Below are 57,671 nucleotides of genomic sequence, written 5' to 3' on the forward strand. Positions count from 1 at the left end.
AGCGTACAGACCAAAAAATCCGTTTCGGGAAGCGTGCGCAAATATTAATCCAATTCCCTTTACATATGCAAAGGCCCGCTGAGTTTTCAGTGGGCTTTTGCCTTTATTATGTTTGCTCAAAGCCCTATCTTAGCATGATTTAATTTTAGTTAGCCCATGCAGATAACACTAAAAAAATATGTGCTTCAACTGGCCCATACCTTTACTATCTCCAGAGAATCCCGAGATGAGCAAGACACCTTGATTGTTTGCCTCTCGCTAAATGGCAAAACAGGCTATGGTGAAGCCACCTCCAATCCTTATTACAAGATTACCATCGAAGGGATGATGGCCGAAATAGAAGCCGTTAGGGAACAAATAGAAGGATACGATTTTGACACCCCTGAAAACTTTTACGAACATTTAGAGTCCCTGAACCTCCATAAATTTACCCTTTGCGCCTTGGATTTGGCCGCGAACGACTTGTATGGCAAACTAAAGGGTAAACCGCTCTACGAACTTTGGGGCACATCTGCCGAAAAATATCCAATGACGAACTATACCATAGGTATAGATACCATCGAAAAAATGGTGGCCAAGCTCCAGGAAAAACCTTGGCCTTTGTATAAGATCAAATTGGGCACCCCCGATGATGTCGCAATTGTTCAGGAATTGCGAAAACACACTGACAGCATTTTTAGAATTGATGCCAACTGCGCTTGGGGCCCTGAGGAAACTATTAAAAATGCCCCTTTATTAAAAGAACTTGGTGTGGAGTTTTTAGAACAGCCCTTAAAAGCTGATAACTGGGAAGGAATGGCCTTGGTGAAGAAGCAATCCGTTCTTCCCGTTATTGCAGACGAAAGTTGCATCGTAGAAAGCGATGTGGAACAATGCGGAGGCTATTTTCACGGTATCAATATTAAATTGACCAAGTGCGGTGGCCTCACACCTGCACGACGGATGATCAAAAAAGGTAGAGAGCTTGGATTGCAACTTATGGTGGGCTGTATGACGGAATCTACCGTTGGTATTTCTGCCATTGCCCAACTGTTGCCCCAATTGGATTATGTGGATATGGATGGTGCCATGTTGTTAAAAGGAGACATAGCCAAAGGTGTAGAAATTCTGGATAACGGAAAAGTCATTTTTCCTGAACTACCAGGAAGCGGAATAGAACTGCTATAATGGCTTACCAAATTCAAAGTATACCCGATAGAGAGATATTGATTGATGGTAAACCACATTTATATTTTGGGGGCACCTCCTATTTAGGTTTACAAAACTACGCCCCCTTCAAGGAACTGTACTTAAAAAATGTCTCCAAGTATGGAATGCATTATGGTGCTTCCAGAAAATCCAATGTAAAACTGGGTGTTTACGAAGAAGCTGAAAATTATTTGGCTAACTGGGCGGGCAGTGAACGTTGTTTGACCATGTCCAGCGGTTATTTGGCGGCACAATTGGTGGTTCAGACCCTAATAGAGAAAGGACATACCGTAATTGCCGCACCACATGCACATGCCGCACTTTGCACCAGTAGGATAATTAAAACCAAAGGTTGGGAGGAATTGGAGCAGCTGGTATCAAAAGAAATTGCCAAAAACCAACTGATGCCCGTTGTACTTTTTGACACTATTGATTTTTCCGGTGAACAATTTCCAAACTTCAAGGGTTTGAGAAACCTCTCATTGGACAAGGTGATTTTAATCGGAGACGATTCCCATGGTATTGGCATTGTTGGAGAAAACGGAAATGGTTGTTTTAATGTGCTCAAAGCACTGAAACCCGCCAAACTAATGGTTTGTTGTTCGTTGGGCAAGGCATTGGGCATACAGGCAGGGGCTGTTTTTGGTGCTATACAGGACATACAAATGTTGGAATCCACTTCTTTTTATGGAGGAGCAAGCCCTGCATCTCCTGCTTTTATGGCAACGCTGTTGGGTGCCAGAGAAATATATTCCGAACGCTTGGAAAAACTCAGGGACAACTACCGTTATTTTAAATCCATACTAGAAAGTCCCTCCTTTTTTACCCATATGGAAGGACATCCCACTTTTGAATTCGAAAATACCAAAGTGACAATGTCCCTGAACAGAAAAGGATTTGTTTTCACCAATTTTAATTATCCAGACGCCAATGGCCCTATAATAAGCCGTATTGTGCTTAGTGCTTACCATAAAAAAGAGGATGTTCTGCAATTGGTCAATTGTTTGAACACCCTCTTGGGTTGATCATTATATCTCATAAATTGGTTATTTTGCATGCATTAAATAAAGTAACATTATTATTTTATGAAGTTTCCATCTTTCCAAAATAATAGGGTTTGCTTCTTTATGTTGGTTGTCCTTATTTTTTCAGCCTGTAAAACAGAGCAAAGCACAGAGCCTAATAAGCTAGATCAAATTATTTCTTCCGTTCGGGAAACCTATGCTCCCGATAAACGAGTGGCTCTTTTTGACATTCAATCGGAAGGGAATTCTTCTGGCTACATCCTAAAGGGAAAAACAAACCTTCCAGAAGCGTTGGATACTTTTAAAAAAGAGTTGGATTCCCAAAATATAAAGTATACGGATAGTATTGAGGTATTGCCTTCAGAAAAGTTAGAGGGAAAGATTTATGGGGTAATCAATAATTCTGTTGCCAACCTAAGGTCAAAACCTGCCCATTCTGCCGAATTGGTCACACAGGGTACTTTGGGAATGCCTCTTAACGTATATCAAAAAGAAAGAAGCTGGTACCATATACAAACTCCGGACAACTATCTCGGATGGGTAGATGCTGGGGGTATTGAATTAATGACCAAGAAGGAATTTGATGAATGGAAGGCCACAGATAAGGTAATTTACACGGATACATATGGAAAGTCATACACCGAAGCAGATGCAAGCTCCGATGCAGTTTCCGATGTGGTGGCCGGTAATATTTTTAGCCTCGTTACCGAAGATAGTGACTTTTATGAGGTAAAATACCCGGACGGACGAAAAGCGTACCTGCTGAAGGACGAAGCGGATAGTTTTGATGAATGGAAATCCAAGTTGGCCTTTACCAAAGAAAGTTTGGTAGAGACCTCCAAGACCATGCTCGGTGTCCCCTATTTATGGGGAGGTACTTCCACCAAAGGTGTGGATTGTAGTGGTTTTACCAAAACTGTTTATTTAATGAATGGAATGATCATTCCACGTGATGCTTCACAACAAATACATGAAGGCACTTTGATAGATAATTCCAAAGATTTTGACAAACTGATTGCCGGAGACCTTTTGTTCTTTGGACGCAAAGCCACTGATTCCACTTCGGAACGCGTTATCCATGTGGGAATGTGGATTGGGGACAACCAGTTCATTCACTCGGCTGGAAATGTTCATATAAGTACTATGGATAAAAACGCCGAAAATTTTGATGCGTACAATTACAACCGCTACCTACGTACCAAGCGAATTTTAAATGAAACGGGGGAAGGGTTATTGTACCTGACCAAGGAGAATGTTTTTTAATATTGTATAAACCTATAAATATAAAGGCCACCCAAAATTGGGTGGCCTTTGATTTTAGATCAAGGTTTCTTACCTAAACATGTTTATTCGTCCCAGAAAATTCGATCAAGAAGCGTTACATCAGGTACATTTTGTCCATTCCTGCTTACTTCATTGTCTGGATATGGCAATCTTCTTATAAACTGACCATTCAAATCTGGATTTAAATTAACAGGCACGTCCATATCTTTATACTGGTAATCAAACCTTCTAGCATCGTTCCAAGATTCAGGGTGTAAAAATAAAGCCACCCACTTTTCTTTGAAAATATCCGCTAAAGTAAACGCTCCTTCCCCCATACTAACACTTGGGTCGGCAAGATATGAGTCGATTTCCTCTTGTGGGACTTCGAGCATTTGCATATGTGCGGTTATTCCATCCAAATATGCCTGATATGACCTGCTCTTGTCGATTTCAAACGCGGCTTCTGCCTCTATAAACTTTTGTTCGCTATAAGTAGCTATAAGTATTGGAGAAGTTATAGTTGTATAATATTGATCTTCTACTAATGTTGACCTTGCTCCTTGCTCAGGAGCATTTCCCCTACCGGCCCCATTTACAGTACCAACAAAGGTATCATCATCTGTTGTACCAACCATTAGCCCTAGTCTAGGATCAATCGTAGGATAGGACGTACCATCCAAAGCTTGAATAAATTGTTCGGATATCCAACCTCCCAATAAAAGATCGGCATTATCCCTTGCAACATCTGCCCATGGGTTGATGTCCTGTTCAAAGAAACCGACCTTTGCATCGTCATCATTGGATTGGAATCCATTATCGGTAGCAGCCAACACTTCTGAAGCACTGTAACTAGAAGTTTCTTTGGTATGTATCATGTACCGTGCCTTCAACATATTGGCAAAGGCTATCCACTTTGCCGTATCTCCCTGATAAATAAAATCATCCTCTCCCATTGAAACGGTTGTTTCTCCTTGGAGATTATTAATCCCTTCATCCAAAAAGCCCATAATCGTGGCATAAAGTTGCTCATCGTCATCATAAGAAGGGGTAACGGTTTCAAAAGTAAAGCTTTCTGAATATGGCATATCGCCAAAAATATCCACACCCATTCCTAGATTCAATGCCATTAAGACTTGCGCAGCCCCTTTATAATGGTTCGCTTCTTGTTCTTCTGCTTTTTCAATCAATACTGTTAAATCGGTCATCACATTATATATATTGAACCAAGTATTGTTGTTACTTACAGGCTCCATTGTATCAGAAGCACTTGCTGGATTTGGTGAAGCTAAATACTGTACATAATTTGAAGTAATATCCCCTACCCTAAAAATATTTTTTGCAGATTCATAGGTAGTATTGATCATTAATCCCGAGATAGGGGCATCTTCAGGGTTATTAGGGTTTTCGTTTACATCTAAATAGGAGTCGCATGAAACTACCATCAAAACCAAAAACAAACCTAAATTCTTCACTATTTTTTTCGTTATTTTCATCATTCCTGTTTTTATAGTCCAAAGTTTAACGTTAGAAAATAGCTCTGGGTTCCTGGAAAACCAAGACCTGTGAACCCTATGGCATTCCCGCCTGCTCCAGCAGAGAATGATTCAGGATCAAACCCATCCCATGGGGAATATAAAATAATATTGTTTGCCGCCAATGAAATCCTCATCGATGTAAATGGCAGTTTTGAAAGCACTTTATCGTTTAAGTTATAGGCCAACGAAATATTCCTTAGCTTAATAAAGCTTGCATCCTGAACGAAATTCTCACTTATTCCTCTATATGCATTTCTCCAAAAACCGGCACCATAATCTCTACCATCCGGTCCCACACCTTGTCCAAGCCATACTTCTTGGGTGTTTGGGGTGCCATCGGCCAATACACCATCAAAGACACGAAAATCGTTTCTTGCCAAAGTATACTCGTTTTTACCAAACGCTGACAAAAAGTTGTCAAATTGATTATACTGATCTACATCTGCCCTAAAATCGACCAAAAAACTCAATTCAAAATTCTTATAGGTAAATTGATTCCTTAAGCCTCCTATCCATTTTGGAACGGCGTTACCGAGTATAAGTTGATCTCCATTACGGACGGGAAAGCCATCATCCCCTATGACCGTCGGCAAATTACGTTGGAGAAAAATAGATTCTTCGTTTGCTCCGTATCTTTCATAGCTTGAACCATACAAATTTCCATAGGCCTCTCCTTCTATCAATTTCATGGTCACAGTACTTCCGGCATAACCAAACTGGTTGCCCACTACTATCTCATCAATACCTTCCCTTATTGATTTTACCTCATTGTTGTTCATCGACAGGTTGGCGGTCGCTTTCCAAGTAAAATCCTCATTACGAACAATATCTGCGCCAAGTACAAATTCAAATCCACTATTTTGTATTTCCCCGGCATTGGTTATATATGAGGAAAATCCTGTAGCATCGGAAATGGGAACTGGTATAATTTGATCTTCTGCATTGGATTTATAGTAGGTAAAATCCAAATCCAATCGACTATCAAAAAAAGATAACTGTGCCCCAAATTCCATTGAAGTAGTCAATTCAGGTTTTAACATTGGGTCACCAAATTCACTATTACGGCTAAATCCAACTTGGCCGCCCAGTGGAAAATGGTCTGGTGAAACAAATGTTGCTCCAAGTACATGAGGGTTTGTGTCTTTACCTACTTGTGCCCAAGATGCCCTTATTTTTCCGAAAGTGAACCATGTAGGAACATCCAGATGCTCTGTAAACACATAACCCAGATTAATGGAGGGGTAAAAGAATGAATTATTGTTCTTGGGCAGTGTTGAGGAAATATCATTACGGCCCGTTACATTTAAAAATAGATAGTCTTTATAGTTTAACATTAAATCACCATAAAAACCAACCAATCTTCTTATACTCTTTCCTTGCTCCGAAAATATCCTGCTTGTATTATTGAGGTTATAAAACTCAGGTATAATAAAAACCTCTCCTCTTGAAGTTATTCGATCATATTTTCTTTCAAATATATCGTTCCCCAAGCGCAAAGTAGTGGTAAAATCTTCACCAAACTTATTGTTGAGTGTGATATAAAAATTAGAAGTAATATCCCTACTGTTTATCCGTGTTTCCTCCAAATAGCCTTCAGAACTCAAGGGCACTTCACCGTCAATTCCTTTAGGTCCGGGAGTAATCTCCGTTCTGGAGTCACTATAAAAGTCGGTACCTATTCTGTACGAAAGGGTCAACCATTCCCATGGACTATAATTGAAGTTAAGGTTACCAATAATCCGGTTTACATCGTCTTTATAGGTACTAAAACGAGCATCATAAATAGGATTGGTATTCCCATAAGTCTTCATGGTTCCATCTTCATTTATATAATCCCTTACATCTTGGGTTTCCGCCCAATACATCATCCTTTCCATAAAACGGTCATGAGGAACCCTGTTTCCTCCTGAGTTGGAATAGTTTATGGAACCACCAAAATTGAATTTTTCGTTCATTGTGACCGTTCCCGATATTTTAGCAGTAGTCCGATCCCAAGTACTAAAAGGAATAATCCCTTTTTGATCCAAGCGACCCAAGGATGCATAAAACGTTGCTTTTTCACCGCCTCCGGATATACTTAAACTATGATCTGTTCGTACACCTGTATCAAATGCCCTATTCCAATTATCTTGGTATTTATGCCCTGGTTCAGTTTGGGCAACCTCATCTATTGGCGCTCCCCAACTAGGCCAAAAACTTGAAGGATCATATTCTCCGCTAAAACCCTGCCCATATTCTTTTTGGAGCTTGGGCAAACGATTAAGTTCTTCAAATCCTACGGAAGTATTAAGATTGATGCTTACCTTACCTTTTTCACCTTTCTTGGTAGTAATAATTACCGCGCCATTTGCAGCTCGCACCCCATAAAGGGCCGTTGCTGCAGCACCTTTCAATACGGACATGGATTCCACATCTGCTGGATTAATGTCTGCTGCCCTATTAGAAAGCCCCCTTGGTGTGTTGGGAGATTCAACAGTCGAATTGTCAATAGGCACGCCATCCACTACAAAAAGTGGTTGATTGTTTGCGCTAGGATCCAATGAATTGATTCCCCTAATGATAATTCTAGCACTTTGTCCCGGTGCACCTCCCGAATTAGTTATTTGCACACCCGCAACTTGTCCTTGCAGAGAGTTGACAAGATTGGTTTGCTTTGTGTCGGCAATGGCTTCCGCATCAATACTCTGCGCTGCATAACCTAACGATTTCTTTTCTTGGGATATTCCAAAAGCTGTTACAATAACCTCCCCCAATTGTTCTGCATCTTCTTCCAAAGACACATTGATAGTCGTTTGAGTACCTACGGTAACTTCTTTTGGTTTCATTCCCAAATAAGAAAATCTCAAGATCTGCCCGCTAGAGGCGCTAATGGAATAGTTTCCATCAAAATCTGTAGTTGTTCCGGTGTTTGTGCCACTTACCACAATGGTCACGCCGGGCAAAGGTGTACCCGAAGTATCGGACACTGTACCCGTAACGGTCTGACCAAATGCAGCAACACAAGAAAATACTGCAATAATTGTCAAATAAATGTTTCTCATTACTTAAGTTTGTGTTAATAGACCCGAAATTTGTTCAATTTTTTTTACAAATCAAACATTTAATCCAAAAAATGTTTAATTCATAAATATTAACTCTATTCAGTCAATAATTTTTAAATCCTTGGCAAACCTTTTAAAAAATACGTTTTTTTTTACCAGACTTTTAGTGTAAAAAAATTCTTCTCCATAGCACTTTAGCTTGACAAAATGTTAACATTTTAAGTCTAAATTCTTAATTTTTACAAAAATTATTGCTATCTTTTAAATATTCTAACACTTTTAAAAGTAGAGCATTATGAAAAAATCAGTTTTACTTTTCACTATTATTCTTGTTTTTTTGCTTACAGGAAGCTTTAATGGACAAAAACCCAACAGTCCAACTATTGAAGGTACTTGGGAATTACAAAGTTTTTATAACTATGACGGAGAAAATGTTATAGATACCATAATAAAATCTGACGGTTACAGACAGGTTAAAATGTATTCCAAAGAAAAGATTATGTGGACCCGATATGTACCGGACGACCCTAACGGTAGATTTGGCTATGGTTCATACAAAATAACGGACAGCTCATTGATCGAGGTAATTGAGTATGGTGACGACGAGATGATGAAAGCTCTGGATACCATGCGAAACTTCACTTTTGAGCTCATCTTAAAAGAAAATACATTCAGCCAAATTACAGTTGACTCGGATGGCAACAGAACTTTTTCAGAAAATTACAAGCGGATTGATTGAGTTACAATCAACAAAAAAGGCACTGAAGTTTCAGTGCCTTTTAAATTTTTAGTACAAACTACTACTTATGATGCCAATACTTCTTTGCTCTCTACCGAAGCCAAGTAACGCTCTGCATCCAAAGCGGCCATACATCCAGTTCCTGCAGCAGTAACCGCCTGTCGGTATATTTTATCCTGCGCATCGCCACTGGCAAAAACACCTGGTTTGTTTGTTTTGGTAGATTTTGGCTGAGTAATAATGTAGCCTGTTTCGTCCATATCCAATTGTCCCTTAAATATATCGGTATTAGGTTTATGCCCAATGGCGATAAACAATCCTGTAACTGGTATTTCTTCTTTCTCACCAGTTTGATTGTTCACCACACGAACACCCTCCACAACCTGTTCTCCCAAAACTTCATCTATTTCGGTATTGTATCGGATTTCAATATTGTCCAAACTATTTACACGATGCTGCATGGCTTTGGAAGCCCGCATGTAGTCTTTACGGACCAACATGGTCACTTTTGTGCATATATTGGCTAAATAGGATGCTTCCTCTGCCGCAGTATCCCCAGCTCCCACAATGGCCACATCCTGACCTTTATAGAAAAAACCGTCACAAACCGCACAGGCCGATACTCCACCGCCCCTTAGTCGCTGCTCGCTTGGTATATTCAAGTACTTGGCGGAAGCTCCTGTTGAGATTATCACGGTTTCAGCTTCCAATTGGGTGGAATCGTCGACTGTAATTTTATGTATTCCACCAACCTCATCACTAAGTTCCACAGCGGTTACCATACCAATTCTCACCTCGGTACCAAACCTTTCTGCCTGCTGTTGCAACTGTATCATCATGGTTGGGCCATCGATACCTTCTGGATAGCCTGGGAAATTATCCACTTCGGTAGTAGTGGTCAATTGCCCACCGGGCTCCATTCCGGTGTACATTACTGGTTTTAAATCTGCCCTAGAGGCATAAATGGCCGCGGTATAACCGGCTGGTCCTGATCCAATGATCAATGTTTTGATTCTTTCCACTTGTTCTGACATAAATCTTCTTCCTGATATGTTACTTTACAAAAGTAGGTTTTTTGTCCAAAACCTTACACCATGGCATTTTCATGTTTTCTTAAAAGATGTGAACAATTGTGAATGATTTTTCCCTTTAAAGCTCTTTGAATATTTCTAAAATAAAAAGGAGCCGAAAAAACGGCTCCTTTCCGAAAAAGTAGGTCAAATTTATGGGAACATAATTTGATCTTAGAAAACCGTTACAACCAAGGGGCTCAACCTCAAAAACCCCTTGGAGCAACGTAAACCTTGTTATAAATAAGATAATAGGTAAAGAACACAAAGTACCCTATAATCACCCCATCCTATTTTAAAGGTTTTAACTCAAGCTGTAAAGCTTTGCGTTAACTGGAACAAACATACTATTGTCCTTTGATTTGGAAGGGGTACAATTAACGAATGGTGCTTTTCCGTTTACGGATGCCCATTTTCAATTTATATTCGTGTTTTTGAAGCCTTGTGTAGGAAAATATATCTAAAATGTGATAATTGTTTGAAATTCAAATAATTGAGTAAAATCAGTGGCCTTATTGCTTGTATTTCAATTTTTTCTCGATGGTCTCGATCATTACATTGGCAATATCCTTTCCGGTAGTATTTTCAATTCCTTGAAGTCCTGGCGAAGAATTCACCTCCAAAAGTAAGGGGCCTTTGTTAGACCGGATAAGGTCAACCCCTGCAACATCCAAATTAAAGACCTTTGCAGATTTAATGGCCAACTTTCGCTCTTCTGGGGTTATCTTAACTTTTGATGCTGCCCCACCTTGGTGGATATTGGCCCTAAACTCTCCTTTTTCTGCAGTACGTTGCATGGAGGCCACCACCTTTCCGTTCACTACAAAACAACGAATATCGTGTCCATTGGCTTCTTTGATGAACTCTTGTACCAAAATATTGGTCTGTACACTTTTAAAAGCGTTGATCACACTCTCCGCCGCTTTATTGGTTTCGGCCAAGACCACCCCTTTTCCTTGGGTGCTCTCCAACAATTTAATTATGAGCGGGGCTCCACTTACCATACGAATAAGGTCTTTGGTATCCATCGGGGATTTGGCAAAGCCCGTAGTGGGTATATGAATATCGTTTTTGGAGAACAATTGTGATGCAAAAAGCTTGTCCCTGGATCTACCAATGGAGTCAGCAGAGTTTAAACAATACACCCCCAATGTATCAAACTGCCTTAAAAGAGCACAACCGTAAAAAGTAACGGCGGGTTTAATTCTTGGAATCACGGCATCGAACTTATCCAAAATGTTTCCGCCACGGTATCTAATCTCGGGAGTTGCGGCATCCAATTTCATGTAAACGTGCTCCACATTCAAAAAAACCACTTTATGGCCCCGCATCTCGCCTGCCTCAATAATTCTTTTGTTGCTGTACAGGTTTGGGTTACTGGCCAACAACCCCAATCTAAGCCCCTTTTTCTCCGTTGTGAAGGGTTGGTACTTCTGTTCCAAATCCTCATCGGAAATATCTCCCTGCACAAAACTTTGGGATGGGTCTACCAAATATCGTCCATTGATCGCCTCACGGCCAAGCAACATTCGATACTCCATGGTATCCCTATTGGCCAAAGTCAGCTCAATTTCAAAGACATTGCCCGCAATATTTACATTGGTCTTGATTACGGGACGTTCCTCTGCAATGCCTTGCGAACTTTTTACGCTACGCACATCGACCAATTTAGCTTGGCATAAGATAGATATACTTCTATTGTCTTGAACCGGGTTTACCTCAAAACGAACCCATTCTTCCAGGCCTTTGTTAAAAATTTTAATCTTACTGGCTTGGATGGATGATGTTTTTGCTCCGGAATCTACTCTGGCCTTTATGGCTGGAATTCTCAAATCATCAAACTGGCACCATTCTTCGCTGCCCAAAATTTTAAAATCGTTCAAAACAAATATGTATTTAACTAATTAATCGCATAATGAACAGGTCCACAACCTCGACCAAAATCAAGATAATAATGATCCACTCAAGCCTGCTGCTTTCCCTATGGTCCATAATATTCATGAACAGACTGAGGTTTTCCTTGATCACATTGCCCTGTTCCTTTATATTTCGGTACCTTTCCTTTAGGTCAAAGATTTGTTTTAAACCTTTGTCCAATCGGTCGAGCTCCAAATCTTCCCAAACTACTTCGTGGGAATCAAAAATATAGAGGTTTTCGGAAATTTGATTGTTAATGTTCAATACTTTGGCGATATGTTTTTTCAACTTTCTCCCTCCTATGTCCAACTTTCCTTTTTGCTCCAAATATGTGGTATGCTGTCGGGTTTCTTTCATGGCCTCTTCCGATAGTCCCTCAAAATAATCCAGAGCCACAGATTGCGACAAATGCAACAATGCCAAACGAATACCTTCTACATTGGACTCCGGCAATATTACCTTATCATGGTCAATGATTGCTTCTTCCTGATCGTTCACCAATTCCATATCCATGGTTTCAGTGATGTAGGATTCCTTCCATTCCTTGCCAAAAGGCTTGATTTCGCCCAAAAGTTGGCTTATGTCCGCCTCACTGTATCCAAAAAAGGATATAACACCGTATCTGAAGACATAAAGGTAACGTGATGCATCCGAATAAAAAAGTTCATCCCTATCACCATAAACAAGTTCCTTGACCAAAGCTTTCCTGCAAGCTGGGATATTGATACTCGCTGCCAAGTGCAGAGCCATTGCCTTTGATTCCATTTTGGTAAGCTATTAATATGATTAAAACCAGTCAGTTCGAATTTTTCCCTTTAGGAAAAATTACCTGCCTGTCGGTGGCAGGTCGAGAACAAGGTCTATTTCTCGATACATTTTTTTGAACTTAGGTTCAAAAAACCACTCGAAATGACCACTTTTTTGGCAAAATGTGTTTTGAGTTAACATTATTCTTCTTCCGAAGCCTCAAGCTCATCGGTATCCAAATCTGAGTCTTCGCTATCATCGTTGTCCGAATCATCAAAATCCTCCATGGCCATCACTAAGCGTTTGCTAACTTTTACCAAATAGGCGGTGTCTTCGGTACGGACCTCAACACACTCCACTACCTCATTATTGGCGTTCCGGTAGGTAACAATGTCATCATCATCGTATCCATCGGGAAATTTTTCCACAAGAAGGTTGAGCATGTTTTTATCTAACTTTTTGTAGTCTACAATCACTCGTTTTAAAACTGGTATTTGTCCTTTTCTCATGGCTACATGTCTAATAGGTAAGCAAAAATCAAAGGCGCCACAATGGTCGCATCCGATTCTACAATAAATTTGGGTGTGTCAATATCCAGTTTGCCCCAAGTGATTTTCTCGTTGGGAACGGCTCCTGAATATGACCCGTAACTTGTAGTGGAATCACTGATTTGGCAAAAATAGCTCCAAAATGGCGTTTCTGTCTGTTCCAGATCTTGATAGAGCATCGGTACCACACAAATAGGGAAATCTCCCGCGATACCTCCACCAATTTGGAAGAATCCAATACCGTTTTCCGAGTTTTTCTGATACCAATCGGCCAAAAACGTCATGTACTCTATACCGGATTTTACGGTACTGGCCTTTAGTTCTCCTTTGATCACGTAGCTGGCAAAAATGTTGCCCATGGTGCTGTCTTCCCAACCGGGGACCACAATGGGCAAGTTCTTTTCAGCTGCCGCATACATCCAAGAGTCCTTTATGTCTATTTCGTAGTACTGCTCCAAAACACCCGAAAGCAGGAGTTTGTACATAAACTCATGCGGAAAATAACGTTCTCCATTGGCCTCGGCCTCTTTCCAAATGTCGTAAATGTGTTTTTGCAGCCTTCTAAAGGCTTCTTCTTCGGGAATGCAGGTGTCAGTTACTCGGTTTAGACCTTTTTCCAAAAGGTCCCACTCTTCTTGTGGGGTCAAATCCCTATAGTTGGGCACCCTTTTGTAGTGGGAGTGTGCCACTAGGTTCATTAAATCCTCCTCGAGATTGGCCCCTGTGCAAGATATAATATGAACTTTATCGGTACGGATAATTTCCGCAAATATTTTGCCCAATTCGGCCGTACTCATCGCGCCAGCCAAGGAAACCAACATTTTGGAACCTTTGTTCAACTGCTCTTCGTAGCCTTTGGCCGCATCCACCAAAGCGGCGGAGTTAAAGTGCAAAAAGTATTTTTGTATAAATTGTGATATTTCTCCTTTGTTACTCATTGTAATTACTATGTTTTTGGAATTTTCGAAGACTGTGTATTTGCTTCAAATCTTTATTCCGTGAAATCGTTGTTTTCTGAAAATTTATAGCTCAACATTTTGTAGTAGAGCTTTGCTGCCAAAAAATCTGATGATTTATCGACATCATTTGGACACAATTCCACAATATCGAAACCAACAACATTCTTTTCATTAAAAACTCTTCGTAAAAATTCAAGGGTTTCGTACCACAAGAGTCCGCCTGGCTCCGGTGTTCCGGTTGATGGCAATATGGATGGGTCGAAAGCATCCAAATCAAAAGTGATGTACACATTGTCCGTCATTAAATCGAGGGCGGAATCCATCCAAAAATCATCGGAAACCATTTCGTGGGCAAAGAACACCTTGTCCCTGTCCATCACCAAGGTCTCAGCATGATCCATACTGCGAATACCTACTTGTACCAAATTTGTGGTTTCATTGGCTTCATATAAGGCACAGGCATGATTGTATTTAGTGCCTCCATATTCTTTGCGCAAATCGGCATGTGCATCAATCTGAAGCACGGTGAGATCTTCAAAACATTCGTTGAAAGCCCTTATGGCCCCAATAGAAATGGAATGTTCCCCTCCTATCATGGTCACCAATTTGTTCCGGTTGATGTACTCTTTCACGGTTTTGTGTACCGCTGCTACCATGGTTTCGGGCGATGCAAAATCTTCTATGGCATCCGCCAAGTAAACCCCTTGTTTATAAACTTCGCTATCCGTTTCAATATCGTAAACCTCCATATTTTCCGAGGCTTCCAAAAAGGCTTCGGGACCTTTGTCCGCACCTTTTCCCCAAGTACTCGTACCATCATAAGGTACTGGCAACAATACTACTTTGGCTTTTTCGGCCGTGCCGTATTCTTTTGGAATACCGGCGTATGTTCTTTCTGTTTTCATTTTTTTATAATTCCTTTTTCAATTTTTGCTTGGTACTGATAAATCATTGGCTTTCACCATAACATCAGTAGGTTTTGAGTTTCCGTATCCCAATATGGACAAAAACTCATCAGCTGTTTGTTGTTCTGCAAATACCGATGTTTTTATATTCCCCTCCTCATCTTTGTCAATGAGAATGTGTTTGGGATGGGGAATCAAACAATGCTGCAATCCGCCAAAACCTCCTATGGTTTCTTGGTAAGCACCTGTATTGAAAAATCCAATGTAAAGGGGTTTGTCCTTTCTATATTTGGGAAGATAAATGGCGTTCATGTGCTGCTCCGAGTTATAATAATCATCGCTATCACAGGTAAGTCCTCCCAGAAGAATACGCTCATATTCATCGTTCCAACGGTTAATGGCCAGCATAATAAACCTTTTGCTAATGGCCCAAGAATCTGGCATGGTGGTTATAAAAGATGAGTTGATCATGTTCCACTTTTCACGGTCGTTCTGTTGTTTTTGGTAGAGTACTTCGTAAATGTTTCCACCACTCTCCCCAACGGTGAAGCTTCCAAACTCAGTAAAAATATTTGGGGGCTCCACGCCTGCTTCTTCACATGCCTGGGCAATTTGATGGATAATCTCGTCTACCATATATTCATAATCGTATTCAAAGGCCAAGGAGTTCTTGATCGGAAACCCGCCACCAATGTTTAAGCTATCCAAGGTTGGACACACTTTTTTTAGGTTGATGTACACCTTTAAACACTTTAAAAGTTCGTTCCAGTAGTATGCCGTATCCCGTATTCCTGTATTGATGAAGAAGTGAAGCATCTTCAATTCAACTTGCTTATTGGGTTTTATGGATTGATTGAAAAAAGGCACTATGTTTTTATAGCCGATACCCAATCTAGAGGTATAAAACTCAAACTTGGGCTCTTCTTCGGAAGCAATTCGGATTCCGATCTGGAATTTTCCATCAATTACTTCTCCCAACAAATTAATTTCCTCGTAATTATCAATTATCGGGATGCAGTTTCGATGGCCTTCATTGATCAACTTCGCAATGTTTTGGATGTATTGATCCCTTTTAAAACCATTACAGATCACATAGGTATCTTTTGTGATTTTGCCCGCACGCTTCAGATGCTCAACAATATTGATATCAAAAGCCGATGAAGTCTCTATATGAATGTCATTTTTAAGGGCTTCATTCAAAACATGCTCAAAATGTGAGCTTTTGGTACAATAACAATAATGGTACTTACCTGGGTAGTTATGATTTTTGATAGCTGTATTGAACCAACCCTTCGCCCTTTGGATATTCTCGGATATTTTGGGCAAATAGGTAAACTTTAAAGGTGTTCCGTAGCGTTGCACCAAACCATAAAGGTCTATTCCGTGGAATTGTAATTTATTGTCTTCCAACTGAAATTCCTCTTGGGGAAAATCATAGGTCTGCTCGATTAAGTCGATGTATTTCGTTTTCATTTAAATTTCGTAATTGTATTATAAGATATTAATAAAATAGGAGGCTTGAAAATCAATGTTTTCAGATACGAAATTCAAAAATGGTATAGGGTACAAAGTAGGGAGTCCGTGAAAAATCACGGTTAAAATGGTGTAGCTCTTCGAAAGTCAGCCCGTATATCCGGTGTCTTGATCTTAAGACGGCTTTTTGGGTAGACTTTCTTATCCCCAAAAGCCCGGACATGAAAAAAGTCTTCAAAGCTTATAGGCAATGCGTCCATATTCGGTGGACTCATTTATGGGGCAAACATAACTAAAAATCCAATACTGCAACTTTTTTTACAAAATTTTTTATTGGGTATATTTTATTGAATATCTGTACTTTACATCAAAAAAAGCAAAATAAAAGTAATTATAAACGAAAGCTGGCCAGTAAAAAACATCTACTGACCAGCTTCTCTCTATTATTTAAATCAATGTGATTAACCTACTAACGGCGGTTTGTCATTAATGAAAGGTTGTTTGTAGAAACGTCTTCCTTTTGCTTTGTACAATGCATTGGATAATGCGGCTATGGCAGGTGGTAAGGAAGGCTCTCCCAAACCAGTTGGGTCTATTCCATTGTCCACAAAGAATACTTCAATATTTTTTGGTGCTTCGGAATTGCGCATGAGACGATAGGTATCAAAATTTGATTGTTCTGGTTTACCCTCCTCGAAAGTCAACGCACTGTACATTGAGTGGCCAATACCATCTATTATCCCACCTTCAATCTGGTTTTTTGCGGCCAATGGATTAATTACGATACCGCAATCCACGGCACAGGTAACTTTATTAACTCTCGGTATATCTCCGCCGCCATTTTCCAATTCCAATACTTGGGCTACATAGGAATTGTGACAGTAATATGCTGCTACACCACGGGATTCGCCTGTTTCGGCATCCCAATTAGATTTTTCCTTGACGAGTTTTAGCACTCCCGCATAACGTTGTGGGTCGTAATCATTTTTCTCTGGGTCGCCCACAGGATTGTTGATGGCCCTATCAAAAAGTTCCAAACGGAATTCCAAAGGGTCTTTACCAGCAGCCTCAGCTACTTCATCCATAAACGCTTGTTCGGCTCCTGCAATAAAGTTGGAACGTGGAGCTCTCCAAGCTCCAGTGGTCACATTGGTTTCCAAGCTATGCTTTTCTGCCAAATAGTTATCAACAGCTCCTGCTGGAAAGCGGTTTTCAAAAATTAAGTCATCATTGGTACCTGCTCCGCGCACATGCCATGCAATCAGGTTACCGTTTTCATCAAGACCTGCTTTGTATTTTACTTTGTAAGAGGGTCGGTAGGTACCTTGGGTCATATCATCTTCCCTGGAATACACCAATTTCACCGGAGCATTCATTTTCTGGGAAATCGCGGCTGCCTCCACTGCAAAAGTTCCATATAAGCGACGGCCAAAACCTCCACCCATACGGGTCATCATTACATCTATCTTTTCTGCCGGCATACCCAATCTGGATACCAATGTCTGTTCTAAAAATTCTGGAGTCTGAATTGGACCCAACAATTCTGCCTTTTCTGGTGTAACGTGTGCAAAAAAGTTCATAGGCTCCATGGTATTATGGGCCAAATAGGGTGCTGAATAGGTACTTTCCACAATCTTTGCCGCCTTTTTGAAAGCTGCATCCACGTCTCCATCCTTTCTTGCTGGTTCTTCTTGGGGCTTTTCCAAAAGTGATGCAAGCGCTTCATCATGGTAAGAGGTACTTTCCAATTTAGATACCTCTTCCCATTCCACGTTCAATGCTTTCTTGGCCTGCATACATTCCCATGTACTATTGCCTACAATGGCAACCAGTTCTGGAATAGCACCTCCATCTGACCATTGTTTTTCTACATCTTCGGGGTAGGCCTCAAAATGGAAGACATCTTTTATTCCGGGCATGGATTTTACCGATTCTGCATTCATGCTCTTGAATTTCATTCCAAAAGCTGGCGGATGCACGATCATGGCCGTCAACATTCCTTCTTTATATACATCCAATCCAAACAATGGCTTACCGGTAACGATTTTTTTACCATCCACGTTCTTCTTGTCCGTACCGATTATGGAGAAGTCCCCATTATCTTTCAACTGGACTTCTTCGGGCACTTCAATACTTGTGGCAGCTGAGGCCATTTCTCCATAACCTGCCGAATTTCCACTTCCTTCATGGGTAAGTATACCATCTTTGGTCGTAATTTCATCTGCCGAAACGCCCCAAGCTTGTGCTGCGGCCTCTTTCAACATCTGTCTTGCAGTAGCCCCCGCCATTCGCAAACTCTCCCATCCTTGTCGGATGGACTGGCTACCACCTGCCAACTGTCTGGTGAAAATATCTGTGTTCAGTGGTGCTTGTTCCACCAATACATTTTTCCAAGCCACATCTAGCTCTTCGGCTACGATCATGGGCATGGATGTTTTAACATTTTGACCAATTTCAGGGTTGGGTGACATGATAGTCACCATACCATTATCCCCTACTTTGAGAAAACCGTTGAGTTCGAACCACTCATCGGGCAGGCTATTTACCTGCTCAGGTGTCATTTTACAAGAAGCCAACCAGCTAAACCCAATAACAAGTCCACCACTAGCCAATCCTGTATTCCTAATGAAGGCACGTCGTCCTATTTTTGTCTTTACAAGTGTCATGATCCTAGTTTTATGGGTTATGATTTGGCCGCTAGTTTCACGGCTTTTTTGATTCTTGTGTACGTTCCACAACGGCAGATATTGCCGTTCATGGCCATTTCAATTTCTTCGTCTGTAGGATTTGGATTTTTATCCAGAAGTGCGGAAGCTGTCATAATTTGACCTGCTTGACAGTACCCACATTGGGGCACATCAACTTCCAACCAAGCTTTTTGAACTGGGTGATCACCCTCTTTGGATAATCCTTCAATAGTTGTTATTTCTTGGTTACCCACCGATGAAACGGTTAGCATACAAGCTCTTGTTGCCGTACCATCTAAATGAATGGTACAGGCGCCGCATTGCGCTATTCCGCATCCGTATTTTGTTCCAACCAAGTTTAAGTGGTCTCTTAAAACCCAGAGTACCGGTGTAGACGGGTCCACATCGACCTCCTGTTTTGTTCCGTTGATGTTAAGTGTAAATTTCGCCATGATGTTGATTAATTCCTTTGAAGTTAATTATTTCTTGCAACAAATCGAACCGTAAACTCAAACATCTGTTAAAAATTAACATTGTTTTTAGGTTTTTTGAGATTACTTAAAATCAGTATAAATAAGGAGCGGTGATTCTTATTCTGAATAAGAAAAACAATTCCCGATATATTGACCGAACTCAGTATTTCAATCGGGCAAAAACTGGAAGGTGGTCTGATGGGTAGCGTGCATCTTTGGAGTCACTGAGAATAGCACTTTTTAACACCTCGAATTCATCAGAAACGAAAATATAATCTATTCTGCGTTTTACGGGCTTGTTGAACTCAAACCCATTAAAGGTTCCTTCTGGACCAAAGGCATTCGCACCAGCGGCAATGTGGGTATCCGCCATTTCCGTCAATATAACTTGCACACCTGGACTATTGCTTTCCAAGTTGAAATCTCCAGTAACCACTACTGGGTAGCCTTCGGTATTCAACTCCTTGATTTTTTCAAGGATGAGCTTGGAACTTTCCTCGCGTGCCTTTACCCCGACATGATCAAAATGCGTATTGAACACCATAAATTTGACACCATCACTTTTGTTTTTAAAAATTCCGTAAGTGCAAGTTCGGGGCAAAGCAGCATCCCATCCTTTTGATGGTTTTTCAGGGGTAAGGGATAGCCAAAATGTGGATTCTTCCAAGAGCTCAACCCGCTCCGCATTGTAGAAAACGGCCGTGTGTTCCCCTCTCTCATCACCGTAGTCGCGGCCTACTCCGAAATAGGCATAGTCCTCCAAACCTTCATCTATTTGCTTAACTTGATGAATCAACCCTTCTTGTATACCGAATACATCTGGATTATAAAAATTGAGCTGTGAAATAAGAAACTCCTTTCTGTTATCCCAATTGTTGGGAGCATCATCTGGATTATCGTATCTAATGTTATAAGAAATGATGTCGATTGTCTGTGCTTGACTATTTAGAACTGTTCCGATAGCAAAAAGAACAAAGAAAATGTTTTTCATGAGTTTGTGTACTTGTTTTGATTACATCCAAAGTAATGCAAACTATCCATTTTTTAGGTTTAAAAGGTTATCAAATCTTTATCTTCCATGATCTCCATTATACGGTAATGTCATGGAAAGTGCATTCTTATTTGACTTTTATTAAGCCTTACACCTAACATTGGTCATTCATTTTACTTTTCTATAATCCAATTTAACCTTTTCACAATCCTTTTACCTTTTCCATAATAATTATTGGGAACTCCTTAATCCCTCTGCTTTATAGCACCTATTATTTTAGCCACCTAAATTTTCAGAATCAATACATCAATTAAAAACCAACAGTTAACCAATTCAATAAACCTTCCAATTCCAATTTATGAAATTAAACAAACGCCTTTGCTTTTACGCTTTTAAAAAGGATAGGGTTTTAGCACTTTATGGGTTCTTGGCACTTCTTTTTTTAGCCACCCCATTGGATGCACAAACACCTTCCGATGCCCTTATGATGCCCTCCAAGAACATTTGCGTTCTTTTTTCTTATGATATGGGCACTTTTGACCGATACTGGGAGGGCTCATACCTAAGATCCAATGAAACCATAGCCACTGTAGACCGAAACACCGTACTTCCTATGGCGGCCATTGGTATTCTTGACGACCTTAATTTCTATGTAAGCCTGCCTTATGTAAAAACCGAATCTTCAGAACCCAACGGGGGAAAGTTCGCTGGGGCAAGAGGTTTTCAGGACATTGGCTTCGCCCTAAAATACCGGGCCATACATAGTGATGTAGGAACCGGAAAACTTACTGCCCTTGCAACAGCGGGATTTTCGACCCCTTTCACCAACTATCTTTCAGATTATAGGCCATATAGCATTGGTGCTGGAGCACCGGAATTTTCTTTGCGTGCCATCGGTCAGTATGAGTTGAGCAGCCAATTCTACTTTAGGGCATCCGTTGCACATCTTTGGCGGGGCTATACCGAGGCCGAACGGGACTATTACTACAACAATGGCAGCTATTACACCGCTTGGATGGACGTACCCAACGCATGGACCTACGAGGCCATTCTTGGCAAATGGCTTTTTGACACCTCTTTAAAACTGGAATTAAGTTATACCGATCTTACCTCGACCAGTGGGGACGACATACGAGCTTACAATGCGGCACAGCCCACCAACAAAATTGAGTTTGATAGAATAGGCTTCTCCGCACAGTACTTTTTTAAATCCATCAAAGGTTTAGGAGTGGTTGCCTACCATAACCGGGTAGTCAACGGAAGAAACGTTCCTAAATTCAGTAATACAGGATTTGGACTGACTTATCAATTCAATGTAATCAAGAAACAAACTGAAACTACCGATGAACAATAAAATATACATACTTTTTATAGCCTTTGGCCTTATACTTTTGGCTTCTTGCGAGAAAGACACACCTCAGTACATCCCTTACGAGGGCTATGCATATTCCGAACTCGATGAAGATGGCGGAAATTGGGTCCCGGTCCTTGAAGAATCCGGTGCATCCATTGAGATACCGGCTCCAGAGGCTACTGATTCACAAGCCTATCAAAATGAATTAAACGAGGTAAAAGAAGCTATGTCCAACATAACTTCCGACCAAAAAAGGGCTATTAGGTATTGGACCAATAATCCAGCAGTAAGATGGAACGAAATCGCATTGGAACTCATTGCCAAGTACAACATAATACCTGGCCCCAATGCAGATGGCACCTATACTTTGCCCAACCCTGCCAATCCAGAAGGTCCACCAGCATTCCCTTTTGCCCACCCGCCTTATGCATGTAGGGCATTGGCGTATATGTCCGTGGCCCAGTTTGATGGACTCATCTCAGCATGGCACCATAAATACCAATACAATAGAGCCGCTCCTTTTGCTGTGGATGAAAATATCGAATACGCTTATGAAGAAAACGACATTCCTTCGTACCCTTCAGATGGAGCAGTTATTGCCAGGGCATCCAAAAATATCCTAACAGCCATGTTTCCTCTTGAAGCCGAATACCTTCAGCAAATGGAAGATGAGCATCTGGAAAGCCTTATGCTTTCGGGAGGAAATGTAGCAAGTGACATTAATGCGGGAACAGTTATTGGCGATGCCGTTTCGGAAACTGCATTGACAAGGGCTTCCAACGATGGCATGAAGAACGCACAGACGCCAAAAGCCGTATCGGATTCCATTAAACAAGCCGCTTACGATAGATTTGGATGGGCTTGGGACAATTTAGAGATTCCAGAACGTCCCGTAGGCTTGACCCCGCTTTTTAGCCAAGTGACCATGTGGAGCATTGACGATGTGGAAAGTGTACGCCCGATAGCCCCTCCTGGTCTGAACTCCCAAGAATTATTGGACGATGTGGAACTATTGAAAGATTATGCCCAAAACATGACCGATGAAAAACGGAGGATAGCCAATTTTTGGCAAGATGGATTAGGAACATACACCCCACCAGGGCATTGGAACCGTATTGCAAACGAATTGATTGTGGAGAAAAAGTTAAACCCGTTACAAACGACCCGAACCTTGGCTTACATGAACATGGCCATCATGGATTCCGGTATCAGTTGCTGGGACGCCAAATATTACTATCATTACCCAAGACCTATACAGTTGATCGAAGGATTTGAAACCATTGCAGGAACGCCTAATTTTCCGAGTTATACCTCCGGACATAGTGTTTTCTCCGCAGCAGCATCCGAAGTTTTGGCCTATATTTTCCCTGAAGAAGCCGAACAAATGAGGGCGTGGGCAGAAGAAGCCGCAATTTCCCGTGTATATGGTGGTATCCACTGGAGTTTTGACGCCACGGTGGGCACAGACCAAGGACGAGAAGTTGCTCAATACACGATTGACAGGGCAAAGGCAGATGGAGCAGACCAATAACTAAACACTAACTATTGTTCTAAACGTAAGGTTGATTCTCGGTGTCCTCACCAACTTTGTTGGTGGTAAGCGGTGCAGCCAATGTGATTGGGTACTCCCTTTCATTACCAAAAGGCTTCCGTGATCGAGGGTCAACCCTACTTTTTCTTTGGACTCTTTATGCTTAAAAACAAACTTTCGTTCCGCTCCAAAGCTCAGGGAAGCAATGGCTCCATTTTTCTTCAAATCTTTCTCGGCATCACTGTGCCATGCCATACCTTCTTCCCCCGAGTGATATAAATTCAACAAACAAGAATTGTAGGTCTCTTTGGTTCGTTTTTCAATCAATGCTTTTAATTCCAAGAGTTCTGGAGTCCAAGGCAATGCTTTTTTGGTGTGATTGGAATAGGTATATTCAAAAGGTTCATCACCGTACCATGCCACTTTTCGCTTGGTTTCTATCCGTTTGCCATAAATCAAGGCAACATCCTTCTTCCAGGCAATGGTATCCCATAATTCTTGAAAATATCGGTTGGCTTCCTCATGCTTCATGATTGGACCATAATAATTGACCACACCATCTTTTGGCAGCCAATTCTTCTCAGGGTTTATCTGATTGGTGAACAAATCCATCTTTCCATGCTTTATATGCTACTCTCATACAATGTCCGCAAGGCCTGAATCCCAATTTTCGGGCTTCGTTTTCAGTTTTGAAGAAAACTCTGTTCTCCCTTTTCATTCGCTTGCCCGAAGCACACTTCAAGGTACCATAAATTCTCAACCTTTTATGTCCTGCCAATACGATTTCGCCCTTTCGGATTAAGTTTCTAACTTCTTTTTCATTGAGGTTGGCGTGGTGGTAAATCATCTTAACTGATGGCATCATGAAAAATAATCCCCAACGTATATCTTTCGCCATGGTGCAATTCACTTACCCCATGTTTCATATTGACCCGATAATACCCCTTCTTTCCTTTTACAGGCCTAAAATTGGTGGTGAACAATAGCATATCACCCTTTTGGGGCCTCAACACTATAGCCTTTGATTGGGCTCTGGGTGTCTGCTGGGTCATTACAAACTCTCCTCCTTCATAATCTATATTGGGGTCACTCAAAAAAAGTACTGCTTGGATAGGAAAATAGACTTCCCCGTATAAATCTTGGTGTAGGGTATTGAAACCTCCCTTACCGTATTTTAAAATAAGGGGAGTGGGTTTTAACTGGTTTTGTTCCTTGCATTGTGCAATTAATTCCTGATGGGTTTCCGGGAAAGTTTTTTCAATTTTCAGAGCTTTCATCCAAAGGTTAGCAATGGGGATAAGATGTGGATATAATTCACTTCTAAGGTTTTGGATCATCTTGGGCAAGGGGTAATCAAAATATTTATACGCTCCCAGACCAAAACGATAACGCTCCATAATCACCGTCTTTCTATATCTTTCTTTTTGATCGTATAATTCCTTTAGGTCATTGCAAATGTTTGGTTCCAAAAAACCGGGAACCACGGCATATCCTTTACTATGGAGATTTTCTTCGACTTCGTCCCATTTCACCTTGAAACCTTGGGATGTTATATTATTCATGTTGATTGTTCGATTATTGATTGATGTTTGTATTTTTTTACTCGGTTGAGGCCATTTGGGCAGCTTCCCATCCTATAATGGCACTTTTTCTTGTGTTGCCCCACATATATCCCCCTATTTTGCCAGATGATTGAATGACCCTGTGACATGGAATCAAAAAGGCAACGGGGTTTTTACCTATTGCCGACCCTACCGCTCTGGAAGCTTTGGGCCTTTCGATTTTTTGAGCAATCTCCCCATATACAGACAGGCTGCCGCTTGGAATCTTGAGCAGGGTTTCCCAGACCTTTAATTGAAATGGCGTACCGTTCAAGTGCAACTTAATCTGTTCTTGTTTGCTCCAATCGTTTTGGAAAATGGCCAGTCCATCCTGTTGGTGCTTATCCAAAAACTGGCGATATGTGGCATTGGGGAAACGCAACTTTAGGTCATCAAATGCTTTTTGCCCATCATCGATAAAGGACATATGGCAAATACCCTTTTGGGTGGAAGCAACAATCAGTTTGCCAAAAGGACTTTCCGCAAAACTATAATTGATTTCCAAGCTTTCTCCCCCATTTTTGTATTCTCCCGGTGTCATCCCCTCAATGCTCACAAAAAGGTCATGAAGCCTTCCGGTGCCCGAAAAACCAGTTTCCATAGCGGCTTCCAGTAATGTAACCTGTCTTTCTTTTAATAGTTTTTTTGCATACTCAACGCTGATATACTGCATAAACTTTTTGGGACTCACTCCTGCCCATTCCGTGAACAACCGTTGAAAATGATAAGGGCTTAAATGAATGGATGCTGCAATCTCGTTCAAAGAAGGCTGCTCCTGAAAATTACTTCGTATAAATTCAATGGCCTTTGCCACTCTATTGTAATTGAATTCTGCTTGCGTACTCATGGTTTAGCTTATTTGAAACAAAAGTACACGGTACATGAGGGCGATAAAACCCGAATCTTGCTAACTATTTGGGCAAAACAATTAGTTCGTTAGCATACTCTGGCTCTTTTTCAAGATATCAGCCACTCTTTCTTTTAATGCTTTGGGTTCAACGATCTTGGCATAATCTCCAAACATCAGGTACCATCTGGCAAAGCCATTTTCCAAATCGGTTGTCATAAAGGTCATTTCCACTTCTTTTCCTTTGACTTCCTCTGAAATAAGGCCATAGTATTTGCTTTGATTGCGAATATACTTGGCAATAGATTTATCGACCAATATTTTCACTTTTGTTTTGTTGACTTCCTCTCTTTTCTTTCGGTGCTCATCAATAGTACCGTGTTCCAACATAAAATCCAATGATGTTCGAGCTATTCGGTGAATTCTATCCGTTCGGAAATGCCTGTAATCTGTCCTCAAATGACAATAGCCCAATATGTACCAAAATCCATTTTCATGAAAAAGCCCAACGGGTTCTATCCTACGTTCGGATGGGGTTTCTTCCCGCAATGATTCGTATCTTAAAAAAACCTGCTTCCGTTCGGCAATGCTCTCGAACAAAATTTCAAGGGCATTGGGTACCTTTTCGTTAAACAGAACTTGTCCCGGTACTATGGACACTTGGGACTCCAAGGTTTCCACCCAATCTTTTTCCTTTCCCCTTAGCACTGACTTCAATTTATACATGGCGGATTCATAATACGCGCCAAGGGACTTATCGGTAAATTTTTGCATCAGCTTTTCTGCGGCCACAAAACTTCCGGCTTCTTCACGGGTAAACATTACCGGGGGCAAACGATACCCTTCCATAATGGTATATCCTACACCTGCCTCGCTTACTATAGGTACGCCCGAGGCTTCCAAAGTCCTAATGTCCCTGTAAATGGTACGTAGGCTCACATCAAATCGGTCAGCCAGTTCTTGGGCTTTTACAATCCGCTTGGATTGCAACTGTATTAAAATGGCAACTATCCTATCAAAACGTTTTGCGGTATCCATTCCCATAATTGTGTGAGCTATCTCCCAAAGATAGGATTTCAATCCAAGGACGGGAGATCTTTTCTTGCTCATCTTGATTCATTTTTACTATTAAATCCATGTCAAAACTAGGCACGTAGAGTGACAACTGCTTGTCATGAACTTTTTTTTCTACCCATTTTTTTCTACTGACAAAGGGCTGTCACACCCCCCTCCTACTTTTGGTGTCAGAAACAATAAACCTTTAAAAAACAAAGCATCATGGAAAACACCATTAAAAAGCAAACTGAAGCACAAGTTATTACCTCAACACAATTGTTGGAACATTACCAAGGCCATAGAGCACTTACCCGAAGGGTAATCGAAGCCTTTCCGGAAAAAGAGTTCTTTAATTACAGTATTGGCGGAATGCGTCCTTTTTCCGAGATGGTAAAGGAGCTTTTTGCCATTGCCGTTCCCGGACTTACCGAAATTGTTTCGAGCAAAATCGGTGATTTTGATGAAAACAAGGACTATGGCAGCACAAAGGCCCAGTTTTTGGAAAAATGGGACCAAGACACGGAAGAAATCAATAAGCTCTGGAGCCAGATTGACTTGGAGCGTTTTCAAGAGCATGTAAAACTCTTTGGGCAGTATGAAGGTACCGTACAATCTTCCATTTTTTATTTTATTGACAATGAGATCCACCACCGTGGACAAGGGTATGTTTATTTGAGGGCCTTGGAAGTTGAACCTCCATTTTTCTACGAACGATAGATTTTACATGGGATGAAGACTATTTTGGTATTCAAAACGTCCGTTTGGGGCGAATCGCAAGTAAGACAGTTACGTCCCCTGTTGAACCAATTAGTGAACAAGGATGGGTGTTGGAACTTTGACCTGGAGGATTGTGACAACATTCTCCGGGTCGAGACCCAAGGGGTACCGGCTCCATCCATTGCCTCACTACTGCACAGCAATGGTTTTCATTGTGAGGAACTGCATTGATTGTAGATGTAAGCTCAAATTTTGTCAGGTTGAGTCCTTCGGCTACGCTCAGCAATCGCACGGAATGACAACTGCTTACTAAGAGAACCATCTTAAATTGTTCTTTATAGTCTGACACGAATTACACGAATCACACCAATTTTATCGTGGGTCATTTCGAGCTGTCACCCTGAGCGCAGTCGAATGGGGACGGCGAGAAATCTATTTTTTGTCACATTTTCCCGGTAGTTGTCGGGGATGTTTCAGGGTCTCGTTATATGGATTCCGTGTCGTACTTCGACTACGCTCAGGATAAACTAAAGACAAAACCTATTGATTAACAGCAATCATTAAATTCTCGACTGCGCTCGAATTGACATTGTACTGATTTTTTTGACAGTTCTTTATATTACAGGTCAACTTTTTGTTTGAGCTCGTTGAATTGGGCCAACAGCTCTTGATAGCTGTCTTTTTCTTCTTGCCCTGGCGCTTTATCGGCACTGCTTAAAATATAGTACAGATATGAAATTTGGGCTACCATTACCACTTCTGGATAGGCTCCCTCATCATTTTTGAGTTGTTTTAATGCATCCTTGTATGGCTTCAATGCTGCTTCACCCACTTTATTTTTTTCAAGTTCCTTGATTTTTTCCTCAACCTTATCCTGAAGTTGTCTAGCTTCCGATAGTAAATTGATTACCTTAAACTGAAGCTCTTGTTGTTCTTTCATATCTGACAAGGAAACTCCTTCTTCTTCCAGTCTAGGATCCATAAGGATTTCAAAAGGTTTCTCGAAAGACTGATTGCCAATTGTTAATTTAGCGGTATACTTTCCTGGCAATACCATTGGCCCGTTTTTGTAGCGTCTTTTCTTGTTTTTTGCCCAAGCTCCTTTTTGCTGGAGGTTCCATTCAAAACGGTTAATGCCCTTTTTGGTCTCCAGTTTTTCATCCATGTAAACAAAGGTCATGCTAAGGCTCATGTCCTCCACTTTTTCTGTGGTGGATTTCAATTTAGTGGAATCACTGACAATGGTTGCCACCTCTTTACCTTGTGCATCCATAATTTGAAGACTTACGCCTTCCTTGATATCAGAGGGCAGGTAGTAATCAATAATCAGACTGGTTGATGGATATTCAGGAAAATCTCCCCCTCCCCGAGGTGTTTGGTATCTGTAGGTATTATCGGGCTTAAATAAGACTGGTGTATCGCCCAATTGTGTAATATTCTCATCTTGAAGGGTAGTAACCTTGTCCAAAATCCAGAAACCACGTCCCATGGTACTCAAAATTAAATCTCCACGGAAAAGCGTAATATCCGTAATCGGGGTTACAGGTAGGTTTTGCTGGAATTTCTTCCAAGTTCCGCCGTCATCAAACGATACGAACATTCCAAACTCGGTCCCGGCATACAACAGTCCTTCGCGAACAGGGTCTTCTCTTAGCACCCTTGTGGTATAATCGGATGGTATTCCGTTGGATTCGGTACTGATCAACTCCCAACTTTCACCATAATCGTCCGTTTTGTACAAGTAAGGTGTTGTATCTCCCAGTAAATGGCGATCAACCGCAATATATGCTTTGGCCGGGTTGAACTGCGATGGTTCCACGGATTCTACCCTACCGCCTTTTGGCATTTTTTTAGGCGTAACATTTTTCCAAGTTTCGCCCCCATCTTTGGTAATGGAAATAACCCCATCATTGGAGCCCGTCCATATTATGCCCTGGCTTATTTTTGACTCCCTGATGGAGTAAAGGGTACTGTAATATTCTTCTCCGGTAATATCGCGAGTAATGGGGTTTCCTGAAATAACTTGCTTATCCGGCTCATTGGCAGTTAGGTCTGGGGAGATAATTTCCCAGTTTTTTCCACCATTATTTGTTCTATGGAGATATTGCGACCCCATATACACCACTTCTGAATCAAAAGGAGATACATGGATTGGGGCGACCCGCTGGAATCTGTATTTTAAGTCTTTAGGATTGTGTCCGTAAATATTGGATGCACCAATGGAATATTCACGGCTTTGCCCTGTTTTTTTGCTATACACGCTAAAACGCCCCTTACAGTTGTTATAAACAATATAATGATTGCCCGGCATGGGAATCACAGGGCCCGTTTCGCAACCACCGACATTCATCATAATGCTTTCATTGGGCGTGGTCGTGGCTTTGGGCGACCTGCTTGGGATGGCCAAGGTGGTATTGTCCTGCTGGGCTCCATACACCCAATACGGATACTGGTCATCCACAGCAACTTGGTAGATTTCCGCCGTAGGCTGATTGTACTGTGTAGACCATGTTTCACCTCCGTTATGGGACACATTGGCCCCGCCATCGTTACATTGGATCAATAAATCGGGGTTATCTGGGTTGAGCCAAATATCGTGGTTGTCGCCATGGGGAACGCTCATACGTTTCCAAGTTTTTCCCCCGTCAGCAGATTTTATCAAAGGGTTGGCATTGGAGTATACTATATCGGGGTTGGTAGGGTCCAATTCAATATTAGTATAGTAAAATGGTCGGTTCACCAAACGTACATCATCTGAAACGTGTGTAAATGACTTTCCTTGGTCTACCGATTTGTACAATCCCCTATCTTCGCCCGGTGCTTCGATAACGGCATATAGTATTCTTGAATCTATCGGGGAAACGGCTAAATCAATTTTACCTATCAATCCTTCGGGAAGACCGTTTTCCAGTTTTTCCCAATCTTTTCCCCCATTAATGGATTTGTAGATTCCGCCTTCGCTGTTTTTGCCACCCGAATCAATGGTCCACGGAGTTCTACGGGCTTTCCAAGCGGCAGCATATACTACATTTGGATTGCCTGGCAGCAATTCCAAATCGGCAAAACCGGTTTCATCGGACACATACAAGACTTTTTCCCAAGTTTTTCCGCCATCGGTAGTTTTAAAAATTCCTCGTTCTTCGTTGGGTTTAAATGCATTTCCAATGGCTGCCACCCATACAATATTACTGTTTGTTGGGTCTATTTCCACGGCACCTATTTGGCCAGCATTTTCCAAGCCGATATGTTCCCATGTTGTTCCAGCATCAATGGATTTGTACATCCCCTTACCAGAAATTATGTTACTTCGGATTCCATCGGAACCAGTTCCTACGTAAACAATATTGGGGTCGTTGGCCGCCACTTCTATGGCTCCGATTGATGGGGTTTTAAAATATCCATCAGAAACATTGTTCCAAGTGGTACCATAATCATCGGTTTTCCATACCCCGGCACCTGTGGCGCCAAAATAGAAAGTCCCAGGCAGCATTGGCGTACCGGTAACTGTTGTTACCCTTCCTCCCCTAGCAGGTCCTATGGTTCGGTATTGTAGTGCTTCAAAATCCTGTGCAAATGTGGTACAGGTAAGTAAAAATGAAAAAAGAAAATAAAAAGAACGTTGTTTTAAGGTCATGAGTTAGTAGAATAGTTGGTTTCCTCCCAAATCTACTAAATACCTAGCCAATCTAAAATTGAATTGACATGGAATCATTGTTTTTAATGGAGCGGAAGGATTTGTCTATTCATTCTTATGGAAAAAAGAAGGATTCTTCTTAATGCATTTATAATACCACGCCCTCCCTTAATCTCTATAAAGGAGGGAAACTTCTCCCCAATGTGGGGGCCTGAGAAAAAATCATCCATAAAATTTATAGAAACTAAAGTAACTGCAATACTATCTTACTACTGACCGGTAGCAATTCGGAATTGACAATTCAGCCTATAACATCACCGTCTTCCCCGTTTTAACAGATTCATCCGCAGCCAGCACAATCTTAAGACTGTTGACGGCATCATTTAAATGATGGGTCAGGTCGCGGTTATTTACAATGGCGTCCAACAGGTATTTTTGTTCCAGTAAACAAAGCCCGTCATGGTCGGGTTCATCCGTTGTGCTGATAATTTCATCTTTTTTGGTAAAATTGCCATTGGTATCGAGCTCACTATGGTGCAACTTTAAACTTCCCGTTTTGGTATGTCCTTCAATATCTTCAGATGCACCTTTATCAGCATCACTAATGGATACACAACCTTTTGGGCCAATAACATCCTTGATAAAAAATGCGGTTTCGCTCATCATGGGGCCCCAACCTGCTTCGTACCAACCCACGGAGCCGTCTTCAAATCGTACCTGTAGCTGGCCGTAATTGTACATTTTGGAATCCACTTCATCAGACAAATGGGCACCAATGGCAGAAACGCTAATGGGTTTGGAGCGCGTCATGGAACACATCACATCCACATAATGTACGCCACAGTCCACAATGGGCGACATGGATTGCATCAACTGTTTGTGGGTGTACCATTGTTCCCCCGAGCTTTGTTGGTTCAGGTTCATTCGCATCACCAGGGGTTTGCCCAAGGTCTGCGCCATTTCTGTAAACTTGGTCCAGGTAGGGTGTACGCGCAAAATATAGCCCACAACCATTTTGCGATTCTGCTTTTGGGAAAGATCGACCAGTGCTTGTGCTTCTTCCACTGTCAAAGCCAACGGTTTTTCTACGAAAACATGGGCATTGGCCTCAAGCGCCATTTTAACATAATTGTAATGTGTGTCCGGGTATGTGTTTATGGAAACCACATCGGCTCGGGTCGTTTTTAATGCTTCGGCATAATCCGAAAAAGTAGGTGCTCCATCCAATTCTTTGGAAAGGCGTTCCCTACTTTTGGTACCACGACTTACCAATCCCACTATTTCAAATCCATCTAGCTGGTGATAGGCACGGGCATGGGAAGTTCCCATATTACCGCATCCGACCACTAAGGTTTTTAATTGTTTCATTACTTGGTTAATTTAGCTTTAAAGATAAGGGTTGTCTGATTTTTTGAACGGATTTGGAAGGAGATATTCCCTTAAAGCATCGATAATCTCAAACTACAACGTTGGATATGTTTTCTTATGATTAAACCTTTCTTAAAAGCTTTACTGATCCGTTGGGTATGCCTAATTTTGCCGAATGCAAAAGTTAAATCAAAAACCCAACTTTGAGTTTGTGGCCATGATGGCCGCTTTGATGTCTATTGTAGCCTTGGCCATTGACGCTATCTTGCCAGCAATTTCCAACATTGGGACTGCCATTAATAGCACCGACCCTACGGATAATCAATTGTTGGTAACCATGATTTTCTTGGGACTGGGCGTGGGGCAATTGTTCTTTGGCCCTATATCCGACAGTTTTGGACGTAAGCCAGTGGTTTATATGGGTTTCACCATCTTTTTGATTGCAAGTATCATCTGTTTGTATGCCCCATCTTTGGAAGTAATGGTCGTAGGAAGGATTTTACAGGGAATTGGATTGTCCGCACCCCGAACCATCTCCATCTCCATTATTCGGGATACATACGAGGGCGATTATATGGCCAAAATAATGTCCTTTGTCACCGCTTTTTTTATTTTGGTGCCAGTTGTGGCCCCCGCAGTGGGTAAACTGATTTTGGACGCAGCAGGTTGGCAAGCCATTTTTTATGTGCAAATGTTTTTTGTACTTGTGATTGCCGTGTGGTTTTGGAAACGACAAAGAGAGACCCTGCACCCAGAATATAAAATCCCCTTTACGAGGCACGTTTTTATTGATGGTGTAAAGGAGTTTATAAAATATAAAGAGACAGTTGCCTTTACCTTGACATCTGGTTTGGTAACGGGAGCATTTTTGGTGTATTTGAGTTCTGCCCAGCATATATTCGAAGATCAATATGCCTTAAAAGAAATATTCCCGTACATTTTTGCAGGCCTTGCGGTTTCTATTGGACTTTCCACATTTTTGAATGGAACCTTGGTAATGCGTTTTGGTATAAGAAGGTTGTCCTTAATGGCAACCATTGTATTTTGCGTTGTAGCACTGACCTACGCCATTGCTTTTCTCAACGCCCCCAATCCAAGCATTTATATTTTGGTCGGATTTTTATCCGTTCAGTTTTTCTGTCTAGGATTTATGTGGGGAAATTTCCGTTCCATCGCCATGGAGCCTATCGGTCATATCGCCGGAATTGGAGCAGCCATTAATGGGTTTGTGTCGACATTGCTATCCATTCCCATTGCAACCTTTATCGGAGAATTTGTAAAAGATACAGTTTGGCCCCTTTTTGCAGGTTTGGCCATTTGTGGACTGTGTGCTTTGACTATTTTTCTTTTGGTGAATAAACCCAAAAGAAAACGTTTGGCAACGACTTAGCTTTCTTTGGGAAAAAATACCTCGCCACTACACGAATCGGAAGTGGCACCAGTAACGGATTTCAACACGTTGGTTTTTCCTTCCAAGCGGAGTACGCCCATTAATGCAAAGACCAAAGCCTCTTTGTAAGCAATCAACGTTTTGTTGGGAACTACAACCTCAATATTGGCACCCAGTTTAATTTGGAGCGTATCCATAAAGAATTGATTGAGCGTACCCCCTCCCGTAGCCAACAGTTTGTTGGTGGATTTGCCATTGTTCTTGTGTTTTAGGGCGGCAAATGCGATCTGTTCGCAATTATGATGGATGAACGTATGCAATAAATCCGCGTTGGAAATCTCGGAAGCCTCGATCAATGGGACAATCTCCGAGGTAAACCATTCATATCCTGTGGATTTTGGGTAAGGTAGACTATAATAAGGTAAACTGTTTAATTTTTGGAGTAGTGAGCGATTTAGCTTTCCCGAACGCGCCAATTTACCATCTTCATCATAGGCCAATCCCATTTTATGGGTAATGTAATTCAGAGGCATATTCGCCAATCCGATGTCGTAAGCAATGCGTTCGCCATCTTTTTCAAAAGAAATATTGCTGATGCCTCCCAAATTCAAACAAAAATCGTATTCATGGAACAGCAATTTATCGCCAATGGGCACCAAGGGAGCGCCTTGTCCCTTTAGGGACACATCCTTGGTCCTGAAATCGCAGACCACTTGTTTGCCGGATGTATTGGCCAATAGCTGTCCATCGCCCAATTGAAACGTAACACCATCTTCTGGTCGGTGGTGCGAAGTGTGCCCATGACTGGCAATAAAATCGACCTCTTCGCCCAATTCATCCATAAACAATTTGGATTGCTGTCCCAACCAAATACCATAATCCTTGTGCAGTTGCTCGTGCTCTTCTTCGGAAAGATGAATTGCGTTTTTGAGGTATTCCCGCATTTCATTGGAATAATCGACCTCAGCAGTTTCTTTTATGGAAAAGCTCCATTTTCCATCTTCTATCCAAATATGGCAATAAGCAATGTCCAACCCATCGAGAGAGGTTCCGGACATCAATCCCAAGACTTTATAAACATTCATGGCTGAAAGGTTTTTAGTTGGATGGGGAGTTTCCCTTTAGCTTCAATTTTATCGCAAAAGTGCTCAAAAGCAACTTCTTGAAATTCCAGAAAATCTTGATACACCAATACGGCATTGGATGATGGCTTCAATTTTAAAATATCCAGTACGTACGGATTTCCAAAAAGATAGATTAAGGTATTTTTCTTCTCCACCAATTTATGGATAGTGGTCAACGTACTTTCATCAAAACCAAATTGGTTTTTGGGTTTTACGGCTGGAGGGAAAATGCTCAGCAATACATTTTGATCGTTGGAATTTAGGGCCGTATCCAAATCAACCTCCTTTGAACCAAAATTGGATGAAATTTGTTCCGAAAAGCTATTTTCCTTGCCAGAATTCACAGAAACATTCAAGAAGTTTGAAGATTTTATTTCCTCTACGGTTGATTCATTTCCATACAATTCCGTGATGCTTTGTGCTGCAATTTTGCGGTTTAACTTGGAGTTTATATCAAAACTAGAATCGTTAGATGGCGCTTTTTCAGAAAACACTTTGTGTTTTAAGTTCCAGACTCTTTCAAAACTTTCTTGGATTCGTTCCTCTGAAGCACTTGCCAATATCCCATCAATGCCCTCGGCCACATTTTCACTAAAACAAAGCACGTCCATACCTGCATTAAAAGCAGCTTTTTCCAAGGCTCCTTTTTGAGGAAATTTTTTGGACACCGCATGCATGTTCAACGCATCAGAAATTACAACTCCATCAAAACCCAATTGTTTTCTGAGCAGATCCGATATGATTTTGGAAGAAGTAGTAGATGGATTTTCAGCATCCAACTGAGGTAGGAGCAAATGGCCTACCATCACAGAGTCCACCCCTGATTCAATTCCCTTTTTGAAGGGATAAAGCTCATTTTCCATCAATTCTTCCAGCGATTTGTCGATTACAGGTAGCCCTAAATGTGAATCTGTTGCCGTATCACCATGACCGGGAAAGTGTTTGATGGAGTTTAGGGTTCCACTCTTGGCCATTCCTTTTAGGAATGCTTCCGCTTTATGGAATACACTATTTCTATCATCCCCAAAAGAACGATACCCGATTACGGGATTTTCAGGATTATTGTTGATATCGACCACCGGGGCCAAATTCCATTGTATCCCGGCTTGTCTGCAATCGTTTCCAATAGCTTCGCCTACTTTATAAATTAGGTCATTATTGTCGGTCAAAGCGCCCAAAGTAATGGCATAAGGGTATTGTGGTGTGTTTTCAATACGCATAGCAAGTCCCCACTCGGCATCAATGGCAACAAGCAAAGGTACGCTGGCAGCTTTTTGATACCGTGCAATAAGCTCCAACAAACGGTCGTAGCTTTTTTCGTTATGAGTCACCTTTTTCTTTCCTTCAAAATTGGTGGCCGCACTGGCCCTGCTGTGAAAAAAACAGATAGAACCGATATGATGTTCCTTGATGAGCTTCTCCATTTTTCGCACCTCATCTTCGGTATCGTTGATAAAAACAGCGGGCATAAACAATTGTCCCACTTTTTGTTTTAAAGTCAGTGTGTTTTTTGGAAGTGTGTAGGCTTGTTGGGTTTTAGTCATTGGATTCTACTGTTTTTTACCATAATCTGCGGGGTATTTTAAATAGCGAAGCACCAGAAAAGCAGGCAAGGCTGCAATTACCACCCAGATAAAGAAGCCGTCGTAGCCCAACCATTCTTGAATGTATCCGCTCAGCATTCCGGGCAGCATCATGCCCAAGGCCATTAACCCGGTGGCAATGGCGTAGTGCGATGTTTTGGAGGCTCCTTCGGCCACATAAATAAGGTACATCATAAAAGCGGCAAAGCCGAAACCATACCCAAATTGTTCAAGCACAACGGTACCGACCACTGCATATATGCTGGTGGTTTGTGTTATGGCCAATATAGCATAAAGTGCGTTGGGCAAATTGAGTGCAAGCAACATGGGCAGCATCCATTTTTTAAGGCCGTCCCGGGAAATCAGGATTCCGCCAAGAATTCCTCCGAGCGACAACATAATTACACCAACAGTACCATAAATGGTACCCACGGCTTCAGTGGAGTACGCCAATCCGCCAACTTGTAACTCATCCAGTAAAAAGGGGGATGCCATTTTTACCAATTGTGATTCGCCCAAACGGTATGTTAATATGAACAATAAGGCTACTCCAATTTGATGTTTTTTGAAAAAACTGGCAAATACCTCGAAGAATCCTGCTGGTTTATCCTTAGGTTCGGTTGTTGATTCTTCAAACTTTGGGGCGGTAAAAAAGTTGGATACCGTTAAAGCAAGCATTAAAATCGCTGCACTGATCATGGTTACGGACCATGCTTTGGTATTGTCCCCGTATTGATTCTCCAAAAAACCTGCAAAAATCACTAAAAGCCCTTGCCCCGTAACCATGGCCAATCGGTAAAAAGTACTACGAAGTCCAATAAAGAAGGATTGTTTTTTCTGGGTGAGGCCAATCATATAATACCCATCCGAGGCAATATCATTGGTGGCAGAGGCGAAGGCGGCCATCCAAAAGAATGCTAGCGTTATGATAAAGAACGAATTTGACGGTAAAAAGAGTCCAATCCCCAAAAATGCCAGGGAAACCACCAATTGCATGCCCAAAAACCATTTTCTTTTCGTGCCATTTAAATCAACAATGGGACTCCACAAGGGTTTGATGACCCAAGGGAGGTACAGCCAACTTGTGTACAAGCCTATTTCCGCATTGCCAATGCCCAAACGCTTGTACATGATTACGGAAACCGTTACCACCAAAATGTAGGGAATCCCTTGGGTGAAATATAAAAAGGGAATCCACAGCCATGCGTTTTTATCTTTCGGAGCTACATTCATTGGTTGTGGTTTTAATTTATAGTATTGGCTTTTATTTGTTGAAATATCGGGAAGTTCAGGCTAATTTGGTAGTATCACTTTAGTTAAGGGTCAAGTTTTTATGTTGTTTTAACGGAGGTACATAAAAGAAAAAGGCCTACGTATGCACTAAATGTAGGCCTTTTCAAGATTAATTAAACAACTAACAACTTAAAATGAAATGTTGTTGTTTTTAGAAATGGTACCGTACAAAACCTTCCATGGCTTCGTACTCTGCCATTCCAAGTGCATTATATCTATTTGCGGTATCCTTGTTTCTTTGTTCTGCACGTTGCCAGAATTCCCTTTCGTCGTTCCCAGGGAACATGGCACTATCCTTTTGGGACTGGTGTTTAAATATGGCATTGATTTTTCTATCCATATCTTTTGGTCCAATTGGGACTGCCATTTCCATATCCGCAATGTCCCATTCCTGCCAAGCTCCTCTATACAGCCAAACGTAGCAGTTTCTTATCCAGTCCGAGCCTTCGTCCACCAAGCGCTGAATAGCTTTAAAGATTACATCCAAACAAACCCTGTGTGTTCCATGTGGGTCGGAAAGGTCTCCTGCGGCAAAGATTTGATGTGGTTTTAGCTTGTTCAGCAAATCATAGGTTATTTGAACATCTTCGTCGGAAAGGGGTTTCTTTCTAACGGCACCTGTTTCGTAAAATGGCAGGTTCTGAAAATGCGCATTTTCCTCTTTCACACCACAATAGCGGCACGCGGCCAAGGCCTCCCCTTTTCTAATTAGCCCTTTATAATCCTGCACTTCGGGACTATCCAATTCTCCCGGTTTTTTATTGGCCAAAAACTCACGGACTTCTTTAAACTTCTTTTTAAGCTCCTTGTTGTCTTTTTGCACATCCGTAGCAAAATCGAGGAAACGTATTACTTCATCATCAAAAACCGCAATATTGCCCGAGGTTTGATAGGCTACGTGGACATTGTGTCCTTGGTCCACCAATCGCAGTAAAGTACCTCCCATCGAAATTACGTCATCATCGGGGTGGGGACTAAAAATCAAAGATGTTTTTGGGTGGGGTTGCGCTCTTTCCGGTCTTTGACTGTCATCGGCATTAGGCTTGCCTCCGGGCCATCCAGTAATTGTGCGTTGTAATTGATTGAATACCGAAAGGTTGATTTGCTCTGCGGAACCGACTTCGGCAATCAGGCTTCCCATACCATATTCATTATAATCTTCGTTGGTCAATTTTAATATGGCTTTGCCCAGTTTTTCCGAAAGCCAAATTGATGCGGTTTTGATGAGTTTGTCGTCCCAATCGCACTCGGTTACCAACCAAGGTGTTTTTATTCTTGTTAAATAGGAGGATGCTGCTCCGTCAAGAACAAAATCACAGTTTTTATGATGTTGTAGGAAAGTTGCAGGAACGGATTCCTTTATTTCGCCCTCAACCGCTTGTTGTACAATGGGTGCTTTTCCTTCTCCCCATGCCATGATTATGATTCTTTTGGCATCCATAATGGTGCCAACGCCCATTGTAACCGCTCTTCTTGGCACATTTTCCTCGCCGAAGAAATCACTTGCGGCATCAAGGCGTGTAACACGATCCAAACGAACCAAACGGGTTTTACTGTTTAGTGACGAGCCAGGTTCGTTGAACCCGATATGTCCAGTTCTTCCGATTCCTAGAATCTGGATGTCTATACCTCCGACATTTTTTATTTTCTCTTCATAATCCAAGCAATACTTTCTTATTTCATCCTTGGGCAAACTCCCATCTGGAATATGAACGTTATGAGGCTCAATATCAATATGATCAAACAAGTGTTCGTTCATAAAACGAACATAACTATGGATGGAGTTTGGGTCCATCGGGAAATATTCGTCCAAATTGAACGTGACAACATTTTTAAAACTCAGTCTACCTTCTTTATAAAACTGAACCAAATAGTCGTACACCTTGGTCGGCGTAGAACCTGTTGCCAACCCAAGAACCGCCTTTTTGCCTTCGTCTTGTTTTTGTTTTATCAGACTTGCTATTTCGTTGGCAACGTACCACGATGCGCTTTGGGCATCTTGATAAATATGGGTGTCAATTTTTTCGAACTTCACGGATTCAGCATCCAGAGGTTCCTTTTTTAATACATTATCAGCTAACTCTTGCATGTTTTTATTGATTTTGACCTGTTTATCATTGCAAATATATTCAAAAAAAGCATTAAACAGCAATAAAACGCATTATATTTGCAATTATTTGCAGTTTTTAAGCAAAATAAACATTATGTTCCCGTAGAAGATATTTTCCGTGATTGTTTTCTACTTTTGAATTCGTATGAAAAGGATATCATATGCTTAAAGAAGAAAGGCAGCATTCCATACTCAATGAGGTGGAGTTGCATAACAGGGTATTGCTGACAGATTTGGCGGACAAGCTCAATGTTTCCGTAGATACCGTAAGAAGGGACGTCAAAGAGCTTGATGATGAAAACCTCTTGGTCAAAGTGCATGGAGGTGCTGTTTCTCTGGGATTTGCCAATCACAGTCCCCAACAGAGCAATGTTTATGCCCAAGACAAGAAAATAACTATCGCAAAAAAGGCATTGGGCCTTCTTAAAAACAATAGTGTCATTTTGATTGATGGAGGGACAACCTGCCTCGAGTTGGCTAAATTGTTGCCCGTAAACCTAAAACTTACTTGTTTCACTCTGAGTCTGCCTGTAGCTATGGAGTTGCTGCGCAAACCTAATGTGGAAACCATATTTATTGGGGGTACACTATCAAAGGGGTCGCAAATAGCAATGGGGTCCAGTACTATCAATGCACTGTCACAGATTAAAGTGGATTATAGTTTTATAGGTACGGGCTATGTTGACACGGAATTTGGATTGACTGAGTTTGATTGGGATGTGGTTCAGACGAAAAAAGCCGTAATCAATGCTTCCAAGAAAGCCGTACTTTTATGTATTTCGGAGAAGTTGAATTCCCAACATCGCTTTAAAACGTGCGATTTGAACGTAATCAATACCATGATAACGGAGTTGGAACCTTGGGATTCAAAACTGGACGCATTCAAAAATTTGAACATACAAATACTATAAAGTAGTGGTGGAAAAACATATTAAGATTACAGAGGAGCCATCCAACTATGATGGATTGGAGGGAATGGATACGTTGGAGATCGTAGCCAATATCAACAATGAGGACAAGAAAGTGGCTGAAGCTGTCAAGCAGGTATTGCCTCAGGTGGTCACAGTAGTCGATGAAACGGCCAAACGTTTTGAAAAAGGGGGTAGACTTTTTTATATAGGGGCCGGAACCAGTGGTAGATTGGGCATATTGGATGCTTCGGAAATTCCACCTACGTTTGGGATGCCCCATGACCGGGTAATTGGATTGATTGCAGGAGGAGACGAGGCGATTCGCAAGGCGGTCGAGAATGCTGAAGATGACACAAAGCAAGCTTGGAAAGACCTTCAGGAACATAATATTAATGATAATGATGTTTTGGTGGGCATTGCTGCTTCGGGCACTACTCCTTACGTTTTGGGAGGGATTGAAGATGCAAAGTCCAATGGTATTCTAACAGTGGGGATTACCAATAATCCAGGGTCCCCTTTGGCTAAATCAACCGATATCCCGATTGAAGTAAACGTAGGCCCCGAATTTTTAACAGGTAGTACCCGAATGAAAAGTGGAACCAGTCAAAAAATGGTCCTGAACATGATTTCCACCGCCTTGATGATTCGTGTAGGTAGGGTAAAAGGCAACAAAATGGTGAACATGCAATTGAGCAACACCAAATTAGTGGATAGAGGGACACGTTATATTATGGAAGAGTTGGACCTGAGTTATGAGGAAGCCGAAAAAGCGCTCAAAAAATATGGTTCGGTCAAGTTGGCCGTAGATGCTTTGAAATAAGTGGGTCCAGATTATTTTGGCTCCAATCGGTAAACCCCTTTACCTTCAATACCTACATAAATAAAACCATCTGGTGCTTGGCGTACATTCCGAACTCGGCCCATGCCGTCCAGTAATTTTTCGCGATAGACAACTTTGTTGTCTTTTAGTTCCAATCGCTCCAAATATTGAAAAGCCAGGGAGCCTACCAATAAATTGTCTTTCCATTTGGGATATTTCAAGGAAGTAACAAACGTCATCCCAGACGGTGCAATGGATGGTGTCCACTGGTACAATGGCTGTTCCATGCCTGGCCTTGAGGTTTCATCGGTAATTTCGGTGCCACTATAATTAATACCGTAGGTGATTACGGGCCATCCATAGTTTTTCCCTTTTTGTATGATATTGATTTCATCCCCGCCCCTTGGTCCGTGCTCATGTTCCCAAAGCACTCCAGTTTTAGGATGAAGAGCCAAGCCTTGAGGATTTCTATGCCCATAGCTGTAGATGGCTTTTTTTGCCCCTGTTTTATCAATAAACGGATTGTCTTCAGGAATACGGCCATCATCGTGCAAACGATAAATTTTACCTCCATCGCGTGTAATATCCTGTGGGTTTACATCCCTGTCCCCTCTTTCACCAATGGAGAAGAACAAGTAACCATCATTGTCAAACTCAATTCTAGATCCAAAATGTTGCCCGCGTGTGGAGTTTGGCGATGCTTTATACAATTTTTCAATGTTCACGAGCTTGTTGTTGGATAACTTTGCGCGTATAATGGCCGTATTGCCACCTTTTTCATTGCCTTCGGTAGAAGCGTAGGAAAAATAAATCCAACCATTATTGTCGTAATCGGGATGCAGTTCAATATCCATTAAACCACCTTGTCCACGGTTGTATACTTCAGGGGCATTGCCTACTTCAATGGTTTTTCCGGATTTGTGGAGAAGGAGCTTTCCGGATTTCTCTGATACCAAGATACTATTGTCGGACAAAAATACCATGCCCCAAGGATTTTGGACCCCACCTACCACAAGCTTAGGTGTAAAATCAATGGTTGCTGGAAGATGTATGCCCTTATCTAATTTTTGGGCACAGGATGTACTGAGCAATAGAATAAAAAAATATGGGAATAAGAGGCTCTTTTGCATGATTTTATGTTGAAATAATAGATAAACAGCAGATTTAAAAGTCCGTTTTATGGAAGATAAAGAGAATTTTTGTAAGAACAGAAACTATGATTTAGAATATTGAAAATCCAAATTTGAGTATTCTCTATGTGGTTTTGGTAAAAAAGTAATTTTAGGATTGAAATGTCACCAAAATTTATATTTTTGCATTCCGTTTTCGGGATGTGGCCCTTACGGCTACGCTCAGGATAGACTCCGTCTGTTACCCAGACCGCTTAGCGGTAGGCGGAATTGTAATTTGGGTATTGTTTTTTTGAATTTTATCAGCATTTTGCTGATTTCGGGATGTGGCGCAGTCTGGTAGCGTACGCGCATGGGGTGCGCGTGGTCGCTGGTTCGAATCCAGTCATCCCGACTTACCTTATTTAAGTAAAATCAAAACACTGTTAATCTTGTGATTTTCAGTGTTTTGTGTTTTTAAACATATCGTTTGAATTCATTTAAAACCATCTAAAATCATATCAAGCGTGTTCCCATCGGGAGCAAACACTTACAGTTCTTGTTGTAACTTTAAATGACTTTTAGAACCATTTTTCTTGTGTTTTGACTTTCACAGTATTCACACTCAAATAAGGTAGTACCTAGACCGTATTTATGCAGGATTCCTTCTTGTAACCAAGTCCGACAGTCTTTTGTTTGAAATCCGTTCTGTCCTCACTTTTGGTATTTTGATATGCTTTCAAAAGTTAATTCAACTAACTTATAAGACCTATTTTTTATGTACAGTCAAAAGGGATAAGTCCTAATTTTAACTTTTACAATTGCTGGATAGTGTCAAGATGTAATCCATTAATTTAGAACCTTGAGTTTCCTGAAAAGGAGTCAAATCCATTTTTGTAACCTTTTTGTATCTCAATTTGTCCAATGGGTGTGAATTCACAAAAAAACACATCAATCAAATTAAAATTTTTTAAAGATGAGATACATGTTACCTATTATTAGAATAATCCTATTATCAATAGCAATTTTAGCGGCTCGGGACACCTGTGCACAAAACAAGTACATAGAAACAGTTGAAGGGAATACACTACCCCTTTCCAAATTGGAGGCAGAAGTTGTGAAGGCAATGAAAGCCAACAATATACCTGGAGTTTCCATGGCCATCATCAACAAGAACAAAATGGTGTACCATAATGTGTTTGGGGTCGCCAACTCAGAAACAGGTACACTGGTGACCAAGGCGAGCATTTTTGAGGGAGCTTCGCTTTCCAAACCCATTTTTGCCTATTTTGTAATGAAGATGGTAGAAGAAGGTGTCCTGGATTTGGATAAACCGCTCCATGAATATTTGCCCCACCCGGGTATTGCACCAGAAAGTGTAAAAGATTATAAATTGATAACGGCCCGCATGGTATTGGCTCACCAAACAGGTTTTCCCAATCATGCCAATGGCGAACCTATAAAACTGGCCTTTGCTCCAGGAACCGATTTTATGTACTCAGGGGAAGCCTACCAATATTTGGCGGCTGTCATTGGTCAGTTAAAAGGTGTTGGATTTAAAGAACGATTGAACGAGCTGTTCCAAAAAGAAGTGACCATTCCCTTGAATATGGAGCATACCACCTTTATTTGGGACGACTATTTGAAGGAACACAAAGTTTTTGGGCACAACAGTGAAGGCAAACCTACCCAAAACAGTCCGGCTGCAGGTGGATGGAGTGGAAAAACCTTCAATGCTTTTTCCAGTGTGCACAGTGAAGCTTCAGAATATGCTAAATTTATTATTGCAATGCTCAAAAGGAAAGGGTTGAAAAATGACACTTTTGAAGCTATGCTCAAGGAAGAGACCCATTTTTCGGATAATAACCCACTTAAAAAAGAAATAGGCCAAACAGGTTGGGGACTTGGCTTTGCACAAAAAGTCACTTCAAAGGGAACCATGCATATGCACACGGGGAACAATCACGATTTTCAAGCGTACGCCATGTTTATGCCGGAAAAGGAATATGGCTTGGTGGTATTTACCAATTGTGATAAGATGCCACAATTTTTGGAAGCGCTTTCAGTAGTGATGGGCCCACAATTCTAGGTTTGAATTGTTAAATAATCGATATAAAAAACATAGAAATCAATAAATACATCAAAAAAGGATAGTTATGGAAAATATACAGGATGCTTTGGGTGCTCTGCTTCTAATGGGAGGTATAGTGGCAGTGGTCTTCATTGTAGTGAGGTATACTTATCTTTTAAAAAAGGCCATGATAGAAAAAGGGCTTAAACCTTCCCAAACTGGGAATAAAATGCAATATGTAGATATAGGTTGTATTGTACTCGGCCTTGGTGTTGGGTTGATTGCATCGACCATTTTTACCACAATGGACCTATCGGAGGACACGGCCGATTTATTTATTTGGGGTACCATCCTTGTATTCGGTGCCGGGGGATTGTTACTGGCGCATTGGTTGCGAAAAAAGGAAAGTGGAAGATAGGGACTCCAAGGATATTGCACTTGTGGCAAAGAGCATGCAAGGGAATAAGGAGGCATTTAGGGAATTGGTAGAGATTCATAAAAATGCGTCCCTTTCCCTTGCTTGTTCTATTTTAAAAAATCAAGTAGTTGCAGAAGACGCCGTTCAGACTGCCTTTATAAAAGTCTATCAAAAAATGCATACGTTCAAACAACGGTCCAAGTTTTCGACATGGCTGTATCGGATTGTGATAAACACTTCGTACAACATACTAAAACAGCAAAAAAAGTATGTTGAAATCGAGACAGGCGAAACTCTAAGGATTGAAACGGAAGGGGAACACAATGACACACCTTTAATGCAACAGGAAAAAAGAAAATATATTTGTCTTGCTCTCAACGACTTAAACCCCGACGAAGCTTTGGTACTCAGGCTATTTTATTTGTACGAATACAAGATTTCCGAAATACAGAAAATCACGGGGTTCAGCAATTCAAAGATTAAAGTAAATCTTCATAGGGGCCGGAAAAATATGGGAGATCGGTTAAAAAAATTATTGGGCAACGAGCTAAAAGAGATAATATGAAAGAGGAGCAGATAAAAAAAGTACTTAAAGAGAGTGAAATTCGTACTTCTGATGGGTTTACGGATAGACTCATGCAGCGGATTGAGCAGGAAGAAGAAAAAACTGCAATCATTCAAATTCCACCATTAAGCTATGCCATTTTTGCCTTGGCCGCTTTACTATTGGTTATGGGTATATATCTGTATTTTGGCGATGTACCGTCTTTTTCTATTGCCAATATTAGGATGGGTGCAATAAAGACCCCTATATTTCTAGGTTTATCTTTTTTAGTGTTGGCAGGGATGAATCAAATCCTGAAAACCAACCGCTCTATGTACACTATAATGAAAAATTAATTGACGGGTTCGGCTATTTCATAAATATTGAATGAACATTCTATAAGCTCTGCTCAATCAAAGGCGGTATCCACTATGCATGATTTTTGGAGACCAAATAGGATACAATAGCCTTTACACGAGTTCCCTTGGCACTCGTAAATTCGTAAAAATCAGAAAACCCGAGAGTGCTTCCATCTTCCAATACCATTTCACCATTTACGGCGGCTTCTTTACCGTGGGTAATTATACTATAAATGGTTAACTCTTGTACTTTGTTTTGTCGCATTACCTGTAACACTGTTCTAAAGGGCTTTATACCGCTGATAGTTTTGTCTCCGACCAAAGTCCATGTAATGTTGGTATCAAGTAAACCTATTGCCTTTTCAATTTCATTGGATGCAAAATAGCAGGTAAGGTCTTTGACCAACGCTCTTTTTGGGGCATTTCCACAATCAGGTTTTATATTTAGTTTCACTTTGCTTGGTGTTTGTTGATTGCATTTACTTTTTAACGATTGTATTATAACATTGACTCCGATAAAGTTATACGCTGCTTAGGTGATTAATGTCGACATTTTTATAGGGATTTCATCGGGCAGGATTTGTATGTCCTCTTGATATGCTTTTACCAGCTTAATGATAGGGACAGTATCTATTGTACTTTCCATAGAAGCTACCCGCAGGATATTGTCGCAATCCTCTAAATCAAAATTGATTTCACAATAAGGAAATTCCTTTTGGAGTTTGCCCAAAAGGAATTCCGCTTTTTCAATAGTGGTTACCGAGGTGCGAAATACCTCTACCATATTTAATTGTTTCCCATTGAAATTTTTGTTCATGTTTGATTTTATAGTCGTGATAAGATTACTGTCCTTGAGGATTATAATTGACCATCCAATGGACACCAAACTTGTCCACAAAGCTTCCAAAGTAGTCGCCCCAGAACTGGTCGGCCATGGGCATTTCAATTTTCCCTCCTTTTGAAAGGCCATTGAACAGACGGTCTGCTTCTTCTTTACTCTCCGGATGCAGTGAGATATAGTTGTTGTTTCCTTTCATGAGCTTATGCCCCATGGAAGGGACAGTATCAGAAGCCATAAGAATAGTATCCTTGGAAATGGGCAATGAGATATGCATGGTACGATTTTTTTCTTCTTCGGATAGTTTCTCGGCATCGGGGGCATCCCCCATTTTCATGTTCGCGATAAAATCTCCGCCAAACACCCCTTTGTAAAAGTTGAATGCTTCTTCTGCTTTTCCGTCAAAATTTAAGTATGGATTTACTTTCATTGTTTTTGATTTATAGTATTAATGTTTATGTGTGATTTTACGATTGCTTTTCCGCCAACGCTTTTACTTTTTCCAAGGCTTTGGGCCAAGTATCCAAAAAGAAATTTTTGTACCCATCAACAACATCTATTTCTATATGTAATAGAGTTTTGTCATCAATATGTTCGAGGATGTAATCTTCCATGGCCCCTGCCCACTGTTTTGCTTCTGTGCTCTTATAATCTTCTACTCCGTTCGTAATAATTCCCAAATGCTCTATGGACATGTATTTATCAGGAACATTTTGTCTTATACTACTCACCATTCCTCTTCCATCTTGAGTTAAAAAATAAGCTTTGCTTCCTTCTTTCCAGTCTGTTTTGGCATAAGACCCTTCGGAGAAAACTGCTGTCCATTCACGATAGGTGTCATCATTCCATAGTATTTGCCACACCTTATCGGTCGGGGCGTTGATTGTTATTTTAAACTTTTGTTGTATCATTTTATACAATTTATCCAGGCATTTTTTCCATATCCATATACAGCATGCTCCATCGGTGCCCGTCCAAATCTTCAAAACCAAAAGCGTACATCCAACCATCGGATTCACCAGGTTCTGCAAAGATTTTGCCACCGGCTTTTTGTACTGTTTTTGCCATTGCATCTACTTCCGATTTGCTCTGGGCATCGATATTGATCAATACTTCCGTTCCTTTTTGGGTATCACTGATTTCATTCTGTGCAAACCCTTTAAAAGCGTTCTCGGGAAACAACATCAACACAAAATTGTTTTCTCCGATAAGGAAGCTCCCCAAGTGCTCAGCATCTTTATGCATTGGATTTTCCTTAAAACCAATGGCATTAAAAAATTCCTTCGATTTTTTAATGTTCTTTACAGGTAGGTTCAACCAAATAGTTTTCATGATTTTTAGTTTAAGTTATGTTTTCCGCCTGCTTGATGCAGGGATTATTTGTTCAAATTACAGAACAGATTGAATAAATGCCCATCCAAATCGGCAAAAACACCCACGTAATAACCGTTATCGTCGTAAAAACTTTTTCTATCATTCCTAGGGTCAAAACGAATGGTTCCCCCTATCTTTTTTACTTTGTCTATCCACTCGTGGATTTCTTCCTTGCTGTCTGCGGAGAGAGTGAACATAATCTCATTTCCTTGGCTTAAATTGGCCACCTCCCCTTCTAGACTAGTTTTTAGCTTTTCTTTTTTAAAAAAGTGAATAACAAACTCATCGTCACCGAACAAGAAGCTTACCAAATCTTTTGAGGGAGTTCCGTTTTGCTTAAACCCCAGTGCCAGATAAAACTTTTGTGTTCTTTCAACATTTTCTACGCCTAGGTTTGCCCAGATTTGTTTAGGTGTCATTTTTTATGTTTTTAATGATTTGTTGTAGTTGATGGTTATGGCGCTGTGTATGTACTGTATTAAAGCCAATCCACTCGAGGCGGGTGAATGGCCCATATTCTGGGATTTCAAAATCCAGACAGGTTTTTGACAGGTCCATATTCTTGGAGTTCGTATTGACCCATTGAATTTTCTCTTTCAAACTTGTCAGAAGACGTTTTTTGTTAATTGGGTCATTTGTTGGAACAATCGCTTTGGGCGAATCCATTTTGATGTCAAAATTTAAAAACAACGCACGTATTTCAGTCAGTTTTTGGTCTGGGGGGCGTTGGGTATCTTTAACCTCTCCCAACAAAATTTTGGATACGTCGTATGATTTGTCCAGATGATTACCGACTTGCCCGGCGGTCCAACTATTTTTGGCGGGCTTTATATTGAGTTGTTCATTGGTCAACGAAGAGAGCAGCTCAATAAGCGTTGAGGTTACAGTGTGGTATTCTTTTAAAATAGTTCTATCCATTCTGTTCGGGTTTGTATATATTCAGTATGTTGCCACATTTAAAAGGTTTGGCGCTTACTAATTTAAGTTGTTGCTGTTTCTCGGTCTGAAATAAAGGTGTTCCTTTGCCCAGAACCACAGGATTTACAATAATTCGGTATTCGTCTATCAAGTTGTGTTCTATAAATGATGAGGCTATATTGGCCCCGGCAAACAACACCATGTCCTTCCCTGGTTTTTCTTTTTCTTTTTGTATTTCTTCGGCGACGTTTCCGGGAGCTATTCTGGCATTCATTTTTGCCTTTTGTAGGGTTGTGGAGAATACAATTTTGGGTGTTTGGTTCATTATATCTGCAAATTCACCTTTTTGATCGGGCCAATAATCCAGCATCAACTCATACGATTTTCTACCATAGATAAAAGTATCCACCGTTTTCATAAAATCCATCATGTATCTCTGCATTTCATCATTCCAAACGTGCCAATTGATATCATTGTCCACTCCTTCAATATAACCGTCGATGGACACTAGCATAGATAAAATAACCTGTCTCATAACACTCGTTTCCGTTTAACAATCAAGGTGTTACCAAAGGTATGTGTACTAATTAGTACTTTGGGGGTATATTTACGTCAATATAACGGGTTGATTGCGACAGCAACTTACTATACCTTTGGATTAAAGTTAATCAATTGATTTTCAGAAAATGAAACATATATCGATACTTGTTCCCGAAGGAGATTCGAGCCTGAGCAATTTGGAGGCAACTTTTAAAATGTTCAATATGACCAATAGTGCCCTGCAAAGAGCGGGCAAAGCTCCAATGTTTGCCACTCACCTTGTGGGTACACAAAAAACAGCGAGGTCAAGCAACGGGATGTTCAATATTATACCAAATACGACTATTGAGGATATAAAGAAAACCGACTTGATCATTATTCCTGCAATTCATGGTGATTACAGGGAGGTAGTTTCCAAAAACAGTGCACTTATTCCTTGGATCAAAACGCAATACCGCAATGGTGCCGAAGTGGCGAGTCTGTGTATTGGTGCATTTATATTGGCGGGTACAGGTTTGCTCGATGGAAAAGAGTGCGCCACGCATTGGCTGGCAGCAAGTGAGTTTAGGGAGATGTACCCCAAAGTAAATCTGGTGGATGATAAAATTATCACCGACGAGAACGGTTTGTACACTAGCGGAGGCGCCTATTCATCTTTAAACCTAAACCTTTATTTAGTGGAAAAGTTTGCCGGTCGCGAAATGGCGGTGCTATCCTCAAAAGTTTTTGAAATAGACATTGGCCGTGTCAGCCAATCGCCATTTATCATTTTCAAAGGGCAAAAATCCCATAACGATAAGGAGGTTTTAAAGGCTCAGGAATTTATTGAGCAAAATTATCAAGATAAAATAACCGTTGATGATCTATCCGATAAAATTGCGGTAAGTCGAAGAACCTTCGAAAGACGTTTTAAAAAGGCTACCTCAAACACGGTTATCGAATACCTACAACGTGTAAAAGTGGAAGCAGCGAAAAAGGAGTTGGAAAAAGGAAGAAAAACGGTCAACGAAGTAATGTATGAAGTGGGATATAACGACCCCAAGGCGTTTAGGGATACCTTTAAGAAATTTACGAATATGACCCCCTCGAAATATTTGATCAAGTACAGTAGGGCTGTTGCAATTTGATAAAACGTATTAAGAAGAATCTTTCTTTTCCCTAAGGATGAATAGACGAGTCCTTCAATTTTCCAACTTTACAATGGAATATTCCCATGCTTCTTCCAGGGAGTTTGCACCTCTTTTTTCTCCAACATGGCAAAAGTCTTCAACAATTTGCTTCGCGTATCTTTGGGCAGAATTACCTCATCAATAAATCCACGCTTAGCGGCTCGATAAGGATTGGCAAACTTATCGGCATACTCTGCTTCTTTCTCCTTTAATTTGGCTTCCGGGTTATCGGCGGCAGCAATTTCCTTTCTAAAAATAATTTCACTGGCACCCTTTGCCCCCATCACCGCGATTTCCGCACTTGGCCAAGCAAAGTTGAAGTCGGCACCAATATGTTTGGAATTCATTACGTCGTAGGCGCCGCCATAAGCTTTACGGGTAATCACGGTAACTCGTGGCACGGTCGCTTCACTCAGGGCATAGAGTAATTTTGCCCCGTGTATAATAATTCCGCTCCACTCTTGGTCAGTTCCAGGCAAAAATCCAGGAACATCAACCAACACCAATAATGGAATATTGAAAGAATCACAAAAACGGGTAAAACGGGCTGCCTTTGTGGAGCTGTTCACATCCAAAACCCCTGCCAAAAACATAGGTTGATTGGCAATAATCCCAATACTCCTACCCCCTAATCTAGCAAAACCGGTAATAATATTTTCAGCGTAATCTTTATGGATTTCATAAAACGAATCGGTATCAATAATTCCTCCTATAACATCATGCATATCGTAAGGCTTGTTGGGATTATCCGGAACTATACTAGACAACTCCTCCCTTGTTTCATCACCAAGTTTATAAGGCAACAATGAGGTGGTTTCCTTATTGTTTTGGGGCAGATAATTCAACAAGCTTCGAATATCATCCAAGCAAGTAGCATCGTTATTGGAAGTTTTATGGGCCACACCGGATTTTACCGCGTGGGTACTGGCTCCTCCCAACTCCTCCGAAGTAACGGACTCATTGGTCACCGTTTTTACCACATTGGGCCCGGTAACGAACATATAGCTGGTTTCCTCCACCATAATAATAAAATCCGTCATTGCAGGCGAATACACCGCTCCACCGGCACAAGGGCCCATAATGGCAGAAATCTGTGGAATTACCCCTGATGCTTGCACGTTGCGGTAAAAAATATCGGCATAACCACCAAGCGACCTCACTCCTTCCTGAATTCGGGCACCGCCAGAATCGTTGAGACCGATTACGGGTGCTCCCACTTTCATGGCCAAATCCATCACCTTACATATTTTTTCGGCATGGGTTTCGGAAAGCGCTCCTCCAAAAACGGTGAAATCCTGGGCATACACATACACCAATCTTCCGTTTACGGTTCCATAACCTGTTACCACGCCATCACCATAATACATTTCCTTGTCCATACCAAAATCGGTGGTACGGTGGGTCACCAAAATGCCCATTTCTTCAAAAGAGCCTTCATCCAAAAAGTAAAGTACCCTTTCGCGAGCCGTCAACTTTTTCTTTTGATGTTGTTTTTCGATACGTTTTTCACCACCGCCCAAATAGGCCTGTGCTATTTTTTCTTGTAGTGCTTTTATTTTGGGGTCCATAGGATTCAATTTGAAGGTAATCGTACTATTTTCTTGTCTTCCAGAAATTGATAAAGGGCTATCATAGCAGCAACCTCTGCTCCGTTGGCCGTTTGCTGCTTGATTTTTTCCGGAGAATAATAATTCTTCACAAAATGGGTGTCAAAGTTCCCTGACCGGAAAGCATCGTGAGCAAACACAAAACTTCCGAAAGGCAAGGTAGTCTGCACCCCTTTCACTTTATATTTTTTAATGGCATCGAGCATCAATTCAATGGCTTCTTCGCGAGTTTTACCATAGGTAATAAGCTTGGACAGCATGGGATCGTAGTAAATGGGGATATCCATTCCCTCCTTAAAACCATTGTCCACCCTAATCCCTTCACCAACGGGTAATTGATAGGCTTCGAGATTTCCCACACTGGGCAAGAAATCGTTCAATGGGTCTTCGGCATACACGCGAAGTTCCACCGCATGACCATTGATTTTTAAGTCTTCCTGTTTCATTGGGAGTTCCTCGCCACGAGCTACTTTTATTTGCAATTCCACCAAGTCCACTCCCGTAACAAGTTCGGTAACGGGGTGTTCCACTTGCAGGCGCGTATTCATCTCCAAAAAATAGAAATTGAGGTCGGCATCCATCAAAAACTCAACAGTACCTGCTCCAACATAATCACAAGATTTGGCCACCTTGCACGCTGCAACGCCCATTTCTTCCCGCAATTCCGGGGTTAAAATGGCAGAAGGCGCCTCTTCCACCACTTTTTGATGGCGTCGCTGTATACTGCATTCTCTTTCAAAAAAATGGAGGACATTACCGTGCGTATCGGCCATGACCTGTACTTCGATGTGCCTGGGAGATTTAACGTATTTCTCCACAAAAACAGAACCATCACCAAAAGCGGAAGTAGCCTCGCTTATGGCTCTTTTCATGCCCGATTCAAGGTCTTCCGCCTTTTCCACAATACGCATTCCTTTACCTCCACCACCGGCAGAAGCTTTGATCAAAATGGGGTAACCTACTTCATTCGCAATCTCGTGGGCCTTGGACACATCGGAAATCGCTTCGTCAATACCGGGCACCATAGGAATATCATAAGCCTTCACAGCTTCTTTGGCCGCCAATTTGCTCCCCATAATCCGAATGGCTTTGGATTTTGGCCCTATAAAAGTGATGCCGCTCTTTTCCACAGCTTCGGCAAAATCAGCGTTTTCACTTAAAAAGCCATAGCCTGGATGAATTCCATCAACATGAAGCTTTTTGGCCACCTCAATAATTTTGTCCCCTCGCAAATACGATTGGTTGGAAGGTGCTTCGCCAATACAAACGGCTTCATCCGCAAATTGTACGTGGGGGGCATTCCTGTCCGCTTCAGAAAACACGGCAACAGTATTTATGCCCATCTTTTTTACGGTTTTCATAACCCTTACCGCAATTTCGCCACGATTGGCGATCAATATTTTTTTCATGCTATTTTATTGAAATTCAATCAATAATTGTTTCTTGTCAACGGCATCACCTTTCGATACTCCTATTTTTTTGATAACGCCGTTTCTCGGAGAGGTAATAATGTTTTCCATTTTCATGGCTTCCAGAATCAATAGTTGGCCTTCTTCTTCAACTTCCTGACCTTCTTCCACCAAAATATCCAAAATTAATCCTGGCATAGGTGCGGATATAGAATCTATATTTTTACTGCCATTGGTAGCAAAGCCCATTTTTTGGATAAGTTCATCCAAAGGGGTTTGGATTAAGGTTTGGTATTCCCTTCCGTTAACACTTATGGTGTAGGTTCCATTATTAAAGTTGGAATCCAAAATTTTTATATGGTACGATCCCCCATTTTTTAAAAGATGAAAGGCATCATCACCGGTTTTGATCAAATCCAACGAAGAAATAGTGTCCTTGGAAAGTTTAAAGTCAAAGTCATCGCCAACCTTGACCGTATAAGTATCGTTCATATATAAAATTTCCATTGGTTAGCTTGATAAATATAAGGGTAATGCATTAAAATCACACAAAGCTAAACGCTTAAACCAGTAAGAATTATGACATTGATCATTCATTTTTTGATAGATGATTGCTAATTATGTTGTATCCTAGTAAACTGCCTCGGGGCAAGCCTGTCTGCCGACAAAGGCAGGCTCACGAGGCACCTGCCTGGCCGGTAGGCAGGTTGATAGGAAAAACACATTTTGATTTCGGGGCAAGCCTCGGAGCAACATGCCTAACGGCAGTCAGGTTTAAATCTCGATTATCGAGTTAAGCGGTAGATATAATCATTTGTTTATTTTTGATGACAAATTTTGAACTATGTTGATTCTTGGGATTGCTGGTGGCACAGGGTGCGGAAAAACAACGGTAGTAAACCAAATTGTGGAGCAATTGCCCGAAAATGAGGTAGGTGTGATTTCGCAGGATTCCTACTACAACGACCTTTCCCATATGAGCCGGGAAGAGAGGGCCAAAATTAATTTTGACCACCCCAATTCCATTGATTTTGACCTATTGATTGAGCATATTGACCAGTTAAGGGCAGGAAAGACCGTGGACACTCCTATTTATTCCTTTGTAGAGGAAACCCGAATGAAGGAAACCGTGCCTACGCCACCGCGAAAAGTGATGATTGTGGAAGGGATTTTGGTGTTGAGTAATCCCAAATTAAGGGATATGTTCGATATAAAAATATTTGTTCATGCAGATTCGGACGAGCGTTTGATTCGAAGGTTACAGCGGGACACGCAGGAACGGGGCCATGATTTAAACAAGGTACTCACTCGATATCAGACCGCGGTAAAACCAATGCACCTTCAATTTATTGAACCCTCGAAGGAGTTTGCGGATATCATTATACCGAACAATCGCTACAATACGGTTGCCGTAGATGTTGTAAGGACCATCATCAACAATAATCTTACGTAACATGGGCCTAAAGGAATTGAGAAAAAAGAAATGGTTCAAGATAATGACCAATACCTATATCTTGGTCCTGACCATTTTTGTGATTTGGATGGCTTTTTTTGACACCAATTCCCTAATGATCCATTTGGAACTTGAAAACGAAATAGATAAGTTGGAAAAGGAGAAGGAGTTTCTGAAAAGTGAAATCGCCAAGGATAAGGAAATCTTGGAAAAGATGTCGGATAAGAGAGAGTTGGAAAGGCTTGCCCGTGAAAAATATTACATGAAAAAGGAAAATGAAGAAATATTCCTGATTGAATATGAAGATAGTCTAAAGAACAAACAAGATGAGTAACACTGGTCTATTTAACGAATTTCCTGAAGTTTCCGCCAAACAGTGGAAACAAAAAATCCAGATGGACCTCAAAGGTGCCGATTACAACGAAACCTTGGTTTGGGAATCCTTGGAAGGGATTAATGTTAAACCTTTTTACCATCAAGAGGACATTGCGGGCATTCCTTCCTTTTCTCTCCCCAAAGACCATGATTGGTCGGTAGGCCAATCAATTTATGCGGGGGATGGCAAAAAAGCCAATGCAAAGGCTCAAGAAATACTCGAAAAAGGTGCGGAAAGCATAATTTTCACTATTCCCAATGAGAAAATTGACTTCGAAACCTTGTTCTCTGGCATCAATTTAGAGACGGTGCAGCTTTACTTCAATTTTGAGTTTTTGGCCCTGGAACCTGTCAAAAAATTAGTTTCACTTCTAAAAGACAAAAAAGCAAAGGCCCATTTGAACATCGACATCATTGGGCATTTGGCCAAAGATGGCAACTGGTATCACAACCTTGAAGAGGACCACAAACTACTGACACAAATACTCGCTTTAGGCAATTCCGATATTTCAGTCATTGGAGTGGACTCATCTCTATACCAAAATGCCGGGGCCAACATGGTGCAACAATTGGCATACAGCTTAGCACACGCCAATGAATATTTAAATCACTTTGTCACTTCGAGTGCTCCCGATAGCAATGGGGACGGGAAGTCTTTCCCCATTACTTTTAAAGTTGCCGTTGGCAGCAACTATTTCTTTGAAATAGCCAAAACAAAAGCCTTACGATGGCTTTGGAACAGCTTGGCGGCCGAATACAACATTCAAGGTGGGTGCAACATTTTGGCCATACCCTCCAAGCGCAACAAAACCTTGTACGATTACAACGTGAATATGCTCCGTACTACATCAGAATCCATGTCGGCAGTTTTGGGCGGAGCGGATACCGTTTGTAATTTAGCCTATGATGCCATTTATCATAAAGACAATGCGTTCGGAGAACGAATTGCACGTAACCAACTGTTGCTTTTAAAAGAAGAATCCTATCTGGCCAGAGCTTCGCAAATTTCTGAAGGCACTTATTATATCGAATCACTCACACATCAATTGGCAGAAAAAGCCTTGGTTCTTTTTAAGCAGATTGAAAAAGCAGGCGGTTTTTTAGATAGTTTAAAAAAAGGCATGGTGCAGCGTAAAATAAAGGAAAGTGCGGACAAGGAGCAACAGCTTTTTGATGAAGGGAAGATAGTTTCTCTTGGCACCAACAAATACCAAAATCCACAGGACCGCATGAAGGACGAATTGGAACTCTATCCTTTTGTAAAAACCAAAGCACGAAAAACCATTATTGAGCCCATCATCGAAAAAAGATTGGCGGAAACTTTGGAACAAAAAAGACTGAACAATGAGTAGAAAAAACCTTCAACATCTGGAATTAAGTTCAGAGTTCGGAGTTCAGAATTCAGAGTTGGAGAATACCCATAACTCAAAACTCATAACTCATAACTATAGCCATACCAACTTTGCTGCGGGCATCTCGCCATTTTTACGTGGCCCCTACTCCACCATGTATGTTCGCAGGCCCTGGACCATTCGCCAATATGCAGGTTTTTCCACTGCCGAGGAAAGCAATGCGTTTTACCGA

General features: G+C 41.2%; 56 protein-coding genes and 1 tRNA gene (2 of these 57 cut by a window edge). 22 read left to right on the forward strand and 35 right to left on the reverse strand.

The annotated features are described in order from the left end of the window. The 4 genes from GO009_RS08105 to GO009_RS08120 form a co-directional block, all read left to right on the forward strand. Positions 1-48, forward strand: partial view of a head GIN domain-containing protein gene (locus GO009_RS08105; protein ID WP_163625709.1) — the 3' portion only. The gene continues 675 nt to the left of window position 1, outside the view; 48 of the gene's 723 nt are visible here — the last part of the coding sequence; the start codon falls outside the window, past its left edge; it ends in the stop codon at positions 46-48. Positions 49-156: 108 nt separating this feature from the next. After that, positions 157-1,167: a dipeptide epimerase gene (locus tag GO009_RS08110; protein WP_163625710.1), complete on the forward strand. Its 1,011-nt coding sequence runs from the start codon at positions 157-159 to the stop codon at positions 1,165-1,167. Then, a complete protein-coding gene (locus GO009_RS08115) occupies positions 1,167-2,213 on the forward strand; it encodes a pyridoxal phosphate-dependent aminotransferase family protein (protein WP_163625711.1) in 1,047 nt (348 codons plus the stop codon). The genes GO009_RS08110 and GO009_RS08115 overlap by 1 nt, the downstream gene beginning before the upstream one ends. A gap of 60 nt (positions 2,214-2,273) precedes the next feature. Beyond that, positions 2,274-3,476: an SH3 domain-containing C40 family peptidase gene (locus GO009_RS08120; RefSeq protein ID WP_163625712.1), complete on the forward strand. Its 1,203-nt coding sequence runs from the start codon at positions 2,274-2,276 to the stop codon at positions 3,474-3,476. An 83-nt stretch (positions 3,477-3,559) separates the two neighbouring features. Here GO009_RS08120 and GO009_RS08125 read toward each other — a convergent pair whose 3' ends face one another. Both GO009_RS08125 and GO009_RS08130 read right to left on the reverse strand, forming a co-directional pair. After that, positions 3,560-4,972: a SusD/RagB family nutrient-binding outer membrane lipoprotein gene (locus GO009_RS08125; protein WP_163625713.1), complete on the reverse strand. Its 1,413-nt coding sequence runs from the start codon at positions 4,970-4,972 to the stop codon at positions 3,560-3,562. Positions 4,973-4,983: 11 nt separating this feature from the next. Beyond that, positions 4,984-8,055 (reverse strand): SusC/RagA family TonB-linked outer membrane protein, encoded by a 3,072-nt coding sequence (locus GO009_RS08130; protein WP_163625714.1) that lies wholly within the window; start codon positions 8,053-8,055, stop codon positions 4,984-4,986. Between the two features lie 295 nt (positions 8,056-8,350). On the opposite strand from GO009_RS08130, the gene GO009_RS08135 reads away from it, so the two are divergent. Further along, positions 8,351-8,794, forward strand: coding sequence for a hypothetical protein (locus tag GO009_RS08135; RefSeq protein WP_163625715.1), 444 nt, complete (start codon positions 8,351-8,353; stop codon positions 8,792-8,794). 65 nt (positions 8,795-8,859) lie between these two features. On the opposite strand, the gene trxB is transcribed toward GO009_RS08135, so the two are convergent. From trxB to GO009_RS08185, 10 genes are all read right to left on the reverse strand, one after another. Beyond that, a complete protein-coding gene (trxB, locus tag GO009_RS08140; protein ID WP_163625716.1) occupies positions 8,860-9,828 on the reverse strand; it encodes a thioredoxin-disulfide reductase in 969 nt (322 codons plus the stop codon). Positions 9,829-10,376: 548 nt separating this feature from the next. Next, positions 10,377-11,747, reverse strand: coding sequence for a 30S ribosomal protein S6--L-glutamate ligase (gene rimK, locus GO009_RS08145; protein WP_163625717.1), 1,371 nt, complete (start codon positions 11,745-11,747; stop codon positions 10,377-10,379). 13 nt (positions 11,748-11,760) lie between these two features. Next, positions 11,761-12,546, reverse strand: a complete 786-nt coding sequence (locus GO009_RS08150) for an RMD1 family protein (protein WP_163625718.1) — start codon at positions 12,544-12,546, stop codon at positions 11,761-11,763. Between the two features lie 182 nt (positions 12,547-12,728). Next, positions 12,729-13,037, reverse strand: coding sequence for a hypothetical protein (locus tag GO009_RS08155; RefSeq protein ID WP_163625719.1), 309 nt, complete (start codon positions 13,035-13,037; stop codon positions 12,729-12,731). Positions 13,038-13,039: 2 nt separating this feature from the next. Then, positions 13,040-14,014 (reverse strand): deoxyhypusine synthase family protein, encoded by a 975-nt coding sequence (locus tag GO009_RS08160; RefSeq protein ID WP_163625720.1) that lies wholly within the window; start codon positions 14,012-14,014, stop codon positions 13,040-13,042. 53 nt (positions 14,015-14,067) lie between these two features. Then, positions 14,068-14,940 carry an agmatinase gene (gene speB / locus GO009_RS08165; protein WP_163625721.1) on the reverse strand — a complete coding sequence of 291 codons (873 nt, stop codon included), beginning with the start codon at positions 14,938-14,940 and terminating at the stop codon, positions 14,068-14,070. Between the two features lie 18 nt (positions 14,941-14,958). Further along, complete coding sequence (locus tag GO009_RS08170) at positions 14,959-16,413, reverse strand: arginine decarboxylase (protein ID WP_163625722.1); 1,455 nt, start codon at positions 16,411-16,413, stop codon at positions 14,959-14,961. A 461-nt stretch (positions 16,414-16,874) separates the two neighbouring features. Further along, positions 16,875-19,079, reverse strand: coding sequence for a molybdopterin cofactor-binding domain-containing protein (locus GO009_RS08175; RefSeq protein ID WP_163625723.1), 2,205 nt, complete (start codon positions 19,077-19,079; stop codon positions 16,875-16,877). A gap of 17 nt (positions 19,080-19,096) precedes the next feature. After that, positions 19,097-19,552: a (2Fe-2S)-binding protein gene (locus GO009_RS08180; protein WP_163625724.1), complete on the reverse strand. Its 456-nt coding sequence runs from the start codon at positions 19,550-19,552 to the stop codon at positions 19,097-19,099. 181 nt (positions 19,553-19,733) lie between these two features. Then, positions 19,734-20,564, reverse strand: coding sequence for an endonuclease/exonuclease/phosphatase family protein (locus GO009_RS08185; protein ID WP_163625725.1), 831 nt, complete (start codon positions 20,562-20,564; stop codon positions 19,734-19,736). A 358-nt stretch (positions 20,565-20,922) separates the two neighbouring features. On the opposite strand from GO009_RS08185, the gene GO009_RS08190 reads away from it, so the two are divergent. Both GO009_RS08190 and GO009_RS08195 read left to right on the forward strand, forming a co-directional pair. Beyond that, positions 20,923-21,918 (forward strand): transporter, encoded by a 996-nt coding sequence (locus GO009_RS08190; RefSeq protein WP_163625726.1) that lies wholly within the window; start codon positions 20,923-20,925, stop codon positions 21,916-21,918. Beyond that, positions 21,908-23,449 (forward strand): phosphatase PAP2 family protein, encoded by a 1,542-nt coding sequence (locus tag GO009_RS08195; protein WP_163625727.1) that lies wholly within the window; start codon positions 21,908-21,910, stop codon positions 23,447-23,449. The genes GO009_RS08190 and GO009_RS08195 overlap by 11 nt, the downstream gene beginning before the upstream one ends. Here GO009_RS08195 and GO009_RS08200 read toward each other — a convergent pair whose 3' ends face one another. The 5 genes from GO009_RS08200 to GO009_RS08220 all read right to left on the reverse strand — a co-directional run bounded on the left by GO009_RS08200 (position 23,450) and on the right by GO009_RS08220 (position 26,941). Then, entirely contained in the window at positions 23,450-24,061 is a 612-nt protein-coding gene (locus tag GO009_RS08200) for an alpha-ketoglutarate-dependent dioxygenase AlkB (RefSeq protein WP_163625728.1), read from the reverse strand. Further along, positions 24,030-24,347 (reverse strand): Ada metal-binding domain-containing protein, encoded by a 318-nt coding sequence (locus GO009_RS08205; protein WP_306770398.1) that lies wholly within the window; start codon positions 24,345-24,347, stop codon positions 24,030-24,032. Before GO009_RS08205 ends, GO009_RS08200 begins: the two co-directional genes overlap by 32 nt. Next, a complete protein-coding gene (locus GO009_RS08210) occupies positions 24,298-25,011 on the reverse strand; it encodes a 2OG-Fe(II) oxygenase (RefSeq protein ID WP_163625730.1) in 714 nt (237 codons plus the stop codon). The genes GO009_RS08205 and GO009_RS08210 overlap by 50 nt, the downstream gene beginning before the upstream one ends. 37 nt (positions 25,012-25,048) lie before the next feature. Further along, positions 25,049-25,897 carry a methylated-DNA--[protein]-cysteine S-methyltransferase gene (locus GO009_RS08215; protein ID WP_163625731.1) on the reverse strand — a complete coding sequence of 283 codons (849 nt, stop codon included), beginning with the start codon at positions 25,895-25,897 and terminating at the stop codon, positions 25,049-25,051. Between the two features lie 81 nt (positions 25,898-25,978). Continuing rightward, on the reverse strand, positions 25,979-26,941 hold the full coding sequence (locus GO009_RS08220; RefSeq protein WP_203532418.1) for a YafY family protein: 963 nt from the start codon (positions 26,939-26,941) through the stop codon (positions 25,979-25,981). A 234-nt stretch (positions 26,942-27,175) separates the two neighbouring features. On the opposite strand from GO009_RS08220, the gene GO009_RS08225 reads away from it, so the two are divergent. Together GO009_RS08225 and GO009_RS08230 are read left to right on the forward strand one after the other, a co-directional pair. Then, complete coding sequence (locus GO009_RS08225; protein ID WP_163625733.1) at positions 27,176-27,670, forward strand: DinB family protein; 495 nt, start codon at positions 27,176-27,178, stop codon at positions 27,668-27,670. Between the two features lie 12 nt (positions 27,671-27,682). Then, entirely contained in the window at positions 27,683-27,901 is a 219-nt protein-coding gene (locus GO009_RS08230) for a hypothetical protein (protein ID WP_163625734.1), read from the forward strand. A 388-nt stretch (positions 27,902-28,289) separates the two neighbouring features. Here GO009_RS08230 and GO009_RS08235 read toward each other — a convergent pair whose 3' ends face one another. After that, positions 28,290-31,304, reverse strand: coding sequence for a hypothetical protein (locus GO009_RS08235; protein ID WP_163625735.1), 3,015 nt, complete (start codon positions 31,302-31,304; stop codon positions 28,290-28,292). Between the two features lie 306 nt (positions 31,305-31,610). After that, positions 31,611-32,672 carry a Gfo/Idh/MocA family protein gene (locus GO009_RS08240; RefSeq protein WP_163625736.1) on the reverse strand — a complete coding sequence of 354 codons (1,062 nt, stop codon included), beginning with the start codon at positions 32,670-32,672 and terminating at the stop codon, positions 31,611-31,613. Between the two features lie 175 nt (positions 32,673-32,847). Here GO009_RS08240 and GO009_RS08245 point away from each other — a divergent pair, with 175 nt between their 5' ends. After that, positions 32,848-34,062 carry a multidrug effflux MFS transporter gene (locus GO009_RS08245; protein ID WP_163625737.1) on the forward strand — a complete coding sequence of 405 codons (1,215 nt, stop codon included), beginning with the start codon at positions 32,848-32,850 and terminating at the stop codon, positions 34,060-34,062. Here the strand turns inward: GO009_RS08245 and GO009_RS08250 are convergent. The 4 genes from GO009_RS08250 to nagB form a co-directional block, all read right to left on the reverse strand. Then, a complete protein-coding gene (locus GO009_RS08250; protein ID WP_163625738.1) occupies positions 34,059-35,147 on the reverse strand; it encodes an anhydro-N-acetylmuramic acid kinase in 1,089 nt (362 codons plus the stop codon). The genes GO009_RS08245 and GO009_RS08250 overlap by 4 nt on opposite strands. Continuing rightward, positions 35,144-36,730 carry a glycoside hydrolase family 3 protein gene (locus tag GO009_RS08255; RefSeq protein WP_163625739.1) on the reverse strand — a complete coding sequence of 529 codons (1,587 nt, stop codon included), beginning with the start codon at positions 36,728-36,730 and terminating at the stop codon, positions 35,144-35,146. Before GO009_RS08255 ends, GO009_RS08250 begins: the two co-directional genes overlap by 4 nt. Before the next feature lie 6 nt (positions 36,731-36,736). After that, positions 36,737-38,002 (reverse strand): MFS transporter, encoded by a 1,266-nt coding sequence (locus GO009_RS08260; RefSeq protein WP_163625740.1) that lies wholly within the window; start codon positions 38,000-38,002, stop codon positions 36,737-36,739. A 211-nt stretch (positions 38,003-38,213) separates the two neighbouring features. After that, the gene (gene nagB, locus GO009_RS08265; protein ID WP_163625741.1) at positions 38,214-40,151 is read right to left on the reverse strand and encodes a glucosamine-6-phosphate deaminase; all 1,938 of its coding nucleotides are present in this window, start codon (positions 40,149-40,151) and stop codon (positions 38,214-38,216) included. 182 nt (positions 40,152-40,333) lie between these two features. On the opposite strand from nagB, the gene GO009_RS08270 reads away from it, so the two are divergent. Together GO009_RS08270 and murQ are read left to right on the forward strand one after the other, a co-directional pair. Further along, positions 40,334-41,083 carry a DeoR/GlpR family DNA-binding transcription regulator gene (locus GO009_RS08270; protein ID WP_163625742.1) on the forward strand — a complete coding sequence of 250 codons (750 nt, stop codon included), beginning with the start codon at positions 40,334-40,336 and terminating at the stop codon, positions 41,081-41,083. 7 nt (positions 41,084-41,090) lie between these two features. Next, positions 41,091-41,903 (forward strand): N-acetylmuramic acid 6-phosphate etherase, encoded by an 813-nt coding sequence (gene murQ / locus GO009_RS08275; RefSeq protein ID WP_163625743.1) that lies wholly within the window; start codon positions 41,091-41,093, stop codon positions 41,901-41,903. Positions 41,904-41,914: 11 nt separating this feature from the next. On the opposite strand, the gene GO009_RS08280 is transcribed toward murQ, so the two are convergent. After that, the gene (locus GO009_RS08280) at positions 41,915-43,033 is read right to left on the reverse strand and encodes a PQQ-dependent sugar dehydrogenase (RefSeq protein ID WP_163625744.1); all 1,119 of its coding nucleotides are present in this window, start codon (positions 43,031-43,033) and stop codon (positions 41,915-41,917) included. A 320-nt stretch (positions 43,034-43,353) separates the two neighbouring features. On the opposite strand from GO009_RS08280, the gene GO009_RS08285 reads away from it, so the two are divergent. From GO009_RS08285 to GO009_RS08305, 5 genes are all read left to right on the forward strand, one after another. After that, positions 43,354-43,427 (forward strand) — tRNA-Pro (locus tag GO009_RS08285). 561 nt (positions 43,428-43,988) lie between these two features. Beyond that, entirely contained in the window at positions 43,989-45,101 is a 1,113-nt protein-coding gene (locus tag GO009_RS08290) for a serine hydrolase (RefSeq protein ID WP_239057423.1), read from the forward strand. Between the two features lie 67 nt (positions 45,102-45,168). Beyond that, positions 45,169-45,501 (forward strand): hypothetical protein, encoded by a 333-nt coding sequence (locus tag GO009_RS08295; RefSeq protein ID WP_163625745.1) that lies wholly within the window; start codon positions 45,169-45,171, stop codon positions 45,499-45,501. Further along, positions 45,491-46,066 carry an RNA polymerase sigma factor gene (locus GO009_RS08300; protein WP_163625746.1) on the forward strand — a complete coding sequence of 192 codons (576 nt, stop codon included), beginning with the start codon at positions 45,491-45,493 and terminating at the stop codon, positions 46,064-46,066. The genes GO009_RS08295 and GO009_RS08300 overlap by 11 nt, the downstream gene beginning before the upstream one ends. After that, positions 46,063-46,401: a hypothetical protein gene (locus GO009_RS08305; protein WP_163625747.1), complete on the forward strand. Its 339-nt coding sequence runs from the start codon at positions 46,063-46,065 to the stop codon at positions 46,399-46,401. The genes GO009_RS08300 and GO009_RS08305 overlap by 4 nt, the downstream gene beginning before the upstream one ends. 73 nt (positions 46,402-46,474) lie before the next feature. Here the strand turns inward: GO009_RS08305 and GO009_RS08310 are convergent, their stop codons facing one another. From GO009_RS08310 to GO009_RS08345, 8 genes are all read right to left on the reverse strand, one after another. Further along, a complete protein-coding gene (locus tag GO009_RS08310; RefSeq protein ID WP_163625748.1) occupies positions 46,475-46,858 on the reverse strand; it encodes a nuclear transport factor 2 family protein in 384 nt (127 codons plus the stop codon). A gap of 78 nt (positions 46,859-46,936) precedes the next feature. Further along, a complete protein-coding gene (locus GO009_RS08315) occupies positions 46,937-47,221 on the reverse strand; it encodes a hypothetical protein (RefSeq protein ID WP_203532415.1) in 285 nt (94 codons plus the stop codon). Between the two features lie 25 nt (positions 47,222-47,246). Continuing rightward, positions 47,247-47,672: a VOC family protein gene (locus tag GO009_RS08320; protein WP_163625749.1), complete on the reverse strand. Its 426-nt coding sequence runs from the start codon at positions 47,670-47,672 to the stop codon at positions 47,247-47,249. A 37-nt stretch (positions 47,673-47,709) separates the two neighbouring features. Continuing rightward, on the reverse strand, positions 47,710-48,153 hold the full coding sequence (locus tag GO009_RS08325) for an SRPBCC family protein (protein ID WP_163625750.1): 444 nt from the start codon (positions 48,151-48,153) through the stop codon (positions 47,710-47,712). Positions 48,154-48,163: 10 nt separating this feature from the next. After that, on the reverse strand, positions 48,164-48,574 hold the full coding sequence (locus tag GO009_RS08330) for a VOC family protein (protein ID WP_163625751.1): 411 nt from the start codon (positions 48,572-48,574) through the stop codon (positions 48,164-48,166). 44 nt (positions 48,575-48,618) lie between these two features. Next, positions 48,619-49,035 carry a VOC family protein gene (locus GO009_RS08335; RefSeq protein ID WP_163625752.1) on the reverse strand — a complete coding sequence of 139 codons (417 nt, stop codon included), beginning with the start codon at positions 49,033-49,035 and terminating at the stop codon, positions 48,619-48,621. Beyond that, a complete protein-coding gene (locus GO009_RS08340; protein WP_163625753.1) occupies positions 49,025-49,534 on the reverse strand; it encodes a DinB family protein in 510 nt (169 codons plus the stop codon). Before GO009_RS08340 ends, GO009_RS08335 begins: the two co-directional genes overlap by 11 nt. Beyond that, a complete protein-coding gene (locus GO009_RS08345; RefSeq protein WP_163625754.1) occupies positions 49,527-50,069 on the reverse strand; it encodes a dihydrofolate reductase family protein in 543 nt (180 codons plus the stop codon). Before GO009_RS08345 ends, GO009_RS08340 begins: the two co-directional genes overlap by 8 nt. 151 nt (positions 50,070-50,220) lie before the next feature. Between GO009_RS08345 and GO009_RS08350 the strand changes: the two genes are divergently transcribed. Beyond that, positions 50,221-51,201, forward strand: coding sequence for a GlxA family transcriptional regulator (locus tag GO009_RS08350; protein ID WP_163625755.1), 981 nt, complete (start codon positions 50,221-50,223; stop codon positions 51,199-51,201). 68 nt (positions 51,202-51,269) lie between these two features. Here GO009_RS08350 and GO009_RS08355 read toward each other — a convergent pair whose 3' ends face one another. From GO009_RS08355 to GO009_RS08365, 3 genes are read right to left on the reverse strand one after another with little or no spacing between them, the layout of a single operon-like run. After that, positions 51,270-52,811 carry an acyl-CoA carboxylase subunit beta gene (locus GO009_RS08355; RefSeq protein ID WP_163625756.1) on the reverse strand — a complete coding sequence of 514 codons (1,542 nt, stop codon included), beginning with the start codon at positions 52,809-52,811 and terminating at the stop codon, positions 51,270-51,272. A 5-nt stretch (positions 52,812-52,816) separates the two neighbouring features. Then, positions 52,817-54,259 carry an acetyl-CoA carboxylase biotin carboxylase subunit gene (accC, locus tag GO009_RS08360; RefSeq protein WP_163625757.1) on the reverse strand — a complete coding sequence of 481 codons (1,443 nt, stop codon included), beginning with the start codon at positions 54,257-54,259 and terminating at the stop codon, positions 52,817-52,819. 6 nt (positions 54,260-54,265) lie between these two features. Then, the gene (locus GO009_RS08365) at positions 54,266-54,766 is read right to left on the reverse strand and encodes a biotin/lipoyl-containing protein (RefSeq protein WP_239057424.1); all 501 of its coding nucleotides are present in this window, start codon (positions 54,764-54,766) and stop codon (positions 54,266-54,268) included. Positions 54,767-55,103: 337 nt separating this feature from the next. On the opposite strand from GO009_RS08365, the gene udk reads away from it, so the two are divergent. The 4 genes in view from udk to scpA are tightly spaced (at most 1 nt apart) and all read left to right on the forward strand, a layout consistent with a single transcriptional unit that may run on beyond the window. Next, a complete protein-coding gene (udk, locus tag GO009_RS08370) occupies positions 55,104-55,712 on the forward strand; it encodes a uridine kinase (protein ID WP_163625758.1) in 609 nt (202 codons plus the stop codon). Position 55,713: 1 nt separating this feature from the next. Further along, complete coding sequence (locus tag GO009_RS08375; protein WP_163625759.1) at positions 55,714-56,046, forward strand: septum formation initiator family protein; 333 nt, start codon at positions 55,714-55,716, stop codon at positions 56,044-56,046. Next, positions 56,039-57,439, forward strand: coding sequence for a methylmalonyl-CoA mutase subunit beta (locus tag GO009_RS08380; RefSeq protein ID WP_163625760.1), 1,401 nt, complete (start codon positions 56,039-56,041; stop codon positions 57,437-57,439). Before GO009_RS08375 ends, GO009_RS08380 begins: the two co-directional genes overlap by 8 nt. Next, on the forward strand, positions 57,432-57,671 hold the 5' portion of the coding sequence (gene scpA / locus GO009_RS08385; protein ID WP_163625761.1) for a methylmalonyl-CoA mutase. 1,869 nt of this gene lie beyond the right edge of the window; 240 of the gene's 2,109 nt are visible here — the first part of the coding sequence; its start codon is at positions 57,432-57,434; its stop codon lies beyond the right edge, outside the window. Before GO009_RS08380 ends, scpA begins: the two co-directional genes overlap by 8 nt.

The organism is Allomuricauda sp. TY007 (assembly GCF_010468565.1).
Classification (GTDB): domain Bacteria; phylum Bacteroidota; class Bacteroidia; order Flavobacteriales; family Flavobacteriaceae; genus Flagellimonas.

Coding starts and splice junctions, on each gene's coding strand:
- GO009_RS08195 (WP_163625727.1), top strand. CDS start 21,908: ATGAACAATAAAATATACATACTTTTTATAGCCTTTGGCCTTATACTT.
- GO009_RS08115 (WP_163625711.1), top strand. CDS start 1,167: ATGGCTTACCAAATTCAAAGTATACCCGATAGAGAGATATTGATTGAT.
- GO009_RS08120 (WP_163625712.1), top strand. CDS start 2,274: ATGAAGTTTCCATCTTTCCAAAATAATAGGGTTTGCTTCTTTATGTTG.
- GO009_RS08190 (WP_163625726.1), top strand. CDS start 20,923: ATGAAATTAAACAAACGCCTTTGCTTTTACGCTTTTAAAAAGGATAGG.
- GO009_RS08135 (WP_163625715.1), top strand. CDS start 8,351: ATGAAAAAATCAGTTTTACTTTTCACTATTATTCTTGTTTTTTTGCTT.
- GO009_RS08330 (WP_163625751.1), bottom strand. CDS start 48,574: ATGAAAACTATTTGGTTGAACCTACCTGTAAAGAACATTAAAAAATCG.
- GO009_RS08230 (WP_163625734.1), top strand. CDS start 27,683: ATGAAGACTATTTTGGTATTCAAAACGTCCGTTTGGGGCGAATCGCAA.
- GO009_RS08255 (WP_163625739.1), bottom strand. CDS start 36,730: ATGACTAAAACCCAACAAGCCTACACACTTCCAAAAAACACACTGACT.
- GO009_RS08375 (WP_163625759.1), top strand. CDS start 55,714: ATGGGCCTAAAGGAATTGAGAAAAAAGAAATGGTTCAAGATAATGACC.
- GO009_RS08350 (WP_163625755.1), top strand. CDS start 50,221: ATGAAACATATATCGATACTTGTTCCCGAAGGAGATTCGAGCCTGAGC.
- GO009_RS08130 (WP_163625714.1), bottom strand. CDS start 8,055: ATGAGAAACATTTATTTGACAATTATTGCAGTATTTTCTTGTGTTGCT.
- GO009_RS08365 (WP_239057424.1), bottom strand. CDS start 54,766: ATGGAAATTTTATATATGAACGATACTTATACGGTCAAGGTTGGCGAT.
- nagB (WP_163625741.1), bottom strand. CDS start 40,151: ATGCAAGAGTTAGCTGATAATGTATTAAAAAAGGAACCTCTGGATGCT.
- GO009_RS08170 (WP_163625722.1), bottom strand. CDS start 16,413: ATGAAAACGAAATACATCGACTTAATCGAGCAGACCTATGATTTTCCC.
- accC (WP_163625757.1), bottom strand. CDS start 54,259: ATGAAAAAAATATTGATCGCCAATCGTGGCGAAATTGCGGTAAGGGTT.
- GO009_RS08125 (WP_163625713.1), bottom strand. CDS start 4,972: ATGAAAATAACGAAAAAAATAGTGAAGAATTTAGGTTTGTTTTTGGTT.
- trxB (WP_163625716.1), bottom strand. CDS start 9,828: ATGTCAGAACAAGTGGAAAGAATCAAAACATTGATCATTGGATCAGGA.
- GO009_RS08270 (WP_163625742.1), top strand. CDS start 40,334: ATGCTTAAAGAAGAAAGGCAGCATTCCATACTCAATGAGGTGGAGTTG.
- GO009_RS08215 (WP_163625731.1), bottom strand. CDS start 25,897: ATGAGTACGCAAGCAGAATTCAATTACAATAGAGTGGCAAAGGCCATT.
- GO009_RS08335 (WP_163625752.1), bottom strand. CDS start 49,035: ATGACACCTAAACAAATCTGGGCAAACCTAGGCGTAGAAAATGTTGAA.
- udk (WP_163625758.1), top strand. CDS start 55,104: ATGTTGATTCTTGGGATTGCTGGTGGCACAGGGTGCGGAAAAACAACG.
- GO009_RS08155 (WP_163625719.1), bottom strand. CDS start 13,037: ATGAGAAAAGGACAAATACCAGTTTTAAAACGAGTGATTGTAGACTAC.
- GO009_RS08150 (WP_163625718.1), bottom strand. CDS start 12,546: ATGGAATCAAAGGCAATGGCTCTGCACTTGGCAGCGAGTATCAATATC.
- GO009_RS08110 (WP_163625710.1), top strand. CDS start 157: ATGCAGATAACACTAAAAAAATATGTGCTTCAACTGGCCCATACCTTT.
- GO009_RS08250 (WP_163625738.1), bottom strand. CDS start 35,147: ATGAATGTTTATAAAGTCTTGGGATTGATGTCCGGAACCTCTCTCGAT.
- GO009_RS08325 (WP_163625750.1), bottom strand. CDS start 48,153: ATGATACAACAAAAGTTTAAAATAACAATCAACGCCCCGACCGATAAG.
- GO009_RS08260 (WP_163625740.1), bottom strand. CDS start 38,002: ATGAATGTAGCTCCGAAAGATAAAAACGCATGGCTGTGGATTCCCTTT.
- GO009_RS08345 (WP_163625754.1), bottom strand. CDS start 50,069: ATGAGACAGGTTATTTTATCTATGCTAGTGTCCATCGACGGTTATATT.
- GO009_RS08320 (WP_163625749.1), bottom strand. CDS start 47,672: ATGAAAGTAAATCCATACTTAAATTTTGACGGAAAAGCAGAAGAAGCA.
- GO009_RS08205 (WP_306770398.1), bottom strand. CDS start 24,347: ATGGCGAAAGATATACGTTGGGGATTATTTTTCATGATGCCATCAGTT.
- GO009_RS08185 (WP_163625725.1), bottom strand. CDS start 20,564: ATGAAAAACATTTTCTTTGTTCTTTTTGCTATCGGAACAGTTCTAAAT.
- GO009_RS08220 (WP_203532418.1), bottom strand. CDS start 26,941: ATGGGAATGGATACCGCAAAACGTTTTGATAGGATAGTTGCCATTTTA.
- GO009_RS08315 (WP_203532415.1), bottom strand. CDS start 47,221: ATGAACAAAAATTTCAATGGGAAACAATTAAATATGGTAGAGGTATTT.
- GO009_RS08180 (WP_163625724.1), bottom strand. CDS start 19,552: ATGGCGAAATTTACACTTAACATCAACGGAACAAAACAGGAGGTCGAT.
- GO009_RS08340 (WP_163625753.1), bottom strand. CDS start 49,534: ATGGATAGAACTATTTTAAAAGAATACCACACTGTAACCTCAACGCTT.
- GO009_RS08210 (WP_163625730.1), bottom strand. CDS start 25,011: ATGAATAATATAACATCCCAAGGTTTCAAGGTGAAATGGGACGAAGTC.
- GO009_RS08160 (WP_163625720.1), bottom strand. CDS start 14,014: ATGAGTAACAAAGGAGAAATATCACAATTTATACAAAAATACTTTTTG.
- GO009_RS08290 (WP_239057423.1), top strand. CDS start 43,989: ATGAGATACATGTTACCTATTATTAGAATAATCCTATTATCAATAGCA.
- GO009_RS08240 (WP_163625736.1), bottom strand. CDS start 32,672: ATGAAACAATTAAAAACCTTAGTGGTCGGATGCGGTAATATGGGAACT.
- GO009_RS08235 (WP_163625735.1), bottom strand. CDS start 31,304: ATGACCTTAAAACAACGTTCTTTTTATTTTCTTTTTTCATTTTTACTT.
- GO009_RS08225 (WP_163625733.1), top strand. CDS start 27,176: ATGGAAAACACCATTAAAAAGCAAACTGAAGCACAAGTTATTACCTCA.
- GO009_RS08295 (WP_163625745.1), top strand. CDS start 45,169: ATGGAAAATATACAGGATGCTTTGGGTGCTCTGCTTCTAATGGGAGGT.
- GO009_RS08245 (WP_163625737.1), top strand. CDS start 32,848: ATGCAAAAGTTAAATCAAAAACCCAACTTTGAGTTTGTGGCCATGATG.
- GO009_RS08305 (WP_163625747.1), top strand. CDS start 46,063: ATGAAAGAGGAGCAGATAAAAAAAGTACTTAAAGAGAGTGAAATTCGT.
- GO009_RS08280 (WP_163625744.1), bottom strand. CDS start 43,033: ATGCAAAAGAGCCTCTTATTCCCATATTTTTTTATTCTATTGCTCAGT.
- GO009_RS08175 (WP_163625723.1), bottom strand. CDS start 19,079: ATGACACTTGTAAAGACAAAAATAGGACGACGTGCCTTCATTAGGAAT.
- GO009_RS08200 (WP_163625728.1), bottom strand. CDS start 24,061: ATGGATTTGTTCACCAATCAGATAAACCCTGAGAAGAATTGGCTGCCA.
- speB (WP_163625721.1), bottom strand. CDS start 14,940: ATGAAAACAGAAAGAACATACGCCGGTATTCCAAAAGAATACGGCACG.
- GO009_RS08380 (WP_163625760.1), top strand. CDS start 56,039: ATGAGTAACACTGGTCTATTTAACGAATTTCCTGAAGTTTCCGCCAAA.
- GO009_RS08355 (WP_163625756.1), bottom strand. CDS start 52,811: ATGGACCCCAAAATAAAAGCACTACAAGAAAAAATAGCACAGGCCTAT.